This window comes from Burkholderia sp. MSHR3999 (assembly GCF_000833595.1).
Lineage (GTDB): Bacteria > Pseudomonadota > Gammaproteobacteria > Burkholderiales > Burkholderiaceae > Burkholderia > Burkholderia ubonensis.
On the sequence record NZ_JRFO01000007.1, the window covers coordinates 1,365,499 to 1,423,169 of the forward strand.

A 57,671-nucleotide genomic window follows, 5' to 3' on the forward strand; every position below is an offset into this window, starting at 1 on the left:
TCCAGCGGATCAGCTCGTCGGCGACGTGCTCGGCGGTGCCGATGAAGTTCGGCCGCGGCGTCGCGACCTCGAGCGCGGTTTCGCGCAGCGTCCACCCGTGCCGCTTCGCATCGGCCTTGATCCGGTCGGTGGTCGAGCGGAAGCTGTTGCGGCCGATCTCGCCGAGCTCGGGGAACGGCGCGTCGAGCGGGTATTGCGAGAAGTCGTGGTGATCGAAGAAGCGGCCGAGGAACGCGAGCGCCTCGTCGATCGTCAGCAGGTTACGGATCGCCTGGTATTTTTCCTCGGCCTCGGCGGCCGTGCGCCCGACGATCGGCCCGATGCCCGGAAACACCTTCACGTCGTCGGCGCGGCGGCCATGCTCGACCGCGCTCTGCTTCACGCGCTGCGTGAACGCGCGCGTGTCGTCGAGCGACGGCGAATGCGTGAACACCGCGTCCGCGTACTTGCCCGCGAGCGCGATCCCCGTGTCGGACGACCCGGCCTGGAAGATCACCGGCTGCCCCTGCGGCGAGCGCTGGATGTTGAGCGGCCCCGCGACGTTGAAGAAGCGGCCGTGGTGGTCGAGCGTGTGGAGCTTGTCGCGCGCGAAGAACTGCCCGGTCGCGCGGTCGCGCACGAACGCGTCGTCGTCCCAGCTGTCCCACAGCCCCTGCACGACGCTCAGGTACTCGTCGGCGATCTCGTAGCGCAGTGCGTGGTCGGGATGCGCCTTGCCGAAGTTCTTCGCGGTGCCTTCGAGCGGCGTGGTCACGACGTTCCAGCCGGCGCGGCCGCCGCTGATCGCGTCGAGCGACGCGAGCTGGCGCGCGACCGTGAACGGCTCGCTGTACGACGTCGAGATCGTGCCCGCGAGCCCGATCTTCTTCGTCGCGGTGGCGAGGGCGGACAGCACCGTCAGCGGCTCGAAGCGGTTCAGGAAGTGCGGGATCGACTTTTCGTTGATGTAGAGGCCGTCCGCGACGAACGCGAACGCGACGCCGTGGTCCTCGGCCTTGCGTGCGATGCGCGTGACGAAGTCGAGGTTGATGCTCGCGTCCGGCGGGTTGCTCGGATGCCGCCACGCATTCATGTGGCTGCCGGCGCCTTGCAGCATCAGGCCGAAGGTGATGGATCGTCGGGTCATGGGCGGGTCACGGATGAGTGTCGGTGAGAAGGGGGAAAGCCTGCGACGACGGCGTCGTCGGTGCGTTGGGGCGTGGCCGCGAGCGCGCCGCCGAGCCATTCGACCGACGCGAGCCGCGCCGCATAGTCGGTCAGCGGCGAATCGACGACGAACTCGTCGACGTCGAGCCGCCGGCTCAGCGCGTCGAGCGCGCGATGCACGCGCTCGGGCGTGTCGGCGAGCACGGCCGGGCGCAGCTCGTCGATCCGGTAGTCGGTCGCGCCGCTTTGCCGCGCGAACTCGGCCGCCGCCTGCGCGCTGGCGAGGTTGAAGCTCTGGCCGCTCGCCAACTGCAGCTTGAAGATCCGCAGCGGCCCGATCAGCCGTTCGGCTTCTTCGCGGGTCGGCGCGGCGACCGCATACAGCGCGACGAGCGGCCGCGTGCCGCCGGCATTGCGATACGCGTCGAGCGAGCGCTCGATATTGGCTTCGTCGCCGTTGAAATGCCCCGCGTAGCAGAAGCGCCAGCCCTGGCGCGCGGCGAGCTCGGCGCTGTCCGGCGAGCCGCCGAGCAGGATCCGCTGCGGCGGCTGCGGCGGCACCGGCGTCGCGACCGCGCCCGCGAGCGGGTGGTCCTCGGCGACGCCCCAGCCGAGGAACGCGTCGAGCTCCGCGAGCTGGCCGGCGAAGCCGGGCTTTTTCGCGCGGTCGTGGAACCACTGCAGCGCGCGGGTCGTCAGCGGCAGCCCGCCGGGCGCCTTGCCGACGCCCAGATCGACGCGGCCGGGCGCGAGCGACGCGAGCAGCTTGAAGGTCTCGGCGACCTTGAACGGGCTGTAGTGCTGCAGCATCACGCCGCCGGAGCCGACGCGAATGCGCGACGTATGCGCGAGCAGGTGGGCGACGACGATCTCCGGCGCGGAGCTGGCGAACCCGGGCGCGCCGTGATGCTCGGCGACCCAGAAACGGCGGTAGCCGAGCTGTTCGGCGCGCTGCGCGAGCGCGACGGTGAAGCGCAGCGCGTCGGCTGCGCTCTTGCCGTCGGCGATCGGGCTCTTGTCCAGCAACGATAGCGAGTAAGACATGATGGGCGGCGAATCCTGCGGATGACGTTGACGATGGCGGGCGGATCAGGACTTCGGCAGGCCCGGCGGATTGGTGCGCGCCTGGTCGATCGCCTCGGAGCCGAGGCTCCAGCGCTCGAGGATCCGCTGGTACAGGCCGTTGCGGATCAGCCCGTTCAGCGCGATCGTCACCGGCTCGGCGAGGCCGCTGCCCTTGCGCGTCGCGACCGCGATGTCGGCGGTGCGCGGCCAGCCGCCGCTGATCGCGCCGACGAGCCGCGTCTTGCCCTGTTGCGCGCTCTGGTAGGCGAGCACCGAGTTCACGCTGAACACCGCGTCGGCGCGGCCCGATTGCACCGCGACGAGCCGCATCGCCTGGTCGTCGTAGTACTGGACGGCGACCGGCTTGAGCCCGTGCGCGACGTTTTCGCGGTCCCACGCGAGCAGGATCTTTTCCTGGTTGGTGCCCGCGTCGGTCACGACGCGCAGGCCCGCGACGTCCTTCGGTTCGCGGATCGACGTGATCCTGCTGTCGTTGCGCACGTAGAACCCGACCTGGTCCTTGCGGTACGACGAGAAGTCGAACTTCTGCTTGCGCTCCTCGGTGACCGTGACGTTCGAGATCACCGCGTCGACCTTGCCCGACGCGAGCGCGAGCGGCCAGTCGGCCCACGTGAGCGCGACGATCTTCACCTTGCGGCCGAGGCTGTCCGCGACGAGCTGGCTGAGGTCCGCGTCGAAGCCGACGACCGTGCGCGCGTCGGTCGCATAGGAGCTGATCGGCGGCAGGCTCGGCGCGATGCCGATGGTCAGCGTGTCCGGCTGCGCGAACCGGAACCCGGCGGGCAGCGCGTGCTCGGCCGCCGGGTCCGCGGCGCCGCGCGGGCGGCCGCGCTGCTCGGGGCTCAGGTCGAACGTCGCGGCGGCGGCGGCGAACGCGCTCAGGCCGAGCAGCGCGGCGGCCAGCGTGCGGATGACGTGGGAAGCGAAGGGAGCGGCTCGTTGCATGGAAAGCGTCCTGTTTCTATCGTGGAGGGCGGAGTCGGATGGGAAGGCGGGCGGCTCAGCGCGGCAGCACCGGCTCGGGCGCCCACAGGTCGGCGAGCGTCGACGTGCGCGACGGGTCGATCAGGTCCTTGCCGAACGGCAGATGGAAATACGCTTCGGGATCGATCGACGAATCGAACAGGCGCGCATAGCCGGTGCGGTCGTACAGCGCCCAGGCTTCGGGCTGCCGAAAGCCCGTGGTCAGGTAGACGCGGCGATAGCCCTGCTGCGCGGCGCGCGCTTCGAGCGCTTCGACGATGCGCCGCGCGAGCCCCTGGCGCCGGAGGTCCGTGCGCGTCCAGATGCGCTTGAGCTCGGCCGTCTGCGCGTCGTAGCGCTTGAATGCGCCGCCGCCGATCGTCTCGCCGTCGCGCAGCAGCAGGATGAACGCGCCTTCGGGCGGCGCGAACCGTTCGGCCGGGTAGCGTGCGAGTTCCTCACGCGCGGACGCCCGGCTATCGGGGCGGTACGCGTCGTAACGCGTGGAATACTCTTCGATCAGCGCGTCGATCAGCGGTTGCGCGCGGACGTCGAGCGACGTCGTGTCGAGGATGCGGTCGGTCGTGGCCATGGGCGTCGCGAAGGGCGCGCGACGCGGACGTTCGTTGCGGGCCTCGGGCACATGGCCTGTCCGTTATCGTCCGTTGTCGCGGCGCGGTTGTCGTGATGACGGCGGCCGATGCGCATCCTGCGATGCGAGTGGCGGTCCGCCGCCGTTTCGAACACGTTAGCGGCGCGGCAGGCAAAGGCGAACGAAGCAATTTCGATAAGGATTTCGCGGGGAACGTCAGAAGGCTTGCAGGGGAAGTGGGGTAGACGGGCGAAGGGGGCGCGCATGCGCCGAAGATCGGGTTCCGCGCATGCGCGATGTCGAATGGCGCGCGTCTACGCCGCGCGTACTTCGGCAAGCAGGTCCGGATGACGGTCCAGGATCTTCAACAACTTCACCAGCGCGAGCGGCGGGTTCGTCTTGCCGGTCTCGTAGCGGGAGAACGCATTGATCCCGCCCCCGAAGAGTTCCGCCGCCTCACGCTGATCCAGCATCAGCTTCTTGCGCACCTTCGCGATGAACTTCGGGTCGACGATGGTCGCGTTCACCTGCTTGTTGAACTCCGTGACCGCTTCGCCGAGACGGGTCGCCTCGTCGATGTCCAGCACCGACTCTCCGCAGGCCGGACAAAAATCGCCCGTTATTCCCGGGACGACCGTCGATCGACCCTTGTAGGTATAGGGAATGTCTCGTGTGTCGCGGATCAGTTTTGCGGCACCGCACGCAGGACACTTCATTTTCAATGCTCCTTGAAAGACACGATCAGCACGTCGTCGATCACTGTCAGTTTCAGATACACGTCGCCACGCACGGTGCGGCGCCGATACACGTCCTGCCATATCGTGTGGTCGGCATAGGTCGTCATGCTCTTGTGGAAATCGACGGTTGTCAGCGACATCACGACACCGATCGCGTCCATTTCGGTGAAGCCAAGTTGCCGAGCGCCGATTACCGCACTCGCGGTCAAACGCACCTTGCCGGTCTCGACGAGCGCTTTGACTCGGGACAGCTTGCAGTGAGGCGTATTCTTTTCCATCTGCGATCATAACCAAAAGGGTTAATTTGTCAAGTTGGTTAATGGCGCACGCATGCCGTCCGCCACGTATGGCAGACAGCATGGGAAAAGGAGGGATCCGGTTTTGGCCTATCGGCCGATGCTGGGCGGTTCAGCCGGCTCGGCAAGCTGGAACAGGCAGTCGCCGCGCTGCACCTGCGCCTGCACGCGCTTGCAGACCACTTCGCCGTCGCCCGCGAAGCGGTGCAGCACCGGCTCGCGCAGCGGTGTGTCGGGGAAGTGCACCCACGCGGCCGGCTGTCCGGCGCGCACCTTGTCGCCGAGCTCGGCGAGCGGCTCGTAGAGGCCGCGCTCGTACGCGTACACGTGGTGACGCTCGCCGTCGACCCGCATGAAGCGCGTGACGGCGGGCGGCGCGTCGGGCACCAGCGCGCCGTGCAGCAGGCCGATGAAGCCGAGGTAATGCAGCAGCCCGTGGCGGCCGAGCCGGATCAGCGCCGGATCGGCCATGCCCGCGCCGCCGAGTTCGGTGACGATCGAGATCGCGCCTTGCCGGCGCGCGGCCGACGCCGAATGCACGGGATTCGGCGCGTGCAGCAACGCGTTCGGCAGCCCGAACGCGACCAGCAGCGCGTTGAGCCGCGCGGCCTCGTCCGCGTCGAGCGGATCGATCGCGAGCATGTTGCCGCTGTGATAGAGCAGCGAGCTGCCGCCCGAATGCAGGTCGACGAGGTATTGCGCGCGGGACAGCAGCGCGTGCTCGATGTAATGGGCGATCATCTGCGTCGGCGTGCCGGCCGGATCGCCGGGAAAGCTGCGGTTCAGGTTGCCGCCGTCGAGCGGCGACACGCGCAGGCCCGCGTCCGCCGCGGGGAAGTTCGCCATCGGCAGCAGGATCAGCTGCCCGCTGACCATCTCCGGCTCGATCTCGCGCATCAGTTGCGACACGATGATCTGGCCTTCGTATTCGTCGCCGTGGTTGCCGGCCATCACCAGCGCGACCGGGCCGTCGCCGTTGCGGATCGACACGATCGGGATCGGCAGCCACCCGTAGGCGGAGCGGTGCACCGAATGCGGCAGGCGCAGATAGCCGGCATGCTTGCCGGGAGCGTCGAGGTCGATTTCGCAGCGGATCGGGTTGCTGGGCTGGTAAGTGGCGGTCATGTTCGTCGGAGCGGGCGTCGGGCGGAGCATGCGCCATCTTATCGGGAAACAGGCGGGACGCGGCGGACGGACGGGCTGCGCGGAGCGGTCAGGACGCGGGATGCGCCGGTCGGCCGGACGACGCGCGCCGCTCACGCATCATCGGGCGCGGCTTCGCGTCGAAGGCCCGCGCGCGTCGTTCGGCTACAAAAATCGCGGGAAGAACCACTTCGCATAACGATCGCCGCGGTTGCATCGATGAAACCATCCGGCGTCACGCCGGCGGCAGTGCATGCGCCGCGTCGCGCGCTGCCGCCTGCTTCGGCGCGGCGCCGGCGCGCGCCTGGCGTCACCGCGCGTCGGTTTCAGCTTCGATACGTCCTTCTTCCCACAACGCCCAGAAGCGGCTGCCCGCGCGATACGGATTCGCGCGGCGCGCGGCGTAATCCTCGACGCCCTGGCGATAGGCGCCGTACAGCGTCAGCGGCGGGTTGTCCATGCACGCGGTGTCGCGCGGGTCGGGACTGCGGACGGTGGTCAGGCGGCGGATCAGCGCGGCGCCGTCGATCACGCTCTTTTCATTGACCGGCTCGCTGCTGCAGATGACTTCGACGGTATCCATGATTGTGCTCCCCGAGTACGTTCGTTGTTACCCGTTGAACAGCAATAAGAATGCCAGGATGGAATACCTGGCCGATGTGCCGATCGTGTGGGCTTCTGCAGCGAACTGCACGGCGCGTTCGGCTCGATGTTACGGAACATGTAACGTGACGCCGCGTGCGGCGCTTGATTCGTATCGCGGGTGAAACCGGCCGCGCCTGCCAATGCCGCGAACGACGAGCAGAAGTTCGCCGGCGTCGAAAACATGCAGCCGATGCCGGGCTTCGCCGTGACGCTGAGCGACGACGAACTCGCGCAGCTGTCGAACTACCTGCGCGCGACGTGGGGCGGGCAGCCGGCCAGCGTGACGCCGGCCGACGTGAAGGCGATGCGCTGACGGGGAAGGGCGAGGCGGCCGGTTGCCGGCAATTCCGCGCGCGTCAACGATAGACCAGATCCGCGCGCCGGTTCTGCGACCACGACGCTTCGTCGTGACCGAGCGCCACCGGTTTTTCCTTGCCGAAGCTGACCGCTTCGAGCTGGGTTTCAGGCACACCCAGCGTCACGAGCGCGCTCATCACCGCGTGCGAGCGGCGCTGGCCGAGCGCGAGGTTGTATTCGGACGTGCCGCGCTCGTCGGTATTGCCCTGGATCAGCACGCGCTGCGACGGGTGGCGGCGCAGGTAATCCGCGTGCGCCTGCAGCAGCGTCAGGTATTCCGATTTCACGTCGTAGGCGTCGAAATCGAAATAGATGCTGCGCTTCGCGAGCGGGCTGTTCGGATTGTTGAGCTCGTCGGTCGCGACCGACGGCGGCGTGCCGAGCGCCTGGCCGCCGGCGCCCTGGTTCATGCCGGCGTTCTCGGGCGTCTTCGCCGCGTGGCGGCAGCCCCCCAGCAGCGCCAGGACCACGATCACCGCATATCGGTTCGCTTTGTTCATCGTTCGTCTCCTGCGGGGTTGCGCGTGCCACTGCAATCAGATTAGGAAAAATGTCATGACGTGACCAGTTGCGCCGAGCGGCTTGCGGCCGGCTGCGGCGGAGAGAGCAGGGGACGGGATACGCGGCTTGCGGTTCGCGAAGCCGGTGGTGCGCCATGGTTCGGGCAGCCGGTCAGCGTGACGCCAGACGACCTGGAGCCGATGCGCTGCAAAGGAAGGCTAAGGCGCCGCGGCGCGACGCGGCCGGTTTCCGGCGCTCGCGCGACGCGGGCCATATGGTTGAATGTGACGGTTCAGTATCCGCCGCCGCCCCCGCCACCACCGCCGCTTCCACCGCCGCCCGCTCCACCGTAACGGCCGACCGCGTGGTTCTGCGAAGCGCCGTTGTCGGACATGCATCCCGCGGAAAGCAGGAGCGTCAGCGCCGCAACCACGGCTGCGACAAACGCTGTCGATTTCATCTCAACCTCCTGTCGACGTGCAGGCGGCCCGGCTCCGTCATCCGGCCGACCGGCCGGACAGGGCGCCCGCGCGATCACGTAACGTTCGGGGCGGCCGGCTTATTCCATGTCCGGGCCAGCCCCGCGCTCCCTTGTCCGGGCTTCCGGCCGGCTGAGCGGGAATCCGCCGATGCGTCGCACGCTCAGGCGTGCGGCGCATCGGCGGGGTCGTCTGGCGGCGTCAACCGCGCCAGCACCTGCGCGACCACCCGGTCGCACTGCGCCCCACGAAAATCGAACGCGTCGCGCCCGGCCATGTCGAGATCGAGCGTCAGCGACGCACGCAGCATCCGCCGTGCGCGATGATGCCGGCTGCGCACTGTCGCCTCGGGCAGTGCGAGGCATTGCGCGGCATCGAGGACAGTGTTCATCTGAATTTTCCTCCGGACATTGGCTGACAGGATCACGCCGTCACGCGGACGCGGTTCGGGGCCGCTCAGTCGATTGGATGTCGCGTGCCGCGCGCCCGTTTCCGGCGCGCGGCCGGGGAGGGCTCGATAGCGCGCGGGCTTGATACACTTCGGCGGGCCGCCATTCCGACCACCGACAAGAACATGAAGACCGCCGCTCGACGTCAGCCGCGCCACCGCCATAGCCCCCTCGACCGCGTCGTGCTCGGCGTCGCCGTATTCGCGATCGGCGGGCCGCTCGTTGCCGCGCTCATCGCGCCGACGATTGCGTTGATCATCTGGTCGGCGTTCGGTCAGCCTTTCTGGGGAATCCTGAAGTTTGGCGTCGGCATGGCGGTGCTGATCCTGTTCGGCTCGTTCCGGTTCGGCTATTTCGTGCCGATTGCCGTGGCCGGCGGCATCATGGGCGCGCTCGGCACGCATGTGCGGGGCCGCTGGTTCGTGCTGCTCGGCATGCTCGTCGGCACGGCGACGATGATCGGCTACGTCGTTCTGGACGCCCTCCAGATGCACGCGCTCGACGAAGTGATCAGCGGCCTCGACGTGATCGTGATCGCCGACGCGTTCATCACGTCGGGCGTGCTGTCGGGATGGCTGCACCGGCGGCTCGCACGGCAGGCGAAAGCCAGCGAAGCGGTTCAATCGAATCGGGGCGGCGGTCCCGACGCGCAGCATCTGTCGCCGCCTGCGCCGGACCAAGCCGCGGCCGACGCCCAGCCGGGACCGGCATCGACAGATCGCGCGTCGCTATAGAGCCACTGCGAAGCAATTGCAGTGCCGCGTGGCGCCACGGCGCCCGTCACATGTTCCAGAGGAACACTTCGTGAACGTGCGACGACGCCTGCACCTGCACGTTGCGCCGCTGGGTCTGACCGTTGTAGGTCGCGGTCACCGAATAGCGTCCGGCCGGCAGCGCGGCCAGCAGGAACGGACCCTCGGTCACCGTCGACAGGACCTGACGGCCGTGCGCATCGGTGACGTTCACCGGGATGTCCGCCAGATATTCGTTGTTGCCGCTGCCGGTTCGTCCGGCGAACTCGAGCACCAGCGAATAGTCGCGCACCTGCTGCTTGAGCGCGGCCGACTGATCGCTGCCGATGCCGCCTGACACGTAGGCGACCTGGCCCTCGTGATTTTGCGGCGGCAGCGACGACGCATCGTCGGCCAGCACGGTTTGGCCGGCCAGGCCGATCGCCACGGCGGCGACGCCCAGTTTCAAGGTGGATAAGCGTTTCATCGTGACCTCCCTCCGTTGGCGCCATGCAAAGCCGCACATGAACGCGTTCGCGATGGCATCGAACGCACGGCAATGGCGCGACGGCACGCGCTGCGCCGGATGGCATCACGGCAGACATCAGGTCGGGACCGGCTATGGATTGGCGCTCGGGATAGCGCGCCGGGGCAGGCGCGGAGGAACGCCGCCGGCTCGTCATATTCCGGGCGGGTTCTGGTGTCGATGCCCGCCTTTCGACGCGGCGCCGTGACGTTTGCCGTACCGTCAAGCAGACCGTGGCGGCTGACGCGCGGCAGCGGGCGCGGGGAAAGGGGCGGTGAAACCGCGCCGCGCCAGCCGCAGCGGAGGCGAGGTGGTCACATCGAAGAGTGCAACGCGTGTTCTGCACGTTGCGTGCCATGCCTGGCTCCTGTCGCATGGCGTGGCCGTGAGCCTACGCATGACGCGCCGGGCCGCAATGGCCGCTTCACGGTACGACGATTTGAGCCTAGGTCGAAAGGATTAAGACAGGCTTAAGCGCGCACTTTTAATCGGCACGCTTTAAGCTGACGAACGACACATTGCGCGGATGCGATACGCAACAATCGGGAATGTGCCGGACCATTCCGGCTTTCAACGAACCGAGTGGAGGGCAACATGCGCTACGAGCTTTATTACTGGCCCGGCATCCAGGGCCGCGGCGAATTCGTGCGGCTCGCGCTTGAAGCGGCCGAAGCCGACTACGTGGACGTCGCCCGCCGATCCGGGCGCGGCATGGGCATGCCGGCCATGATGCGCATGCTGGAGAGCGCGACCGAGGCCTGCCTGCCGTTCGCGCCGCCGTTCCTGAAGGCCGGCGACCAGATCATCGGGCAGACCGCCAACATCCTGCTGTTCCTCGGCGGCCGGCACGGCCTCGCGCCTCGGGACGAAGCAGGGCGGCTGTGGGTCCACCAGCTCCAGTTGACGGTGACCGACTTCGTCGCCGAGATTCATGACACGCATCATCCGATCGCCGCCAGCCTTTATTACGAGGACCAGAAGGCGGAAGCGGCGATGCGGGCGGAGGATTTCCTCAAGCATCGCGTGCCCAAGTTCCTCGGCTACTTCGGCAAGGTGCTCGCGCACAACCCGCACAAGAGCGGCTATATGGCAGGCGGCGAACTCAGTTACGTGGATCTGTCGATGTTCCAACTGATCGAAGGGCTGCGCTACGCGTTTCCGAACGCGATGGCCCGCATCGCGCCGAAGCATCGCGGGTTGATCGACCTGCACGACCGGGTCGCGCAGCATCCGCCGGTCGCGCGTTACCTCGCGTCCAACCGACGGATTCCGTTCAACGAAGAGGGGATCTTCCGGCATTACCCGGAACTGGACGCGTAGCGCGCGGGCCGCGAGCTCAGGCGACCAGTTCCACCGCGAGACTCCCGAGCGCGCCGAATCGCACGGTCAGCGTCTGGCCGAGCGGGGTTTCGATCGCACCGGCATACGAACCCGTCGTCACGATCTGGCCGGCCCGAACGGATTCGCCGCGCGCGGCGAGGAAATTGACGAGCCACAGCAGCGGCCTGAGCGGATGTCCGTCCGGGTGCCGGCCGTCGATCGACCGGTTCACGCCGCCGTGCAGCTCGAGCGCAATCGCGTCGAGCGTCGCGTGCAGGCCGCCGGGCACGGCCGGCCCGACGCACAGGCCCTGGTTGAATTGCCCGTCCGCGAGCAGATCCGGCACGGTCGCCCGCGACGGCTCCGCGTAGCGGCAGCCGAGCACTTCGAGCGCGACACGCACCTCGCGGATCGCGCCGCGCACGTCGTCGTCGTCGTAGGGCCGCTCGCGCGGCGGCAGATCGCGGTCGATCACGAACGCGATCTCCGGTTCGATCCGGACGGTCGGCGCATCGGCAACGACCCGGAACCGGCCGCCTGACGCATGAATCGTCGACGCGAAGATCGGCGCGACGACGACGCGCCCCGGCGGCGGCAATGCGCATTTCCATCCGCCGACCGGCTCGCCCGACAGTTCGACGACGCGGCGCTGGATCGCCAGGGCAGTTTCGATGTCGTCGGGCCGGCAATCATCCGGCAGCAGCGGGCCGGCAACGCCGGCGCGGCGGGCTGCAAGCAGGTGGCGGGCGGCGCGTTCCACGCGTTCGGGGGTGTTCGTCATGTCGTTTCCGGGAGTCGGCGGCGCCTCGCGGCGGGATGCGGGCCGTGAGGCGAAGGGATCGATGATAGCGAGTTTGGACTGACGCCACGTTCAATCCCCGACTGCGCCGTCAAGCCGGACCGCTGCTGCTCGCCAACGTCTGGGACGTCGCAAGCGCCCGTGCAGCGAAAGCCGCGGGCTATGCCGCCGTTGGCACGTCCAGCGCGGCCATCGCCGGTATGTTGGGCCATGCAGACGGGCGAGGGTCGGAAAGATCGATTCCCGGCACCGATGGCTTGTTTCGAAACTGAAACACTTTCGTGTTTTTTCCTCGCCTTGTGTGCGAGTGGAACGGCGAACCGCAATCAAATCATTCGGTTATCCGCGCATGGCATGAACGATGCGTGCTCGCGCAGACGGAGCCGGAACCCGACGTGCTCCGGCCAGCCTCGCAGGGACATCCAACGACGCAGGCACACGACGGGCAGTCGGCTTCCCGGAGAAGATCATGCTCAAGAAACTGAAATCGAAAATCCTGACACCGCTTCTCGGCATTCTGCTCGTCATCGTTCCTGGCTTGCCCCAGGCAAGGACGGTTTCGCCTTCGCGACTCGTCACCCAGGTCATCGACGAACGCCAGACCGTGGAATTGCCCGGCAATATCCGTCAGGAGGCAACCGCCGGCAACGATCGCGGCCGGGTTGACGACAGCCTGGTTCTGGAACACATGCAGCTGCTCCTCAATCGTCCCGCGGAAACCGAAGCCGCGCTCGATCGCTTCATCGATCAGCTCTACGATCCGACTTCACACAATTCCCATCGCTGGCTCACCCCGGAACAGTTCGGGGCCGAGTTCGGTCCCGCCAAGGAGGACGTGTCGGCGGTCACGGAGTGGCTGAGCCGGCATGGCTTTACCGTCAACAACGTGCAAAAGAGCGCGATGGTGATTGATTTCTCGGGAACGGCCGAGCAGGTTCGCCGCACGTTTCAGACCGAAATCCACAAGCTCGATATCAACGGCGCTGCCCACATCGCGAACATGAGCAATCCGCGCATTCCGCAGGCGCTCGCCGGTATCGTGCGCGGTGTCGTGTCCTTGCATGACTTCCGCCCCCACGCGAGCTTCAAGCCGAGGCGCGCCTATACGATTCCATCGCTGTTCGCGACGTACAACGCGGTCGTCCCGGCCGATCTTGCGACCATCTACAATCTGCAGCCGCTGTTCGCGGCCGGAATCACCGGCAAGGGGCAGACGATCGGCGTCATCGAAAACACGAACATGTACGACGTTGCGGACTGGAGCGCATTCCGTTCGACCTTCGGCTTGTCCGGCTATGCGACGGGCTCGTTGTCGCAGATCCACCCCGGCAATTGCGCCGACCCCGGTGTCGTCGCCGGCAACGAGATGGAAGCCGAACTCGATGCCGAATGGGCCAGCGCGGCAGCCCCGGGCGCAGCAATCGTGGTCGCGTCGTGCAAGGACACCAGCACCACGTTCGGTGGGCTGATCGCACTTCAGAACCTGCTCAACAGCGGGAGCGCGCCGGCTATCGTCAGCATCAGCTACAGCGAATGCGAGGCGGAAAATGGCGCGGCCGCCAACGCGGCCTACAACGCCGCGTATCAGCAGGCGGCCAGCCAGGGCGTTTCCGTGTTCGTGGCGGCCGGCGACGAGGGGGCAGCCGGCTGCGATCCGAATGTGACGAGCGCGACGCACGGCATCGGCGTCAACGGCCTTGCGTCGACACCCTACAACGTCGCGGTCGGCGGCACCGACTTCGGCGACACCTACGCAGGGACGAACTCGACCTACTGGAGTTCGACCAACAGCTCGACTTACGGCTCGGCGCTGTCGTACGTCAACGAAATTCCATGGAACGACTCCTGCGCGAGCACGCTGCTCGCCGCGGCAAACGGCTACTCGACGACATACGGACGCGGGGGCTTTTGCAGCAGCTTGTACGGCCTGCTGTTCTACCAGACTACGGCGAGCGGCAGCGGAGGACCGAGCGGTTGCGCCACGGGTGTCCCGCGCCAGCAGGGCATCGTCGGCGGCACGTGCAAGGGCTACGCCAAGCCGTCCTGGCAGATGTCGCTCGTCGGCAATCCGTCCGACCTGGTGCGCGATCTTCCCGACGTTTCGCTGTTCGCCGCCGACGGCGCGTGGGGACACTTCTACGTGTTCTGCGACTCCGACGCCGCGGATGGCGGCGTAGCCTGCACCGGCGAGCCGAGCGGCTGGGCGGGGGCGGGCGGGACGTCGTTTGCGTCGCCGATCTGGGCAGGATTTCAGGCGCTCGTCAACGAGAAGAAGAACGCCAGTCAAGGGAATCCGAATCCGGTTCTCTACCGGCTCGCCAAGACGGAATACGGGGCTGGCGGCAGCAGCAGCTGCAATTCGAGCAACGGCAGGAATGTCGGCGGCAGCTGCATTTTCTATAACGTCACGCAGGGTGACATGGACGTGAACTGCACGGGTTCGATCAACTGCTATCGAGCGGGCGGCGTCAGCGGCGTGCTGTCGACCACGAGCAACAGCTACCGGAAAGCTTTTGGCGCCGGTGTCGGCTGGAATTTCGCGACCGGCATCGGGACGGTCAATGTGACGAACCTGGTGACCAGTTGGTGAGCCGGGGATCGTTGGCTGGTGGGAGGCCGGGTCGTGATTCCGGGCCAGTCGATCGTTGCCGGGCTTCGCGCGCCGACGCGATACGAGACCGTGCGGCCCGTGCTCGCGCAGTCGGGCCGACCAGCCGGCGAATCTGCCGTGTCGTCAGCTCGAGGCGCTCAGCCGCGCGCCACGGCTTGAGCTTGCCGTCCGCCACGTCCTGAATCACCTTGAACCTGTCCAGTTCGCGCATCGTCATCGTGATCCGTTCTGTCGCAGCCATCGAAGCTCCCGGCGCCGGACCACCGGCGGCCGGATAGCTTACGCGGCACGAAAGCGGACATTTGAACTTAGCCAGAAACGGACATTACAACTTAGCCGCTACACGATTTAACTTCGATAATTCACGTTATGTCAATTTATATGTATGCGCTTCGCCGTGCCATCCGGGCAATTCTTGCGTCGCGCCAACCCGGAATGACGCGCCGGCCAACTTTTCCCGAACCCGAAAGAGGATTTCCGTCCTCCTCTTGGCAATGAGCATGACGAGCGACGTAGTGAAGCCACCGCTCGCGTCGACGTGCGACATGGCACAACTGGGCTCGGCGCATTGGCGCCGATGCGCCGTTCTACCCGCTTCGCCAGGCTCGGCTCGACGGCGCGCCGGTTCACTTGCGGCCGGACGCGGACATCGTCGACTATGTCGTGTCACTGCGGCGGCACATCGCGCGAGTTGATCGAACACGACGAGATCAGAGCGATGCTGCTCAAGTTGAACAAGGCGGATTTCTGCCTGATCGAGGCTGGTTTCGTGTCAATACAGACAATTCGTTACTGGAGACAGGCTTGAACACATTGTCCGGATCGGCGCGCGCGCTGGATGCAGCAAGCGGTCGGAACACCTTCGTGCTCGTCGCGTTCACCGCGTTGACCAATCTCGCGGACGGCGTGACGAAGGTCGCGCTGCCGCTGATGGCGACCGCCCTCACCCAATCCCCGATGTACGTATCCGGCGTTTCATTGACGCTCACGCTGCCGTGGCTGCTCGTCGCGCTGCATGTCGGCGTGCTGGTCGATCGCGCCGATCGCCGCGTGCTGCTGTGGATCGCCAATTGCATGCGGCTCGCCGCCATCGCGACGCTCATCCTGCTGTCGCTCTCGAACAGCATCACGCTGCCGGTCCTGTACGCCGGCGGTCTCGCGCTCGGCATCGCCGAAGTGATTGCGCTGACGTCGGCTGCCGCGCTGATTCCCGACGCTGTCGCGCCTGCCGCACGCGAACGCGCCAATGCTTGGGTCGCCGGCGCGGAGACCGTCTGCAACGAGTTCTGCGGGCCGCTGGTGGGCGGCCTGCTGCTCGCCGTGGGCACGGCGTTCGCGCTCGGCACGGTGGCGGGCGCCTACCTGATCGGCGTGCTGGTGCTGTTCCTGCTGATCGGCCGCTTTCGCGTCGCCCGTGCGACGGATGCGCCGAACGCTCCGGTACGCACGCAGATCATCGAAGGGCTGCATTGCCTGTGGCGCGAGCCGATCCTGCGTCTGATAGCAGTCACGCTCACGGTGCTGTGCGCGTGCTGGGGCGCATGGCTCGCGGTCATGCCGCTGTTCGCAACGAAGGTGATGGGCCTCGATGCGCGCGGCTACGGTGTCATGTTGAGCGCGCTCGGCATCGGCGGCTTCGTCGGCGCGATCAGCGTGACCACGCTGAACCGCTGGTTCGGGCGGCGTACGGTAATGCTCATCGACCTGCTCGGCACGCTCGCGATGATGGCGATGCCGGTTGCAACGGTCAATCTGTGGGCGGTGGCGGCCAGCGCGTTCGCAGGCGGGCTGGGCGGCACGCTATGGTCCGTCAACGCGCGCACCATCAGCCAATCGCTCGTTCCCGGCTCGCTGCTCGGACGCTACAACGCCGCGGCGCGCCTGTTCAGTTGGGGCGCAATGCCGGTCGGCGCAGGGCTCGGCGGGGTGCTCGCGGAGTGGGTCGGGATGCGCGCGGCGCTTGCTGGTTTCGCCGTCGTCACGCTGTTGCTCGTCGTGCCGTTTCTGCGGGTTGCGACGCCGGCGGCGTTGAACGCAGCGAAAAGCAGCCCGCGCTGAAAGCGCTTCCATCGAACGAGGCCGGTGGTGCGCGGTTGCGACCGAATCGTGCCGGTGGATGTTTATGTGCCGGGCCGCCCACCAACTGCCGAGGCGTTGATCTACGGATTGATGCAATTGCGGCGCAAGGTATAGGCGGTTCACCTTGTGTTTCAGGCTCCTTCGGGACACGTCCAGTGGTTGAGTTTGCGCAGGAACGTGCTTGAAAAACGCTCAGGAATTTCCTTGTCGGGAAACATCGCTGTCAACCGGTTTCGCACAACCTGCAATCTGTTGGTTTCCTGTTTCAGGCTCTTTTTGGTGTAGTTGGCGGGATATAAACGCACGACCCGGTCAACCGGACTGCGACGTACCAACGTATCGCAAGGTTCCAGCGCGCCTCCGGCCTTTTCGAAGCAAGGTCGACGCTCGGTCAGAAGTGTTCCACCGCTACTCAGATCCACGGCATTTTCCGTGTGGTCTCCTCCGGGAACATTGAACGTGAACTCATAGGAACCGTCGGGCCGCAATATTCCGCCAAAGTTTTGGTAGCCCTCAAGAATGCTCTGACGGATACGTCGATCTCCGGTATTCCATTGATCGCGCATCCATTGCGTTCCCAGTTCGCCAACTGGGTGCGAGAGAAATCCTGGTATATCTATCAGCTCGAAATTGTTGATCAGGCCGGAAGGATCCGACCAGCGGATGACATTCGGAGCATAGGCGTACGGATTGTGCCCCCCCAGCAGTCCAATGGGATCTGAACTGATGAATTGCTGAGTGGTGCAATCATAGTAGCGGTTTCGGTTGTAGTGGAGCCCCGTTTCCTCATCAAGATACTGCCCCTGTAGACGAAGCGGCTGAATTGATTCGCATGACGAATCAACTGATGCATGGATGCCACATCCACTTGTGTTATCACTCTCCCACGCAATCCGCCCCGACGAATCGACGGCCCGAATCGGCATCCCATTAGGCGCCGTGTCGAAGTAGTACCAGGTCGATCCGCACACGACGGACGGATGCGCATCCGCGGTTGCCGGTTTCGCGACGCCTTTTGTGGCCGATGAATGCATCGACGCGAGCGGCCACGACGTCCCCGGATAGTAGATCCATTCGCGAATCTTGCTCCGGTGATCCCGAATGTCGGGCGAACCCGTTCCGGATGTCTTGGCATCACTCTCGTCATCCGCTGATGTCAGTTCACCAATAAGCGTATCGCCATCCCAGAAGAATCGGATGTGCCGCGAAGCCACGTGGTCCTGGCTCTCGATATACGTAGACTTTCGGACACGGCGGTGAAACACGTCGTACCCATAGTTGACGCGGATAGTCCGCGCGTCATGCCCGGCGATTTCTGTTTGGAGGCGTGTGGTGGCTGTCTCTATCAATAATCCGTCTCCATCCCAGAGCAGCATGAGATTTTGATCGGGGCTTTGCCTGGTTACCAGGTTACCCACCCTGTCGAACGCATAGTAAGAGCTACCGTCATTTCCGTCGCGGAACCGAACGTCGCCAGAGGTCGACTGCCTGATGTCCCCCATCTCCCCTATTTCGCGAACTCGGGTGCAGAGCAGGTTGCCTGCCAAGTCATGGGAAAATCGATGAACCTTACCTGCCGGATCGAGATGTGTCGTGATCCTTCCCGCCGGGTTGTACTGAAATTGGTCGAGGCCCATGCGCGTGTCGCGCTTTTCGATCAACTCGCCATTGACGTCATGGAAATACTCGGCAACAAAGAGCGCGCCGGTATCGGTGGATAGCACTTGCTTCGCGAGCAATCCATCTGATGTATATGTCAACGCTCTATGCGCGGCATCACCCAGGCGCTCGCCGACAATCCGTCCCATCACGTCTCTTTCAAACGTGATGGGCTTCGCGTCGTCAAATTGGATCGATACAACATTTCCAGACAGATCATAGGCATAGCGCACACGGCGCGAAACCATTTCACCGCAGATGTCCATACGCGTCCGACGTTCGACCCGGTTGCCTTCGTCGTCATAGTCGTGGGTGATTTCGAAGCCGTCGTCATGCACTTCCATGGCTAACCGTCCGGCCATGTCATAGTGAAAATCGATACGACTTTCAGCGTTCTCTGCGGTCACCAGGTAGCCGCTGGTGTCGTACTTGAACGCTTCGACACGAAATCCGCAGGGCTTTCCCGGATCAGGAACCTGCTTTTGCGTAATGCGACCGATCGCATCGACCTGATAGTGAATGGTGCGCCCAAGTGCGTCGGTGTTACGGATCAGCCGGTCTGCTGCATCGTACTCGTACCGTCGTGTCTGCCCCCAGTAGTCGACTTCTTGCACGATCCGACCCAAAGCATCGCGCTGCAGCCGATACACTTGGCCAAGCTCATTGAATACTGCTATCAATTGACCTTCCGAGTCGTACCGGTATTCGAGCGTGCTGCCGTCCGGCATTGACCGCCTGACAGGTCGCCCCAACGCGGAATATTCGAATGCGGTCACGTTGCCGCCGGAATCGCTCAACCGCAACAGATTGCCGCTCGCGTCGTAGTTGCAACGGACTTCGCGGCCAGGCGACTCGGTTGCCCGACACAGGTTGCCGTTACGGTCGTATTCGTAGTCGCTCAGCTGTCCGAACGGACTGACAATCTGGACCAGGTTTCCGCGTCCGTCATGAAAATAGCGGGTTCGATTTCCGCGTTCGTCCGTCACCGATGAAATGTTGCCGTCACCGTCGTAGCTGAATTGTTTGACCGCGCCGCGCGAGCTCGTGTGCGACAAGAGTTGACCGTGGAGGTCGTACTCGTATCGTGAGGTCGCCTGAATCGGCGTCGTTTCCGAGAGCAGATTTCCACGGTCGTCCCATTCGTAGCGCCATTGGCGCCCGTCGGGAACGGTGACGCATATGGGGCGGTGTTCAGCGTTGTACTCGGTCCGCACAACACTACCGTCCTGACGTTTCTGGAAAAGCAGATTGCCGAACGTGTCATATCCCCACGAGAGCGTGCGTCCCAGCGGATCGGTTTCGGAACTCGTTCGCCCTTGGGCGTCGTATCGATAGCTGGTTATGCCGCCGAGCCCATCGATCTCTGTCACCGGCATGCCGCGCGCATTCATTTGCAGGATGGTCGTGTAACCCAGTGAATTGGTCGCGCGGGTTTCCATGTGCTCCGGATCATAGGCAAACCGATAATCGAGCAGGCCATCGTCCCCCCATGCATGATCGACACGCCATATACCGTCCCCATCCTGACGATAGCTATAGTGGAAGGAGGTGCCACGAGGGGTCGTATGTCGCACCATCCGGTGATGATCGTCATACGAGAACAGATGCGGGAACGCCATTGCATCGACGACTGCGATCAGGTTTTTCTGATCGTCGTGTTCGTATGTCACGAGCCGATGTGCCCGCTTGTCCGCGTCAATGAGTGTCAGCGTCGTCAGCAGCCGGTCGGGCTTTCCGCCGGATACGTCGCACTCGATCACGCGTCCCGTTGCTTCGTCGCCTTTCCACTCGACCACACGCAGGAGACCGCCATCACGCTCGCGCTCGAATTCCCATGCGTTGTCGTGAAGATCCGCGATGCGGGTGAGAAACAGCGGCATGCGCGTATCGGAGCGCAACCTGTCCACCGAGAGTCGCCATTGCGCCGGAAGCGAAAATTCGAATGTGATGCCTTCGCGGGTGCGCAGCACCAACCTGTCGAATTGTCGGTAGAGCGCGTGTCCGTGCTGCCAGTCATACACACGCGCAGACCAGCCCTCGTCGTCCGGTACGGCATCGAAGGCTGTCGTTTGACCGGGAAAGCATGCAACCACGCCAACCGCGTCGCCATGCCGTGTCAGTTCCAGCCGAATGTCGGCTGGAGTCTGCCAGCCGAACCCTGTCGCGCCGACATAGCGGTGATTGCTCGCGTAGTGCCGCTCCCACTTGAGTATCAGCCGTCCCGACACGGAGAAGTCGTGCTGCCGCATGACTACTTCACCGGTGGTCATGTCCACCGGATCTGCCCCCAGCACCTTGCACCGCAGAAACCCCGGCTTCAAATGCAACTTGTTCGCCAACGCCCTCGCCCACTTCGAGCCACGAAACGCCTTGAACAACCCCTTCGCCAGCGCCGCCATGTTGACGATCGGCGGCCCGCCCACTATCACCGGCCGCCCGGTCGGGATCGGCAGCATCACCGACGTCGGCAGCGACAGGTGCTCGCGCTTCGCATGCGCGCCGTTGTGCGTCGGCGGCTCCAGCCCGACAGCCCAACAGCTCATCGCCGGCAACCCTGCGAACGCCATCGGATCGTTGTTCGCGAGCACGGTCTTGCTGCCCATGTACGCTTCCGAGTCGTTCGATGGATCCGGGTCCGGCGGCGCGAACGACTCGCCAAGCGGAAAATGCAACGTCGGCACATGGAACGCATGCGTCCCCGCCGTCGCCCGCAGCATCCCGTTCACGAAGATCGGCCGGCCAGCCATGCTGCCCATCCCGACGCCCGCGCCCGCTGCATTCGCGATGTCGCCCGCGAGCGCCGCGCCCTTCAGCGCTTGCGCGACGATCGGATCGTTCGCTAGCGTCCGAAGCTCGCCGGAGACGGTGTTGGCCGCGTCGTCGAGCTGCTTCGCGACGTCTGGATGGTCTTCGAGATACTGGGTCGCCTTTTCCTCGATGATCGTGAAGGCGATCGCACCAATCACGCCCAGCGCGGCGTTCACATACTCGCGCAGATCCAGCATGAAACCGACATGCGGATGGGGCAGGAACACGGGCGTCGGGCTCGGCGCGACCAGCACCGAATGCACGTCGACGCCGACAACCGGATCGAGATGCTTGACTGCGAGCAGTCCCATGCCGCGCTCCCCGCTCACCGGCCGCCGCGCAGTGCGGCGACTTTCTCGCTAAGCGCGTTGCGCCGCCGATCCAAGGCGCCGAGCTGTGACACCATCCATTCGACGACGAGCGGCAGATTGCTGTTCGCGCGCATCTGTTCGTCGATCATCAACCCCGCATCGAGTGCATTGAAACCGGCTTCCAGTGCGTGCTCGCGCTCCCCTGCCCGCTCCCAGCACACGGCACTCATGCGCCACGCCTCGACCGTCATCAGCCCGTCCCGCGCAGCCGTGGTCGAGGCCGCCGCGCGTTCGTAGCAATATGCCGAGTGCGCGTAATCCTTGTGCATCAGATGGACGCTCGCCTCGCCGAACAAGCCGTTGGCGACAAGCTTGTGCCCCGCCGGATGCCCTGCTTCGACAGCGCGCATGCCGCTGTCGGCGGCGCTCCGGTATGCATCCGTCGCACGCTCCCGATCGCGCCACTTCAGATACGCGGCACCGGCGATCAAATGCACGACAACACATTGATCGAACCACTGCTCGCGCTCCGCGACCTTCAGCGCCGCCATACGCAATTCCTCGAGCCGTGCCCGATTGCCGCCTTCGATCGTCTCGGTCAACATCACGAACAGCCGCCGGAACTCACCGCTTGAGCCGCGCTCGCCGGATTCGGCCAGCACTTCACGTGGCACGCTCGCCATCGAATATTTGCCCTGTACGACGCGCACCGCATCCTGATGCCGTTGAAGCAGCCCCGCGAGCGGCGCGACGTCCGTGCGCGGCACGACGATGCGCACGCGTTCGCCGAGCTTTGGCGCGGCGGCGATCGCCGACAGCAACCCGTCCAGCCAGCGCGACCACGCGGCTTCGTCACGTACCTGTGCCGGCTCCAGCACGAACACCAGCGCAGGAAAAATGTCGGGATGATGACGCATCAGGCTGTCGGCAGCCATGAGCAGATACAGCACCGGATTTGCGCCGTCGTTGCGCGGTACCTGCCAGTCGGCGCGCAGGCCCTGCGCATTGGACGCGTCGCGCCGGCTGTCGTAGAACGCGACGAGTTCGTCCGTCAGCACCTTTGCATAACTCGATTCGTTGACGAACGATGCGCGCATCGTCCGCACCGCGCACGACGTTTCGTCCTGGACCTGGAAATACAGCCGCACGAGCTGAGCATCCGTCTCGTCGGTCTGCCAGATCATCAGTCGCGCGGCCTTGTCCTTCGCAAAACTCATCCAGTCCATATGCGCATCCATGAACCTGCGCTCCACCGGATTGGTCGGCTGCCAGTTCAGCATTCGTGCGCCCCCCGTCACGGATTCAGCTTCAACACCGCGCCTTCGACGGTGTGCTCGCCCGTCGCCGACGACGTCACCGTCTTGCCGCGCACGCTGTGGCTGTCGGAGCCGGTCGATTCGACCTTGACGCCCTGGATCTGGATCGTGCCGTCGCTTTGCATCACGATGCTCGACCGGCCGCACACGAGCGCGAGCTGGTCGCCGGCGTTGACGAGCACCTGTCGCTGCACGTTCATCGTGTGATTCGCGCCGACATTGACCGACTGCGCGCCGCCGACGGTGAGCACATGCGCGTTCGAGATCGTCGACGTGCGCGCGCCGATCTCCTCGGTATGCGTCGCCGCGACCGTCGTCTTCATGTCCTGCGACGTCGTGTGATAGAGCTGCGCGACCGTCAGCGTCTTGCCTTCGCCGATCGTTTCGGTCTTGCCATGCGCGACGGTCTCCTTGTGGCTGCCGCCGATCGTCGCCTCGCGATCTGACGCGATCGTCACGGTTTCGTTCTTGCCGACCGTGCGAGTGCGGTTCCCACCAACCCCATGCGTCTCATCCGCTCCGATCTGCGCGACCCGGTTCTTGCCGATATTCACCGTCTCGTCCCGCCCGACACGCCTTAGCCGGTTGTTCTTCACCTGCATCGTCTCGTCGTTGCCGACCGTATGCGTATGGTTGTTCCCGATCGACAGCGAATGATCGAGCTCCGTCTCCGCGTCGAAATTCCGCTCGGCATGCATCCACAGCTGTTCCGCGCCCTTCTTGTCCTCGAACCGGAACGCGTTCGCATGCTCGGTCGTCCCGCCCGGCGACGACCTCGACAGCAGCCCGCTTTGCGTCGCGCTCCCGGGCAGCCCCCACGGCGGCATCTTTTCGCCGTTGTACACGCGCCCGGTCACGATCGGCTGATCGGGATCGCCGTTGAGGAAATCGACGACCACCTCGTCGCCGATGCGCGGGATCTGCACGCCGCCGAAGCCGCCGCCCGCCCACGGGCTCGACACGCGCACCCAGCACGACGAATCCTGGTTGCTCTGCCCGTACCGATCCCAGCGGAACTGCAGCTTCACGCGGCCGTACTGGTCGGTCCAGATCTCCTCGCCCGGCGGCCCGACGACGGTCGCCGTCTGCGGGCCGCTGGTGCGCGGCCGCGGCGTCGCGCGCGGCGACCGGTACGGCAGGCTCGACGGCTGCACGAGCACCTGCGACGCATGCACGACCGCGTCGCCACCGCCGCCGGTCGCGTACGCGTTTTCCTGGAACCGGTACTCGCACTGCACGATCAGGTATTCGCGGTTCTGGTCGGCGCGCGGGCAATGCGCGAGCGTAAACAGCCAGCCCGGCGCGATCCCGCGCACGTCGGTGCTCGCGCTCGCGCGCTCGTGCTCCGCCTGCCGCTCCTCGAGACGCACGCGGCTGTAGTGCGCGCCGGGCGCGTCGTCGCGATAGCCGCCCGGCCATTCGAACGACGCGAAGCCGTCGTGGTCGTGGCCGCGCGGATCGGCCTGCTGCGCGGACAGGTCCGCACGCGGCTTCGTGTAGTCGTAGTCGCTGGTCTGGTGCTTGCCGATGCTGACTTCCTGCGCGGGCAGCCAGCCGTCGACGTGCTCCTCGTCGGCAATCGCGGTGCGGTCGGGCGCGATGAACGGAATCGTCGCGTAGCCGGGCAGCGCCGCATGCGACGACATCGCATCGCACAGCGTCAGCGTGTGCGATTGCGCCGCGTGCCGGAAGTAGTAGTAGATCCCTTCGAACTCCATCAGGCGCGACACGAACGCTTCGTCGGTCTCGTTGTACTGCACGCAGTAGTCGCGCGGCGCATAGGCTTCGGTAAGCTTGCTCTCGATCGGAAACCCGTACGGCGCGAGCACCTCCTGCACGATTTCGGGCACGGTCTTGTTCTGGAAGATCCTGCAGTCCGAGCGGCGCGTCGCGAGCCACAGCCACGGGCGCACGACCAGCGCATAGCCGTAGTAGCGCTCCGCGCGCCGGCCGGCGAGCGACGCGCGCGCGACGATCCCGTTCAGGTAGCGCGTCGCGCCGTCCTGCTGCGCGATCCGCACCGTGACCGGCTTGCCGAGCAGGTCCTTCAGCGACAGGCTGTGACTGTCGGCGAGCGCCTCGATCCGGTATTCGAACAGGCGGCCGAGCGCTTCCTCGCCGTCGAGCCGGTGGAATTTCAGGTCGTCGCCGTTCGGGCTGTCGAGTGTGAACACGCGGGTCACGTCGTCTCCTCCTCGCCGGACTGGTCGACAAACCGGTAAACGAACTGGCCGTCGGCCGCGCTCACCTCGATCGCCGCGAGCGCGCGGCCGTCGAGCGTCGCGCGCAGGATCGCCTGGCTGATGCGCGGCAGCACGGTGTGCGTGAGGATCGCGTCGACCATCCGGCCGCCGGATTCGATCGTCCGGCAGCGCTCGACGATCAGCGCGGTGGCCGGGTCGGCGCAATGCAGCCGGATGCCGTGATGCGCACTGATGCGCCGCTCGATGCGCCTCAGCTGCAGCGCGACGATGCGCGCGAGCAGCGCGTCGGTCAGCGGGTAGTACGGCACGACGGTCAGCCGGCCGAGCAGCGCGGCCGGGAACACGCCAAGGAGCGGCGCGCGCAGCGCCTCGGCGAGCGCCTGCGCATCGGGCAGCCGCTGCGGGTCGCGGCACAGCTGCATCACGCGCTCGGAGCCGACGTTCGACGTCAGCAGGATCACCGTGTGCCGGAAGTCGATCGCGCGCCCTTCGCCGTCCTCCATCCAGCCCTTGTCGAACACCTGGAAGAACAGCTCGTGCACGTCGCGATGGGCCTTCTCGATCTCGTCGAGCAGCACGACGCTGTACGGCCTGCGCCGCACCGCCTCGGTCAGCACGCCGCCCTGCCCGTAGCCGACGTAGCCGGGCGGCGCGCCCTTCAGCGTCGACACGGTGTGCGCTTCCTGGAATTCGCTCATGTTGATCGTGATCGCGTTGTGCTCGCCGCCGTACAGCGTGTCGGCGAGCGCCAGCACGGTCTCGGTCTTGCCGACGCCGGACGGGCCGCACAGCAGGAACACGCCGTGCGGCTTCGCGGGATCGTCGAGCCGCGCGCGGGCGGTCTGGATGCGCTCGGCGATCAGCTCGATCGCGTGACGCTGGCCGACCACGCGCTCGCCGAGCGTATCGGCGAGGTTCAGCACCGCCTGCGTCTCGTCGCGCACCATCCGGCCGAGCGGAATCCCGGTCCAGTCGGCGACGACGGCCGCCACCGCGTGCGCGTCGACCGCCGGCAGCACGAGCGGCGCGTCGCCCTGCAGCGCGGCGAGCGCCGCCTGTGCGCCGGCGAGCTTCGCCTGCAGGTCCGCACGCGCCGAGGCGTCCGGCGTTTCGTCATTCAGGAGCGCAGTGCGTGCACCGACGATCGTCTCGAGCGCATCGCGCTCCGCCCGCCAGCGCGCGTCGAGCCGGTCGAGGCCGGCCTGCGCGGCGGCAAGCGCCGTGTCGATCTCGTCGAGCCGCGCCGCATCGCCGGCGCCGAGCGCGCACTCGCGCGCGATCCGCTCGCGTTCGACGCGCAGGCCGTCGATGCGCCGGCGCGCGTCCTCGACCGGCGCGGGCACCGCGTGCTGGCTGACCGCGACGCGCGCGCACGCGGTGTCGAGCAGGCTGATCGCCTTGTCGGGAAGCTGGCGGGCCGGAATGTAGCGATGCGACAGGTTGACGGCCGCCTGCAATGCGTCGTCGAACACGAGCACGCGGTGATGCGCCTCGAGTTTCTCGGCCAGCCCGCGCAGCATCGTCAGCGCGGCGTCCTCCTCCGGCTCGCTCACCTGCACGAGCTGGAAGCGCCGCGTCAGCGCCGGGTCCTTCTCGATGTGCTGCTTGTATTCGGACCACGTCGTCGCGCCGATCGTGCGCAGATGGCCGCGCGCGAGCGCCGGCTTCAACAGGTTCGCGGCGTCGCCGGTGCCGGCCGCGCCACCTGCGCCGACGAGCGTATGCACCTCGTCGATGAACAGGATCACCGGCCGCTCGCCGGACATCGCTTCATCGATCACGCCGCGCAGGCGGCTCTCGAACTCGCCCTTCACGCCGGCGCCGGCCTGCAGCAGCCCGAGGTCGAGCAGGTACAGCGCGACGTCGCGCAGCGGCGGCGGCACGTCGCCCGCGACGATGCGCAGCGCGAAGCCCTCGGCGACGGCGGTCTTGCCGACGCCCGCCTCGCCGACCAGCAGCGGGTTGTTCTGCCGGCGCCGCAACAGGATGTCGACGATCTGCCGGATCTCGCCGTCGCGCCCGACGACGGGGTCGATCTCGCCGGCGCGCGCGCGAGCGGTGAGATCGACGGCAAAGCGCGCGAGCGCCGAGCCGTCGGCGGCAGGCGTAGCGCGCAACGCCGCGTCGCCGCCCAGGCCCGCCCGTGCGGCCGGCGGCGCCTCGGGCGACCCGTCGACGATCGCTTCGAGCGCATCGGCCAGCACGTCCGGCACGACGCGCTCGAACTCGCGCGCGATCCCGTACAGCACGCTGCGCAGTTGCGGCGTCTTCAGGATCGCGAGCAGCAGCATCGCGCCGCGGATCTGCGCCGCGTCGTATTTCAGCGTCGCGTAGACCCATGCGCGCTCGACGGCGTCGTCGATGTGCGCGGACAGGTCCGACACCGAGCCCGCGCCGCGCGGCAGCCGGTCGAGCGCGGCGACGATCGCGCGATCGAGCGCGGCGGCGTCGACCTCGAAGCGGCGCAGGATGCGGTGCAGATCGCCGTCAGGCCGCTGCAGGATCTGCTTCAGCCAGTGCGCGAGCTCGACGTACGGGTTGCCGCGCAGCCGGCAGAAGCCGGTCGCCTGCTCCAGCGTCTCGTAGAGGAGCGGATTCAGTTTTCCGAACAGGGTGACGCGGCCGATATCGGACATGACGGTTCCCGCCTGGTTGATTTACGCAGGTTCACGATGACGCGCGGCCTGGCGGATGACCAGATCGCGCGCCGGCCCCGGGTCGAGCCGCCGGCCAAGCCACGCGGTGCGGCCGATCCCGTGCGGCGCGCCGAGCGCGAGCGCCGGCACCGCATCGTGCGCGAGCTCGAGCTGCACGTCCCAGTCGAATTCGACGCCGGCGTATTCGCGCACCCACTGCGCGAGCTGCCGCGCATACGCGCCGCCGGGCAGGAACCGCCGGTATGCGTCGAGCGACAGCGGGCCGAGCACGATCCGGAAGCGCGACTGCGCATCGCGAACCGCGAGGCCGAGCACCGCGCCGCCGAGCGGCTGGGTCGGCCGCGTCGCATGGAGCGCGCAGCGCTGCGCGCGGTCGATCGCCACCCATTGCGGCACGTGCTCGACGATGCGCACCGCGACGCCGAAATGGCGGCGCAGGATCTGCACGAGCCCTTCGGGGTTGCGCGTATGCCGCACCAGATGGCCCGCGTGGAAATAGCGCGCATGCGGCGCGAGCGCATCGGCCGGGTCCGCCGGTGCATCGGCCGCGCTCGCGCGCCCGATCAGGCTCGCGACGTAGCCGTCGAAGCGCGCGCGTGCGGGCCGGTCGAGGCTCACGGTCGGCTGCGCGTCGGCCCACGCGCGATAGAACAGCAGGATCAGCCGGTGATGGAACAGGTCGGCGAATGCGGCAAACGCGCGATCGCCGTGCTGGCTCGCGCGCTCGTGCGCATATTCGGTCAGGTGCGACGGCAGCGGCCCGTTCGGCCCGAACAGCCCGAAACCGTGGATCGCGATGCGCGGCACGGCGCGGCCGCCGTCATCGTCCACGCCGGCCAGCATCGCCGCCGCGAACGCGAGCGACGGCGCCTGGCCGAGCCGCACCGGCTCGTCGCGCGGGCGAGTGGCGCGGCCGAGCGGCGCATGCGCGGGCGACAGCGCGTCGAGCCAGCGCAGCGCGTCGAACAGGTCGTACCCGTGCGGCGCGGCGCGCAGGCGCGCCCAGAACGCGTCGCGGCGCGCCGCGGTGTCGGCGGCAGCGGCGGCGGGATGCGTCGCGGCCGCCGGGCCGCGCGGGTCCGGTGCGCGCGTCATATCGCGGGCCGCCTGCCGACGCGCGCCGGCCAGTGCGCGAGCCTGCCGCGCTGCACGCTCGTCAGCACGCATTCGGCGAACGCATTGATCGACACGTGCCGCGCGAAGAACTGTTCGAGCACCGCGCCGAGCAGGAACGGGCTGTCGCCGGAAAACGCATGGTCGTCGACGGTCACGTCGACCTGCACGCCGCGCCCGAACATCAGCGGCCCGGCGACCGGCAGGCGGTGGAACACCGGCGCGAACGCGACCCGCCGCACGCCGTCGATCTGCCGGCGCATCGCGGCGTCGGCCGGGTCCGCGTGCAGGCCGAGCAGTTCGCGCAGCACGTGCGCGCCCTCCTCGTCGTCGAGATCGGTCAGCGTGTGCCGCGCGAGCCCGAGATGGCGGATCAGCCGCCATGCGGTCTGCGCATCGGCGATCGGCGGGCGCGGCCGCGACGGCCCGCGGATCGCGACGATGCGCTCGACGGGCGCGGACACGCGCAGCGTGAACGTGTTCGCGTCGCCGGGCGGCTGCAGCAGCACGAGATCGCGGTTCGTGCACAGCGTGTCGACGGCCAGGTAGCGCATCGACTCGTCGTACGGCGCGCACTGGCTGTCGACCAGCGACACGTAGACCTCGCTGCCGGCGTAGCCGGTGCGCGTGCCGTTCGCGCGCGCCTGCGCGGACACGAGACGCGGCTCGCGCCGCACCGTGTAGTACGCGCCGTAATTGCCGTCGTCGCCGGCGAACGACGCATGAAACGGCCGGAATTCGCGCGGCTGCCCGCGCATCCGGCCATCGTCGCGCGGCTCGCTCGCGAGCCGCGCGACCGCATAGACCTCGTAGTCGAGCGGCCGGCTGCGATCGACGACGACGTGATGCTCGCGCGCGCCGGGCGCCACCGGGATGCGGTCGCCGCGGCGCCTGAACAGGTTCACGGCCGGCGTGCAGTTCAACGCGAGATGCCGCGCGTCGACGGCGGCCTCGAGCGCCGCGTCGTGGCGATCGAACAGCAGCGTCAGCTCGCATTCGTCGCCGCTCGCTCGCGCGAGCGCGGGCCGCAGCCCGTCGATGCTGAAGAACAGGAACCGCGCGGGAAACGCGAAATACTCGCGCAGCAGCCGGTAGCCGTGGAAGCTGCGGCCGTCGTCCGGCAGGATCGCCTGCTCGGCGTCGAAGCCCTGATGGACGACCGCGTGCGCGCCGAGCGCGTGCGCCCAGCGCGGCGGCTGGCCAGGATCGTGAACGACGACGCCGAGCGTATGCGCGGCGATCAGTTCGAGCAGGTGCAGCGCGTCCCGCTCCGGGCCGGCGAGATGGAGCATCAGCCGGTCGAGCGGCAACTGCGCGAGATGCGCGCCGCCGCGCGCGCGCAGCCGGATCCGCAGCGCGCCGCGCACGTCGCGCCGGGCCGGCACGATCCCGCGCGGCAGGTAGGCCGGCGCGCCCGTCACCGCCGCGTCCGCCAGTTCGAGCGGCCATAGCGTCAGGTCGTGCGCGGTGCGGAATTCGCATGCGGTCGGCTGCTCGGGCGACGCGGGCCGCGCGCGCAGCGCGGTGCCGGCCGGCAGCCGCCAGCCCTGTGCGAGGCTGCCCTCGTTCATCACCGGCGCGAACTGCACGATCGCCATCGACGGCAGCGGCGCGACGTAGCCCGGATACACCGCGTCGAGCAGCGCGTGCGTGAAGCGCGGAAACTCGGCGTCCATCTTGAGCTGCACGCGCGCGGTGAGAAAGCTGAAGCCTTCGAGCAGCCGCTCGACGTACGGATCGGGCGGCCCCGACTCTGGCAGCCGCAGCCGCGCGGCCACCTTCGGGAACTGCTGCGCGAACTCCGCGCCCAGCTCGCGCAGGTACGCGAGTTCGCGGTTGTAGTACTCCAGCAGGCGTGTCTCCATCGGGTCAGGCTCCCGCCGCGGATTGCAGCGACATCGCGCCGGTCTCGAGATCGAGATCCGAGCGCAGCACGAATTCGACCGGATGCGGCACCGACCACAGCGTGCCCCGGATCTCGAACAGCAGCACGTTGTGCCGCCGCTCGCCGGCCGCGCCGCCGGGCGCATCGGGCACGCTGCGCACTTCGACGCTGGCGGGCGCGATGCGCGGCTCGAAGCGGACGATCGCGTCGCGGATCGACGTCTCGACCGCGAGCCGCTCGACGCCCGACATCGGCTTGCCGACGAGCGGCCGCATCCCATAGTTGAGCACCGACGCCTGCGCGTGCGCGAACGCCGACCAGTCGACGAAGCCGTCTTCCCCGTTGCGCGTGTTGAGCAGCCACGCGAGATCGCGCAGCACCGCCGCACGCAGCCGCTCGGCGCCGATCCACTGCGCGCCGGGCGGCTCCGCGCGGCGCTGCGGGTCGGTGTCGGTCAGCCGGTCGAGCAGCGCGGGCTGCAGCCGGTCGCGCATGCCGCCGTCCCGGTCGTCGCCGGGGCGCAGGTCGTCCATGGTTCGGCCTCCGCGCCGCTACATCTCGGTGTTTTCCTTGATGTTCCAGCCGACCGACACCTCGGCGCCCTTGCCGCCGTTGTCGTTCTGCTGCCAGTACTGCTTCTTGACCTTCGCGGCCTGGAAGCCGTAGTGCATCAGCAGCCGGTCGGCAACGTCGCCCGGGTCGACGCCCGCAACCTGCGCGGACGTGACGAGCACCTCCTGCAGCGTCACGCGCATGAACTCGACCTGCGTGCCGCCGGTCTTGCACGCGGAGATCTCGACCGACGGCAGGTGCTTGCCGCTTGCGCAGTTCTTGATGATCGCCGGCGCGCCCTTGTCCATGTACGCGGCCACGACGAGATCGTTGAAGCTCGCCTTGCCCGCGTTGCCGCCGCTGCCGCTCGCCATCGCGCCCGGCTGGCTCGCGCCCCACGAGAACGTCTGGATGTCGGTCCAGCCCTTGTGCTGGGCGTCCGCCGATTCGCCGGTGACGCCGTCCACCTTCATAAACATCGCCACGCCCATTGCTGCCTCCGTCTGGTTGATTGCCGGTCGCCGCTCACTCGCCCGCGGCCTTCGCGGACGGCAGCTTCGAGATGAGCCGCAGCGACACCGTAAGCCCTTCGAGCTGGTAATGCGGCCGCAGGAAAAACTTCGATGCGTAGTAGCCGGGGTTGTCCTCGATCTCGTCGACGACGACCTGCGCGGCCGCGAGCGGCTTGCGCGCCTTGGTTTCCTGCGACGAGTTCGCCGGATCGCCGTCGACGTAGTTCATGATCCAGTCGTTCAGCCAGCGCTCCATGTCCTCGCGTTCGCGGAACGAGCCGATCTTGTCGCGCACGATGCACTTCAGGTAATGCGCGAACCGGCAGCACGCGAACAGGTACGGCAGGCGGCCGGACAGCCGCGCGTTCGCGGTCGCGTCGGGATCGTGGTATTCGGCCGGCTGGTACAGCGACTGCGCGCCGATGAACGCCGCGAAATCCGAGTTCTTCCGGTGCACGAACGGCATGAAGCCGTTCTTCGCGAGCTCGGCCTCGCGGCGGTCGCTGATCGCGATCTCGGTCGGGCATTTCTGGTCGACGCCGCCGTCGTCGGTCGGGAACGTGTGGCACGGCAGCCCCTCGACCGCGCCGCCCGACTCGACGCCGCGAATCGACGAGCACCAGCCGTACAGCTTGAACGAGCGGTTGATGTTGGCGGCCATCGCATAGGCGGAGTTCGCCCACGTGTAGCGGTCGTGGCTGGCCGCGCCGGTGTCCTCCTCGAAATCGAATTCGTCGACCGGGTTGGTGCGCGCGCCGTACGGCAGCCGCGCGAGGAAGCGCGGCATCGCGAGCCCGACGTAGCGCGAATCGTCGGACTGGCGCAGGCTGCGCCACGCCGCGTACTCGGTGTTCTGGAAGATCTTGGTCAGGTCGCGCGGGTTCGACAGCTCCTGCCACGAGTCCATCTGCATCAGCTCGGGCGACGCGCCCGCGATGAACGGCGCATGCGCGGCCGCGGCGATCTTCGACAGCTCGCCGAGCATCTCGACGTCGGGCGGACTGTGGTTGAAATGGAAATCGCCGACGAGGCAGCCGAACGGCTCGCCGCCGAACTGGCCGTATTCCTCCTCGTAGACCTTGCGGAACAGCGGGCTCTGGTCCCACGCGACGCCCTTGTAGCGCTTCAGCGTGCGCGCGAGCTCGTTGCGTGACGCGGGCAGCGCCTTGATCTTCAGCAGCTCGTCGGTCTCGGTGTTCGTGACGAGATAGTGCAGCCCGCGCCACGCGCCCTCGAGCGTCTGGAACTCGCCGTGGTGCAGGATCAGGTTGATCTGCTCGGAGAGCTTGCGGTCGATCTCCGCGATGATCCGCTTGACGCTGCCGTACGCATCGGTCGTCATCCCGACCGTGTTTTCCAGCGCCTGCTGCGCAAGCGTGCGCACGGCCCGCTCGACCGATTCGCGCGCCTCGGCGGTCTTCGGCTTGAACTCCTTCTGCAGCAGCGCGGCGAACTCGTCGCGCGCGACGGCCGGCTGCGCGGCCGGGCGCGCGTCGGGTCGGGTCTGGGCGGATTCATTCATCGCGCACCTCCGGTTGGGTCGTGCCGTCCGGCAAGGCCGGCGCATCGTTCGCCGCCGCTGTTGCCTCGTGCGGCTGGCGCGACAGCGACTTCAGCAGCTCGGGATCGTTGATTGCCTGCTCGATCAGCTGCTCGGCGCCGTGCTTGCCGTCCATGTACGACAGCAGGTTCGACAGCTCGGTGCGCGCCTCCAGCAGCCGGCGCAGCGCGTCGACGTTGCGCGCGATCGCGGCCGGCGAGAAATCGTCGATGCGCTCGAACGTCATGTCGACGTTGAGCATCCCGTCGCCGGTCAGCGTGTTCGGCACCTGGAACGCGACGCGCGGCGCGATCGACTTCATCCGCTCGTCGAAGTTGTCGACGTCGATCTCGAGAAACTTGCGCTCCGCCAGGTCCGGCAGCGGCTCCGCGCGCTTGCCCGCGAGATCCGCGATCACGCCCATCACGAACGGCAGCTGGACCTTGCGCTCGGCGCCGTAGGTCTCGACGTCGTACTCGATCTGCACGCGCGGCGCCCGGTTGCGCGCGATGAACTTCTGTCCGCTGCCCGCCCCTTTGATTCTGTCCGTCATCGTCTGCTCCTTCGCATCAAGTTGCGCCGTTCGCCGCCGCCCGCACGGCATCGTGTCATTCGCTCCGCTGGCCGCTCAGCTGGTCCAGCTTCGGCAGGCTTTCCGGAGCGAGATCCCGGATGATTTCGTAGAAGTCGAGCGCGAGCAGCCGCTGCGCGCGCCGCAACAGCAGCGGCGCGGGATGGCTCGGCTCGTGCAGCTCGAAGTACCGGCAGATCTTGTCGAGGCCGATCCGCACGTCGTCGCGGCTCGTCACCTCGGCGTCGCGCCACGCGCGGCCGTCGGGCTGCGCCGGCGCGGTGGCCGCCGCGTGCGGCGCGGCGGCTCCGGGTGCGTCGGCCGGTTCGCCGGACGCGGCCGCCTGCTGCGAGCCGGACACCGTGAGCACGTCGAGCGCGATCCGCCGCAGCGCCTTCTCGAAGTCGCTCTCGTCGGGCGCCCATTCGGCGCCGAGCTTGTCCGTCACGCGCGCGCGGATCGCGTCGAGCGCGTCCAGCACGGCAAGGCCCGCCTGCATGGGCCGCGAGCCGTCGCCGCGCGCGTGCGTGAGTTCGGCGATCAGCCGTTCGCGGCCGCCCGGCGCACGCTCCGCGTCGCCGTCGCGGCCGTCGAGCACGCGCTCGGCATCGCGCACGCTCGGGCCGCCGTCGAACAGCGGCTGGCGGCGCGCCGCGCGCGCGCAGTCGTGCGCGCCCGCCACGTCGGCCAGCGCGTTGATCCGCGGCGTCGGGTCGGGGTCGCCGTCCGCGTCGATGCGCGGATGCACGTCGTCCCACCACCGGTCGAGCAGGCCGGCGACGACGGCCAGCCCGTCCGCGTAGCCGGCCACGCCGTGCAGCTCGGTCCAGCTGCGCGCGAGGTGCGCGGCGACGCGCAAGTCCTTCGTGCGCGCCGACAGCGCGAGCGCGAGCCGCTCGACCGCGCTCCAGTCCGGCGCTTCGGCGGGGATCACGGTGTCGCCGTACTGCTGCTCCGGGCGCGGCGTCGCGCGCTCCTGCAGTTGCAGGAACTCCGCCTCGTACTCGAGATTCGCGCCGCACGGCGCGTCGGGCGCGAGGCCGGCGAGCAGGCGGTCGATCAGGTCGGCGCGCGGCGTCTGCATGCGGGCTCCGTTGGCGGGTGCGGCGGCGGCGCGCGCCGCTTCGCTGGCGTCATTCGAATGCATAGTCGATGCTGATCGGCTTGCTGCCCGGGTCGATCGTCACGGTGCGCCGTAGCGGCGGCAGCGCGCCGTTGCGGATCTCGATCTGGTAGGTGCCCGGCGCCAGCGACACCGAGCGCAGCGGCGGGCTCGCGCCGCGCCGCACGCCGCTCACGTAGATGTCGCCCCACGGCCGCACGTGAAAGCGCACCGCGACGGTTTCCGGCCGGTCGGGCGGACGCTGCTCGTCCGGGGCGGCGGCGACGGTTTCGGCGGCGGACGGGGCCGGCGGCGCCGCGGCGTCCGACGGCGGCACGGTGACGACCCGCTCGGACGCATCGAGGCTCGCGGCCGGCGCGATGCGCGAGCCGGGCGCGGCCGGCGCGGCCGACGCGGCGCTTGCGGTGTTCTTCGCGATCGGTGACGGGGGCGGCGCGGCGGGATCGCTGGCGACCGTCGTCGCGACTGCCGGCGTCGGCTCTTGCACGGATGGCGCTGCCGGTTGGCTCGACGGCGGGATGACGATCGGCGTGGGGCCGTGCTGGGCGGCGGCGATCCCGGTGTCGCGGCCCGGCTCGGGTGCCATCGCCGGCGCCGGCGTGGCTGCCTGCGGCACGCTTGCACCCGATGCCGGCGAGTCGGTCGTGCGCACCGGTTTCGCGAGATAGGCGGCGCCGATGCCGATCGCCAGCAGCACGGCGAGCGCGCCGCCGGCATAGACGCCCGCGCGGCGACCGCCGCGCCACTGTGCGCGCGCGGGGCGCCGGGCGTCCGTTCCCTGCGGGACGCCGGTCGGCGCAGCGGTTGTCGCGGCGTTGGCCGCCTTCGCGGACACGTTGGCCGTGTCGGCGACAGGCTGCACGCCGGGCGTCGAAGATGCCGGCGCCGCGCCGGATTGGCCGGATACGGCGTTTTCATCACGCGCGGGCTGGCGTTGCGTCGACGTCGAAGGCGTGTCACTCGACGCAGGCGGTGCGGCGCTGTCGACGCTGGACGCCTCATTCGACGAAGCCGTTGCGGCACTCCCGGCCCCGGCCGCCTGACGCTTCAACGCCGGTCCAGCATCCGCCGCCGGAGAAGCTTGCGCAGATGCCGGCGCATCGCCGGACGAAGCGGCCGCCGCGTCGGCCCCATACCCCACCCGACCGAACCCGCTCAGCCCCAGCTCCGCCGCGAACGCGGCCACCGATTCCGGCCGGTCCGCGATCCGCAGTTGCAGCGCGTGATCGACCGCCGCCAGGAGCCCCGGGCTGTACCGCTCGCGCGCCGGCAGCTCGCGCGTCGCGAGCGGCCGGTACGTATCCTTGATGCTGCGCACGACCGCGGCCGGCGGCAGCTCGCCGGTGATCATCGCGTGCATCACCGCGCCGAGCGCGTACAGGTCGGTCCACGGCCCCTGGCTGAACGCGGGATCGTCGGTGTACTGCTCGATCGGCGCATAGCCGGGCTTGATCATCATCGCGCCGTCGTCGACGAGGTCGCCGATCTGTTTGCGCGCCGCGCCGAAGTCGAGCAGGATCGCGTTGCCGTCCGGCCGGATCAGCACGTTGTCGAGCGCGACGTCGCGATGGAAGCACTGCGCGCGATGCAGCGTGTCGAGCGCGCCGAGCAGCGCGGCGACCACGTCGCGCAGTTGCGTCTCGCTCATCTGCACGCCGCCGTCGAGCAGTTGCTTGAGCGTGCGCCCCTCGTAGAACGGCATCACCATGTACGCGGTGCCGTGGCTCTCCCAGAAATGCAGCACCTTGACGAGCCCCGGATGATCGAACTGCGCGAGCAGCCGCGCCTCGTTGAGGAACGCGCCGCGCCCCGCGTCGAACGCGCTCGCGAAGCGCTCCGAGCGCAGCGACACCGTGTAGTCGCCGCCGCGCGTGGCGAGCATCGACGGCATGTATTCCTTGATCGCGACCGCGCGCCGCAGCGTGCGGTCGAACGCGCGATAGACGATCCCGAAGCCGCCGATGCCGAGCACTTCGTCGAGCTGCAGCTCGCCGAGCCGGTGGCCGAGCGGCAGCGGCCGCACCGTGACTTCGGCCGCGTCGCCGCGGCTCGCCGTGTCCTGTCCGTTGTCTCTCGCGAACGAATCCTTCATGTCCCTACCTCTCGATGCCGCTACGCGTCGCCGCCGAACAGCCGCAGGAACAGCCGGCTGTCCGGCGCGCCGGTATGCGCGAGCGTGCGCAGCGGCGATCCGTCGGCGCGATTGGTCCACCAGAAGCTCGTCGCGCCGTGCGGATCGAAATACCCGGACAGCCCCGGCCACGCGGGCGCCACCGGCTGCTCAGGCCGCTCCGGCCACGCCTGCGGCGACGGCGCGTCCGGGTCGCCGTCGCGCGCGGCCGGCCCCGCGCCGCCGGGCGCGAGCCGCACCCGTTCCAGCGCATCCTCGAGATCGACCGGCGTGCGCGCATGCCGGATCGCGTCGAGCAGCGCGCTGCCGATGCGCCAGTAGAACGCGTCGGCGGCGTCCGGCAGCCCGCTCCAGTAATCGGCGGTGTTCAGCGGCAGCGTCACGAGCACCGGGTAATAGCGCCCCACCCGATCGCAGCTCGGCGCGACGCAGCCGGGCTGCACGCACGCCGCGCCGGCCCCCGCCGGGATCAGGAAATTCCAGACCGGCGCGACCGTGTAATGGCGCGCGATCTCGTCCGCGCCGCGCTGGCGCAGCGCGGCCATGCCCTGCTGAAGCCAGCGCTCCCACCAGCCGGCGAGTGTGTGGGGCAGCCGGCGGTTCACGAAGTCCCCCGCGCCCGGAATCTTTCCGTACCAGGCCGGCGGTGCGCCGCCGGTCGTGTGCGCCGGTGTCGTGCTCATGGCTTCGGAGGGCATGCGAAGGACTCCATCTGGGCCAGCCTGAACGGATTGCGGACGCTGCTCGCGGTCACCAGCAGCACGATCGGCTTGCCGTCGACCGAGAAGCGCGCGACCATCTGCTCGGACCCGCGCCCGGCCGACAGCGCCGCGCGGTCGAACAGCCGGTGCAGCGCCCACGGCCCGTCGGTCGTGATGCCGTCCGCCGCGCCCGACGTGGCGCTCGCCTGCAGCCGCACCTGGTTGCTGCCGCGCGGGCCCGGCCACTGCACCGCGCTCGGCACGAGCGGCCCGTGCGCGTAGCGGACGATCTGGCCGTCGACGTCGAGCACCATCTCGGCGATCGCCGGGTCCATTTCCAGCGGCTGGATCTGCGCCTTCAGCTGCGCGGCGCGCGCGCCGCCTCCGAAATACACGTCGCGGATCACCGCGGCCTTCTCGAACGACGCGAGCATCGCGGCCGCCGCCGGGTCTGCGTCCGCATTGCGGTTCGCGAACCGCCACGGATGTGACGTCGTATCGACGATCGGCTGCAGGTTCTTCTGGAAGAAGTCGTCCATCAGGCCGCCCGGCGCGAACAGCTGCGCGAAGTCCGACGGCGCGACGTCGCGCGACGAACCGCGCGCGAACGGATAGCGGCCGTCGATCGCCTGCCGGCAGAAGTCGCCGACGTTCGCGCCCGCGCGCTGCGCGACGCTGCGCTGCTCGACGGTCGCGACGCTGCCGTTCGCGACGTTCGACAGGTCGTCGAGCACTTCGCGGAACGGCGTCGGCCGCCGGCCGGCCTGCGCGCGCAGCCGCGCCGGCGCGTCGGACGGCGGCGGCGTCGCGCCGCTCCTCAATGCGTCGTCGGTCGCGGTCAGGTACGTGTACAGCGCGTCGATCGCCTTCAGCACCGCGTCGAACGCCGCGGCCTGGTCGCCGCTGCCCGGCGCGAACGTGCGCAGGCCCGCGAAATGGCTGTCGACGACCTGTTCCGGGCTCGCGGGCGCGTCGGTTGCCGCGCCCGCGTCGCCGCCCGGCTGCCCCGCGAAGATCTGCGCGAGCGAGCTGCGCGCCTCGTCGACCTTGTCCTGCGCGCGCGACGCGAGATTGCGCGCGCCGCCCGGCGCATCGCCGAGCGCCGTGTCGCGCGCGAGCGCGACCATCAGCCGGGTCAGCGGCGAATCCGCCGACGACAGCGCGCGCGCGACCTGGATGCTCTGTGCGAGCGACGACGTGCGCTGCAGCCGGACGTCGCCGAGATAGTCGTCCCAGACCTTCAGGTAGTCGTTCAGGTAAAGCTGCCGGACGTCGCGCGCCCACGCGGCCGCGTCGTTCGCGCCCGGTATCTCGGACGCGCCGAGATTCAGCACCCACACCTCCTCGCGTCCGAACGCATCGACCGCGCCGGCCAGGCGCGGCGCGAACACGTTGCGATAGCCGTTGCGCGTATAGAGGCCCGGCACGCCGTCCGCGAGCGGCTTGCCGCTCTGGCGGCGGAACACCATCGACGCGTCGGGGCCGACCGCGCGCGCGACGCTGAAGTCGTACGACGCGGTGGCCGGCCGCAGCGTGCGCGCGAGCTGCCGGTAGAGCCGCTGCGAGAACGGCACCTGCCGCAGCCGCTCGCGCACGTCGGCGACGAGCCGCTCGTTCATCGGGAACGGCGACACCGCGACGCGATTGCCGAACAGCGCCGCCAGATGCGCGCGCAACGCCGCACGCTGCGACGGCGTGAAATCGGCGGGCAGAGCACGCTCCATCTCGAGATCGACGACGGCCTGCACGAACGCGGGGTCGTAATGCGCGCCGTCGTAGAGCATCAGGTACGCCTTCAGCGCCGCGTACGCGTATTCGACGTCGTCCGGCCGCGCTTCGCGCAGCGCCGCTTCCATCCGGCTCGCGGCGATCGGCAGCAGCACGTCGTCGAGCGCGCGCCGGTAGATCGCATCGACCGCCTCGTCGATCTTCTCGCCCTGGAACAGCCCCCAGCGATACGCGAGCGGCGGATGCGCGAGATCGACGCCGCCCGCGTTCGACAGGCTGCCCAGCGCGTCGAGCACCGGCAGCAGCCGCGCGACGTCGGCGGCGCCCGCGATCGTCGCGCCGGCGATCTGCGCGTCGACGGCCGGCACGCGCGCGGCGATCTGGTCGAGATACGCGCGGTTGTTCGAATAGCTCTTCAGCCACGCGGCCAGCATCGCGATGCACAGGAACGCGAGCGCCACGTAGCCGCCGAGCTGCAGCACGCGCCGCCGCTGATGCCAGCGCAGGTTGCTGCCCGCGAGCGCGGCCTCGCGGAAGATGTGGTCCTGCAGCAGCGATTTCAGGAAGAAGCTCTTTCCCGTCGCCCCCGACTGCGCGACGGGCGGCACGCCCTCGATCTTCAGGAAGCGCTTGATGCCGCTCATCACGCGATCGAACGCGGTGCCCTCCTGCGTGCCGCTCGTCAGGTAGACGCCGCGCAGCATCGGCATCGGCTCGAAGCTCGACACGGAGAACACCTCGGCGACGAACTGGCCGAGCAGGTCCTGCAGATCGGCGATCTGCTGCGGCAGCAGATAGCTCATCTCGCGCTGGCGCGCGTCGGTCTGCGACGCGAGCAGCTCGGGCAGCGCATCGTTGAGCCGGCGGTGCAGCAGCCGGTATTCGCGGTCGAACGCCGCGCGCAGGTCGAAGCCGGATGCCTCGGCCTCCGCGAGCGGGAACGTGAAGCCCCACACCTGCGCGCATTCCGCGCGGCCATAGCCGCCGAAATACTCGGCGAAGCCCGCGAGCAGGTCGGCCTTCGTGACGAGCAGGTAGACCGGAAAGCGGATGCCGAGCTGCGCGCGCAATTCGAGCAGCCGCTTGCGCAGCACCATCGCGTGCTGCGTGCGCTCCGCCTCGGACGCGCCGAGCAGGTCGGCGACGCTGATCGTCAGCATCGCGCCGTTGAGCGGCTGGCGTGCGCGGTATCGCTTCAGCAGGTCGACGAAGCCCTTCCACTCGGCCTCGTCGAGCGCGCGGTTGCCTTCATGCGTCGTATAGCGTCCGGCGGTGTCGATCAGCACCGCGTCGTTCGTGAACCACCAGTCGCAGTGCCGCGTGCCGCCGACGCCGCGGATCGCCGCGCGGCCGAACTGCTCGGCTAGCGGGAAGCTGAGCCCCGAATTGACGAGCGCCGTCGTCTTGCCCGAGCCCGGCGCGCCGATGAACACGTACCACGGCAACTGGTACAGGTACTGGCGCGACATCCGTTCGAGCCAGCGCGGCAGCCCCTTGCGCGCGCCGTCGGCCTGGCCGAAGCGGACTTTCTTCAGCAGCGTCGCGGCCTCGTCGAAGCGGCTGCGCAGCTCGTCGAGCTGGGCTTTCGCCGCGTCGTCGGGGCCGCCCGGGCGCGGCGCGGCGTCGCGCAACTGGTTCAGCAGCTGCGCGTTGAGCCGGCCGGCGCGCCAGCCGCGCCACGCGAGGCGCCCGCCCCACGCGGCGAACAGCACGACGATCGTCAGCGCGCGCGCCCAGCCGCTTTCGAGCGGGCGTACCTCGGCGAACGCGAGCAGCGGGCCCGCGAGCCAGATGAAGCACGCGAGCACGACGAGCCCCGCGAAGGTCCAGATGTCCCGCGACGGCAACGGGCGGACGAAGCGTGCGACGGCCTGGCTCATGGTCAGCGCGCCTCCCTGGCGGCTGCGGCGTCGCCGCCCGGCGCGGGCAGCAGCGTGATCTCGACGCGCCGGTTGCGCGCGCGATTGGCCGGCGTGTCGTTCGGCGCGACCGGGTCGAGCGTGCCGCGCCCTTGCGCCGCGAGCCGCTCCGGACGGTCGAGCCGCGCGGCGAGCAGGCTGCGCACGCTTTCCGCGCGCTCGCGCGACAAATCCCAGTTCGACGCGAAGCGCGCGGTGTGCACCGGCGTGTCGTCGGTATAGCCGCTCACGCGCACGTTGCCGGGCACCTTGTTCAGCGCATCGGCGACCCGCGCCAGCACCGGCAGGTAGCGGTCGATCACCGACGTCGCGCCCGACTGGAACAGCCCGTCGCCGCGCAGCACGATCACGCTGCGATCCGCGTCGTCGCGCACCGACACGAGCCCCGCCGCGATCTCCGGTTCGAGGAACTTCGCGATGCGCGGCGCCGGCGCGGGGCGCGGCGCCGGCTGCGCGGGCTGCAGCTTCGGCACGTGCAGCGCGTCGATCGACGCGAACAGCCGGTCCGAATGCCCGGCGAGCGCGATCCGCAGGCCCGCGAACACGCCGAAGCCGAGCAGCAGCGCGAGCGCCGCGCACACCCACAGCGGCACCGTGAAGCGCCGCGTGACGTCGCGCGTGACGACGTCGCGCCAGTGCGGCGACAGCGCCGGATCGAACTCGCCTCGCACCGAGCGGATCGTCTGCGCGAGCTGGCGGCGCAGCGCGTCGAGCTGTGCGTGGCCGTTGTCGAGCACGCGATAGCGGCCTTCGAAGCCGAGCGCGAGACAGAAATACAGCAGCTCCAGCAGGTCGAGATGCTGGCGCGGCTGCTGCGACAGCCGTTCGAGCAGGTGAAAGAACTTCTCGCCGCCCCAGGTCTCGTTGTGGAACGACACGAGCAGGCTGTGCGACGACCACACGCTGCCGCCCCACGGCGTCAGCGCGGCTGCTTCGTCGAGCGCCGTGCACAGGCAGTAGCGCGCGCCGATGATCGCCTCGGACGCGACGCCCGCTTCCTGCGCGCGCGCCTCGAACTGCCGGATCTCGACGACGAGATGCTCGCGCAGCCACGCCGGGTTCGGGTGGTGCACCGTCGAGCGGATCTGCGGCACCAGGTTGAGCAGCGGGTTCGCGGCGGCGACGAGCGGGTTCGTGCCGCTCGCCGCCCAGCGGCCCGGCCTCGGCTGCATGACGGACGCGCCGGCCGGGCCGGCCGCGGCCGCGTCGGCGGCCGCGTGCATGCCGCCCGGATTGGGCGGCACGAAGCCGCCTGCGCCGGTGGAGAACGAATCGGTAGAAAGGTTCATCGCGCGCCTCCCGCCCCTATCCGCGTATCGCCCAGAACTCCATCGAGAGTCCCGGGAATTCGCCGGCCAGATGCAGCGCCAGACCGCCGGAGCGCGCGAGCTGCTTCCACAGGTCGCCGCCCTTGTCGATCTCGAAGTAGGTATGGCCCGCGTGATACGGAATCTGCCGCGGCGCGACCGGCAGCTGGCGCATCGCGATGCCCGGCAGCTGCAGTTGCACGAGATCGCGGATGCGCTCGACGGGCCCGAGCTTCGCCTGCGCCGGAAAGCGCGCGCGCAGGCTGTCGGCCGGCACGTCCGCGCGCACCGCGAGCACGAAGCCCGCCGTGTCGCGCAGCGACGGATCGGCGAGCGTCGCGATTCGCATCCCGTTGCCCGCGTCGCGCAGCTCGATCTGGATCGCGTTCTGCTCAAGCACCGTCGACAGCGAGCGACGCAGCTCGGTCATCAGTTCCGCGAAGCTTGCGCGCAGGTCGTCGTGCCGGTAGATCGCGAGCGTCTGCGGCCGCCGGCCGGCCGCGGTGAACGTGCTCAGGTCGCACGCGAGCTTCAGCCAGTCGCGGAACAGCGTCTCCGGATGCGCGGCGACGTCCTGCTGCGCATGCCAGGTGAGCGCCAGATAGCGGTTGACGAGCTGCAGCAGCAGGAAATCCGCAACCTCCGACACGCCGCCGCGCCCCGGCTCCGACAGCCGCTCGGCCAGCGCCTCGCTGCGCTGCGTCAGCAGCCCGTGCAGCTCGCGCGTGTGGCGCAGCAGCACCGGGTCTCGCTGCGCGACGAGCCGCGGCGGGATATAGCCGTCGTCGACGAGCAGCCGCCCGTCGGTGCGCCGCTCGACGATCCGCGCGACGCCGAGCGCGTGCCAGTCGCCCGTCAGTTCCGCTTCGAGCACCAGCCGCACGTTGAGGCGGCCCGTTTGCAGCAGCGCGGGGCCGAGCGCGACCGCGTTCGCGTCGGCGATCTCGTATTCGCGCACGACGTAGCGCGCAACGTCCGCGTCGCCTTCGCCGCCGAACGACACCTCCTCCGCGCCGCCGCGCCAGTGCGGCAGCGCGAGCACGACGAGCTGGTCCTTCGCGTCGGCGGGCACGTCGAACGGCTCGGGCAGGTCGTCCGGATGCGCGAGGTCGAACGGCGTGCCGTCGCGCATCACGCCCGACGCCGCGCGCAGCGCGACCTTGCCGAGCGCGAGCAGCTCGCGATCGATCTCCAGCGCGTCGAACCCCCAGCCGAACCCCAGCAGCGGCAGGCAGCGCAGGCTCACATAGCGTTCCCAGTGCCGTTCGAGCTGCTGGAAATGCTGCGGCCGCAGGAACATCCCTTCGGTCCATACCACCCGCTGACGCAGGGCGGCGACCGGCGTCGCGGACAATGACGGTTCGTTCATGGGCGCCCCCGTGCATCGCCGCCGAGCCCGATCCCGCCGTTGCGCACCGCGATCGACAGCTTCAGCTCGCCCGGCGACGTCTGCCAGAACTTGTAGGCATTGAGCTGCTTCGCGCGCGGCAACGGCACCGTGAGCCGCCAGCGGTTCTTTTCGAGCACGCGGTATTCGGCGACGACGCCGAGCGCGCCCGCTTCCACGTTGCCGCGGTAATGCAGCGTGCGCGCCTCGCCCGGCCACAGGATGATCCGCTCGACGCCGAGCAGGTCCGCGCCGAGCACGCCCTCCGGCTTGTCCTGCAGCGAGAAGAAATCCGCGCTCTCGAACGCCGACGCGGCCTTGAGCTGGAACACCTTCAGCACGATCGGCGACGGCTTGCGGTTGAGGTCCGGATTGACGTCGGGCGCGACGTCGACCGTGATCGCATACGGCACCGCAGCGGCGCGCTCCGTCGCGCCGCATCCCGGGAGCAGCAGCACGCACCCCAGGACGATGAAACCACCGGACCGCCGTCGCATATTCGATCCTCGCAGCGCAATCAGTCTCCACCGGTTTCCCGACGACGGAAACCGGCCCGATCGGTGAATCAGGCCCAATGATTCATTCGGTAATTATGTTATTTCCATTTCCTTTCATCGCGATCCAATTCGGCAATTTATTCATTTAAAAAGCCGGGTCGAATCATCCTAGTTTTCCTAAAAATCCCGAATCGAAAAACGGAAATCAATTGGAATCGATTCCCGACCGATTCCCCGATGCGTTGCTTGCCGACGCGGCACGAATCTCGTACGCGGACACCCATCAGACGGACGTGCGGGCGCCGTCCTCCGGCCTGTAAACCGGCGGCGGCATGCGACTCGGGTGACGTGCCAAGCTGTTCACGCCGCCGGAATAAACGGCCCGCTTTTACGCACTGGGATGAGCGCTGCAAAAAACCGACGAAACCAAAAAGCACACCGAACTATAGGTTCGATTTTCATGATTCACAAGGCGCATTCCAAATCAAATCAGGCGCCTGCCCGGGATTATTGTTTCAAGATGAAACGAAACGTAACAGCCTGTCCGGTTCCGGTTATTGGCACTAGAATCCAACAGCACCGCGCGTCACCCGTCCAATCACCGGAAACCGTCCAAACAAGAATGAAAGGCCGTTCGTCGCTGGTTGTCTGCCTTGGCCTCGTGTTGCTGGGCATGAGCGGCTGCAGCAGCACGTCCACGAGCACATCGCCGACCCAGTCGGCCGCGCGTGCCGCGGTCGACGGCGCGCGCGCCGCGTACGCGGCGGGCGACTACGGCCGCACGATTGCGATCCTCGGCCGTGCGCGCGAAATCGACGGCGCCGACGTCGACACGCAGGTCGCCGCGCACAAGCTGCTCGCGTTCAGCTACTGCGTGACGAACCGCGTCGCGACGTGCCGGGCCGAGTTCTCGAAGATTCTCGATCTCAATCCGCGCTTCGAGCTGTCCCCCGCCGAGAAGGGGCATCCGATCTGGGGACCGGCGTTCGAGACCGCGCGCCGCAGGCATGCGTCGGCGTCCTGAACGAACCGGTTTCCCGGCGAGCGCTTCATCCAGCGAGCGACGTCTGACATGCAACTGATCGTGATCGAACATGCCGGCGAGCCGGTCGGCAGCGACCGCTTCGACGCCGTCGTGTTTCGCCCGCCGGGCGGCACCATCGGCCGGGACGGCGACAATCATCTCGTGCTGCGCGACGACACGCGGCAGATCTCGCGGCTGCAGGCGCTGCTGCAGGTCGGCGACGACGCGTGCCTGCTGAAGAACCTCAGCAGCGTGTCCACCATCGAAGTGAACCGCGTGCCGATCGCGTATGCGCAGGAGCGGCCGCTCAACGACGGCGACATCGTGCGGATCGGGCCTTACGTGCTACGCGCGGAGCGCGAGGACGCGGCCGGGCGCAACGATGCGGCCCCGGCGCGCACGGTCGATGTGACCGACGGTGCACACGATCCGGCTGCGCCGCACGACGATACGAACGCGACCGGCAACCGCCTGTGGGGCCGGCTGCACGACCGCTTCGCGCGCGGCAGGACGCCGGACGAAGCCGCGCCGCGTGCGCCTGCCGGCCAGGACGGCAAGCCTGCCGTGCACGCCGCAGCAGCGCCGTCGTCCACGCCGCCGCGCGACCTGCATCAGCTGTCGACCGATCCGCTCGATCTGTTCGCGCAACCGTCGGGGGGCGCCGGCCCCGACGATGCGCACCGTGCGGCCGAAGGCTCGCAAAGCTCATTTACACAGGCCGACCATGCGCCCGAATGGACGCAGCACGTGCGCGTGCAGCCGGCGGCCGCAGCCGCCGAAGCGCCCGATGTCGACGCCGATGTCGACGCCGATGCCGACGCCTCGCCGCCCGCCGCGCACGCGCCGGAACCCGCGACGCCGGACGCGCTGCTGCGCGCGTTCTTCGAAGGCGCCGGGATCGACGCCGCCGACCCGAATCGATGGTCGGCGGAGCAGTTGTACATCGCCGGCCAGTTGCTCGCGCTGTTCGCGAACGGCACGGTCGAGCTGCTGTCGTCGCGCAGCATCCTGAAGCGCGAGGTGAAGGCGCACATGACGATGCTGCTCGACCGCGAGAACAATCCGCTGAAGCTGCTGCCGGACGGCGGCGCGGTGCTGCGGCAGATGTTCGGGCTGCCGCTGCCGGGCTTCATGTCGCCGCAGAGTGCGGTCAGCGATGCGTTCCAGGATCTGCACGCGCATCAGATCGGCATGGTCGCCGGCATGCGCGCCGCGCTGATGGACCTGCTGACGCGCTTCTCGCCGCAGCGCCTGCGCGAGCGCGACGACACGCCTGCGCCGTGGTACGAGAAGCATCTGCCGGTGCTGTACAAGGCGCGGATGTGGGACCGCTACGCGGCAACGCATCGCGATACGGTGTTCGCGATCGAGGATGATTTCGCGTCGGTGTTCGGGAAGGCGTTTCTGGCGGCTTATGACGCGGAAGTCGAGAGCTATCGGGGAAGCGGCCGGCATTGAAGGAGCGATGCCGGCCGCGTCGCCATGACGCTACCCACCCATATCGTCCGATAATTTGCTTTTATTTTCCATTAAAATCGCCCTTCTTCTTACTTTAAGACGGAAGGGTTGTTTTGTTTAAACTGACGAAATCTCTCTCTCACGCGGCCGTTGCCGCGTGTGTCGCGTACACGGGGCTGATGCCCTTCTCCCAGTCTGCCCAGGCTCAGGTCGAACCTCTGAAGAATCCTGTCTACGGCGTGACGCTCGACGATCTGACAAAACTGGATGCGATCATCGCATCGCTGCAGAACTTGCCGTACCGGCCCACCGTGCGAGTCGTGTTCGACCCGGGTACGCCGGCCACGGACTACTACGCGCCTTTGTTGCGCCTGCACGCGGTCGCGTACGTCATGGGCGAAGTCTACGATTCCTACTATTTCCCGACCACGCTCGCCACCTACCAGGCGAGAACGCAGGAGTTGGTGTCGCAGCTGAAGAACACCGTCGACGTGTGGGAGATCGCCAATGAAATCAACGGCGAATGGCTGCGCAACGATCCGAACGGCACGAATTCGGTGGTCAATGCGCAAGAGCAGCAAATCGGCCAGATGGTCGCGGCGGCCAACACGATCGTCAAATCGAACGGCGGCAAGACCGCCATCACGCTGTATTACAACGACGACGGCAAGGGCACCAACTGCTGGCAAAAACCGCAGGACAACTGGAAGACCTGGCCGACTGCCTTCCTGCCCGCGACGGTTCGTCAGCAGGCCGACTATGCGCTTTTCAGCTACTACCCGTATCAGGACTGCCCGGGGCTGAACCCGACGTGGAAGAACGATTTCGCGGCATTGGAAAGCATTTTCCCGAACGCCAAGGTCGGCTTCGGCGAAATCGGCACGTCGGATATCGCTGCGCCGGCCTCGGTACAGCAGAACCTGATCAAAACCTATTACCCAATGGTCAACAGCATGACCGACCCGCGTTTCATCGGCGGGTTCTTCTGGTGGAACTACGTCGAAGAAATGCTTCCATACTCGACGAGTTCATATTTCCAGTTGTTGCGTCAAACGATCATCAACCTGAAGGCGCCTGCGTGATGCGTCACGGGCATCCCGATCGGCCTGCGCCGTATCGGGGTGCCTCGTACGCAGCGATCGGGCGTATCGACTCGGGACTCGCTGGTGTCATGCGGCGTGAACGGTCCTCGAGCCCTGCTGGACGCCCTCCATCTCCCCCAGTGCCGCGACGATACGTTCACAGGCATGCCCGTCGCCGTACGGGTTCGCCGCCTGCGCCATCCGCTGATACGCGTCGGCATCGCCGAGAAGCTCCGACGCGGCACCCAGGATCGTCAGGATCTCGGTACCGACCAGCCGAGCCGTTCCCGCCTGGATGGCTTCGGGACGTTCCGTGGTCTCGCGTGTAACGAGCACCGGCTTGCCGAGCGCAGGGGCTTCTTCCTGAATGCCACCTGAATCAGTAATCACGAAATGGGCGCGGGACATCAGGAATACGAAGGGCAGGTATTCCTGCGGGCCGAGGAGAAAGATATTCTCTTGCCCCGAGAGGATGATTTCCGCCGGCTCCCTCACCGCCGGATTCAAATGGACCGGGTACACGATCTGCACATCCGGATAGTTGGACGCAAGTATGCGCAGCGCGGAGCAAAACTGCCTGAATGGTTCGCCGAAACTCTCGCGCCGATGCCCTGTCACGAGAACAAGCCGGCGCACCGGATCCAGGAACGGAAAGCGCGAAGCGACGTCCGCGGCGAGTTGCGGCTCGTCGTCGAGTCGTCGCTTGATCGCCAACAGCGCGTCGATCACGGTATTGCCCGTGAGGACGATGCGCGCCGGCGCCGTGCCCTCGGAGAGGAGATTTTGCCGGGCCTGCATCGTCGGCGCGAAGTGCCACGACGATAGCGTGTCCGTGAAGCGACGATTCATCTCCTCCGGCCACGGAGACTCCAGGTTGCCGGTGCGTAACCCGGCTTCGACATGCCCCACCGGAATATGCCGGTAGAACGCGGCGAGACTCGCAGCCAGCGTCGTGGTCGTGTCGCCGTGAACCAGGACGATGTCGGGTTTCGCCTGCTCGTAGACGTTTCCGATATTGGTCAGGATACCGGACGTGATGTCGGTCAGGGTCTGCCTGCTGCGCATCAGGTCGAGATCGAACTCCGGCCTGATGTCGAAGAGTTCGAGCACCTGATCCAGCATTTCGCGATGCTGGGCCGTCACGCATACGCTGACATCGAAGTTCGCGCATTTCCTCAGTGCGTGCACCAGCGGCGCCATCTTGATAGCCTCGGGCCGCGTGCCGAATACGATCAATACTCTTTTCACTGTCTCCTCCAGGGGCTTGTTAGAACCACAATGTCGCGCGCACCACGAGACCACGTGCGCGTGCCGCTGACGTCAATGGAAACCGGTATTGCACCGTTACATCCACGTAGCTTGCCGGCGCGCTGTATCGGCCTTCGCGAAACCAGTACCGGAACTGGACGCCGGGCCCTGCGCCGATTGCGGTCTTGTCCGTCTGGCGGTTGTCGTGATCGCCGGCAATCGCCGCGTGCGGGTAGACGGTCAGCCGGTCGCTGATCATCGGCAAACGCCAGGTGTGCCCGTAACGCAGCTCCGAATAGATGATGTACCGGCCTGCGCTGATGAAGTACGCACCTTCGATATAGGCCTGCCAGCTGCGCCAGCTCGGTTCGGTGACCCTCAGGTCGGTACCCGCTTCCGACGAATAGCCCAGACGCATCAGCCAGTCGGTCGTCGACAGGCTGCCGACGCGGAACAGCCGCTCGGCGGTCATCACGACGTTCTGGTCGGGCAGCGGCTTGTAGCGCACCCCCGCCGAGCCCTGCACGGTCGGCATGCCGGTCACGTTGCCCGACCCGTCGTATGCCGTGCCGTAGCCGCGGACGAAGAACTGGAGGACGCGCCCGTTCCGATATCCGATCTTCGGTGGCTGCCAGTACGCCTCGACACCCGGCTGCAATACGCTGATGGTGCCCTGCGGACCGAACGCGGCCGTCTGGTAGGGCGCGCTCAGCACGAAACCCCAGGTGCGCTGAAGCTGCTCGACCTCCCGCCGATAGCCGAACTTGCGCTGCTCATCGAATGCGTGTTCGCTTTCGTCGGCGTCGAGGCTATGCTCGAAGAGATCGACGGACTGCTCATTCAATCCGACACGCTTGGCGGCATAGCCCGCGTCCGCGTAGTTCATTGCGTTGCCGGCGCCACCGTCGAAACCCTCCTGGAATGCATCGAGCGCCTCGCGATCCTTGTGTTCACGCAGGAGGTCATAGGCCTTCTGCAACTTCTGTCTCGCGGTATCGTCCACCCGCGCCACGGGCGGCTGCTCGGGCTGCCGTGCCTGCGCCGCTATCGACGCGGCCATCTTCCGCTCGGCGTCCGTCGACGCGTCGTCGGCGGCCAGGTCCGCCACGCGGATGGCGCCTTCGCGGTCACCTGCCATCAAGCTCAATTGCGCGACACGCAGCTGAATCGTGGCCGATCTTTCATCTGCCAACGGCGCCAGTGCGACGCCGGCTTCATGCAAACGATTCGCCGCGAGCGCACTGTCCGACCACGCGAGACGCAGGTTGCGCTGCTGCGCCTTGCTCCATTTCCCTGTCCCGACGGCAGCCGAGAAATCCCTGCACGCCACGTCGTAGCGCATCTGCCGCTGCGCCATGAAGCCGTGCTGAGCCAGCACGGCTGCGCTCCTCGGAAAGCGGACCGCCAGCGATTCAACCAGGGCGTCTGCTTGTTCGACTTTTCCTTCTCGCTTGAGTACATCGAGGAGCAGCAGCCCAAGCTGCTCGTTTCCAGGCTGTACCTTGAGGGCGCGCAAGGCATAATCCTCCGCACGCGCCAGGTTGCCGGCATTGATCGCCTTGTAAGCGCTATCAGCCAGCCGGTAAGCTTTGGGCGCTAGCGGCGGCGCTGCGTGAACCGGAGCCTGCCAGGCCAACGACAAGGCGATCGCCAATGCACTCGATCGGGTGCAGCGCTTCAGGCAAATCGCCATCGGGAGTCTCGAGCTTTTCATTGCTGTTCTCCCGCCGTTTTCCCAGCTGGAAATACCTGGCCATCGCCTTCGCGACCTCGCGCGAATTCGACAAAGCGCGTGTGCCGGGCGAGTTCGGCAGTAATCTCCGCATCACAGGCAATGAAGTAGGCAACATTCGTTTTGGCGCTCCGCCGCACGACATCCCGTTCGTCCTGAGTGAGGGGGCGGCCGACCGCAATGTTCAACGTTCCGTCGTCGGCGGTTGAAAACGGAACAGCCCGATACGCGTATTGCAGCTCGAATGCCAGCGAGTCCGCGAAGTGGCCTACCGCAACGTTGCCGAGGCTGACTCGGGGGAGATCCGCCTGCTCCGCGATCGCGTCCGCCAGCGATACGGCGGATATCGCACTGCTTTCGATCAACAGGTCGCCCAGCCGCTTGCCGCATGTCAGTTGCGTCTCCAGGCTTGCCTGCAATTGCTCCGGGGTGAGCACGCCCCATCCGACCAGGATCTCGCCGATCTTGCTGCGCGTCTTCCCGAGCTCCGCGTTCGACAAGTACGTATGACTGGTCTTGTCCCATGCGATCGGCTTGCCGCTCACCAGGTGCCCGATATAGATGCGCCACGCCCGACAAACCGCGTAGAAATTGATCAGGTTGTTGACGAACATCCTCGGTATCGAAAGCAGCCCTTGGACCGGGCCATTCAGCCTGCTGACGAAGTGGTAGCGCTGCCACGCCCGGGCAAACAGCATCGTGCTGTTCACCGACAGCAGCGGAGTGATCCATTCGCCCAGCGTGACGAGGGAGGCATGGACCGGAACGACATACCCGAACCTCTGAAGCGCGGCGAGCGACACGAAGTTGATCAGCACGCCATAGGCAATCACCGAAAATATCGATGTCACGACGCCCTTGCGATCATGGAAGAACATGTAGCGAGTTAGAAAATCTCCCTTCCAGCCGAGTTGCTCCCAGCCCTGAAATGCAATGCCGAGGATCCATCGCGCGCGCTGCCGGTACGCGGTCCGGAATGTCTTTGGAAAATACTCGCGCGTCGCCAGCAGGTTTCGGCTAACGGCTCGCCCATTCGTACGCGTCGCGCCGGCTTCGTGCGCGATGTCCGAAAGCGGAAAGCGTGCAAAGGTCTCCTTCATGCCCAGGTCTCTCAACCGGAAGCTGAAGTCGTAGTCCTCGGTCAGCGAGCTCGTATTGAACGGGCAACCGTCGCGTTCCTTCATCGCCGCTTCGATCGCACGCCTGCTGTAGCACGACGCGACGCCCGCACCCGGTACGACACCGGTCAAACGCGCTCGCGACGGCACATCCTTCTGGTGCGATTCGCTGAAGTCGTCCATATAGCATCCGGCCACGAACTCGTTCCATTTCCGGGGCAACGACAGGACGGGAAGCTGGATCAGATCACTGTCCGCAACTGCATGGTTGAAATACTTGAGTTCAATTGGATGAATGACGTCTTCGCAGTCGTGCATGACGACGCCCGCGAACTGGACACGATGGATCTCTTCGTAGCGCAGGATTGCAGCAATGATCCAGTTCAGGCAGTCCGCCTTGCATGTCGGACCGTCGTTCATTACCGTTGCGCGCGTCACCCTGCCGGGATACCGGCGGACCATCCGTTCGACTTCCGCCGTAGTTTCCGCATCGTTGTGATAGGTCCCGACGAAGATCACATATCGCTCATACTCCATGGTCGTCAACGTGTTTTCGACCATCTTGGCGATCACGTCATACTCTTTCCAGGCCGGCACCATGAGCGCCAGGTGGCGCTCTTCCATGGCGCGCAGCATGCCGACATCGACCGTCGGCGTTTTTTCGCGCCGGAGAATCCTCCCGATCTCGAATGCCCAATAGCAAGCGTCCAACACAAGGTCATCCAAGGTGCTGACCAGGATGACGATTGCGGTCACAACGGAAATTACGTTAAGTGCGTATAAATATGGAGTCCACAGCAAATTATTTATCATTTATTTTCCCCGAATATTCTCTTTTATGAGGCGTCATGCTCTCCCCGTACCCACGCATGACGCATACCTTCCCGTCCTCGTCGCCCCGCGTCGCTCTCGCTTCGCGACCTACGCTCCCCCCTTCCGGCAAATAACGCTTCGCTTGCTTATCCCCGTCGCCAACCTGGATCGACTCCACCTCATCGGTGCTTGCAGCCGCTGTCGACCCAACCTCTCGCGGCCCCCCGTGCACCGTCTTTTGCTGCAGCCCTCACAAAGCAAGTCGTGCGCCAGCGGAGCGCCACCCTTGATATTCCGGGCTTCCGAGCGTGCCGTACAAAACCGCAACATTGGACCAGGGCAAAATGTTTCAGCGTTGAAACACACCGCCATATGATGTGATGAAAGGTAATTTCAATTCCCGCCGTCAACGGCGGGGGCGGGCTTTGTGCAATCGCGAAAATCGCCGCGCGATTTTTTTGATAACCGGCAGGACAGACTGGTTTTCCCTGAGTTTTCGAGACCAACGTCGCCCGTCAGTCATCCGCTACCCGTTACATCGCCCATGTTTCATGGCCGAAACGTTTTGCTGCTGCAACTCAAAATGGCGATGACACGGAGCTTTGCGCCGTGCGCACTTCCGGCGCAAGGTACGATTCTCGCTAGAAAATCAAGGATTCTGGAATCGTCGCCAGCATCAAGCGCTCAGTCCACATTCACGACGAATAGCACCCAATGCTGAATGACATTTCGCCGAAATCGTTTCCCCGGAGCGGCGAATTTATTCCGCATATCAAAGGACGAAAATCATGCCTTTAACCAATAACCCATCGCGCCGTCACGTCCCGCATTCTGTCGGCGTTCTCGTCTTATTTATTTTTGCAGCGGGCCTGGCTGTTGCGGCTTCGGACGCGAATGCACAGGAAAAGAACCATGTTTCCACCACGAAGGCAAAGCCCCCCGCATTGCCGAAAAGCTCCGCTCAGGTCGTCGTGAAGCCCGGCATGTCCGACGAGGAATGGAGGAAGGCATATAAGGAAACAGGGCGTCCCCCCTTCAGCAGGAAGTCCGTCAAACGGACCGGTGGCAACGTGGAGCGCGATTGAGGAGGAACGGCCATGAAAAAGATCTTGTTCGTCATCGCCCTGCTTGTCGGAATCGCCCAGTTCGCACTTCCGGGTACGGCGCGCGCGCAGGCCACCACCGCGCACACACTCGTGCTGTACGACAATCCAGCCAACGACCCGTATTCGAAGCTGGGCCTGATATACAGCATCATGTTGCGAAACTTGCTCGGCCATTTCAATACGACCGTCGATCTGGTTCCGATCCAGCGCTATACGTCTGGAATGGTAAAGAACCACGACGTCACGTTCTATGTCGGGAACTACTACAACAACCCGATTCCGACCGCGTTCATGAGCGACGTGATGACCACCACGAAGACCGTGGTCTGGTTCAAATACAACCTGTGGCAGCTCGCGTGGAACACGGCCTACACATTCAACCAGACCTTCGGCTTCAGCTTTCTCGGCGTTGCCGGGTTGAACGCAACACCTTCTTCCAGCAATCCCAACCCCGGCTTCTATGACACCGTCACGTACAAGAACATGCCGATGGTCAAGTACTATGCCTATGACGCATCAACCGGCAGCATCAATGCCGACCCGGATGCAGGACTGACCCAGGTTCTCGATGCCACCAAGGCGCAGGCACTCGTCACGATCAAGAACAGCAAGAACGGCGCGACCGCGCCGTACATCATGCGATCGGGCAACTTCTGGTACTTCGCGGATGTGCCGTTTTCCTACATCGGTCCCGCGGATCGATACCTGGTGATATGCGACGTCCTGCACGACATCCTGAAGACAAATGCACCGGTGAACCACCGCGCGCTCGTACGTCTGGAGGACCTTGACGCGTATACGACGACGAGTTCGATGAAAACGCTGACGAATTACCTGTACTCGAAGAGGATCCCGTTCACGATGGCGACGATCCCGCTGTATACGGATCCGAACGGCTATTACAACGGAGGCGTCGCCGAAACCATCCACCTCGCCCAGGCGGCAGGCCTCAAGAGTGCGCTGAACTATGCGCTGACGCGTGGCGGTTCGATCGTGATGCATGGCTACACGCACCAGTACGATTCGACGCCGAATCTGCTGAATGCGGTCACTGGCAGCGATTACGAGTTCTGGTATGCGGTCCAGAACCGTCCCGTCGATGAGGACTCCGTTCAATGGGCAGCAGGCAGAATGACTGAAGGTCTCGCCGAGTTCACGAGCAACGGCTACAAGATCGTCGGATGGGCCGCGCCGCAGTACCAGGTTTCGCCGCTGGCTGCGTCGGCCACTGCCGCCCGTTTTCCGACGACGTTCCAGCGGGCCGTCTACTACACCGCGACCAATCCGCAACTTGGAACGGGGGCGCCCAACCAGGACTTTTCAGCCGGACAGTTCTTCCCGTACATCATCAACGCCGATTACTACGGGCAGCGGATCATCCCCGAGAATCTGGGCAGCATCCAATACAACATCTGCAATGTCGACCCCTTCTCGTGCATCACGTATACATGGCAGCAACTCGTCACGAACGCTCAATATGGTCTGGTCGTGCGTGACGGTTTCGCGTCGTTCTTCTTCCATCCGTACTGGCTCGAACCCGAGCTCGGATTGCCGGCCTATCAGGACTTCCAGAGTCTGATAACCGGCATCACGAATCTCGGCTATACGTGGGTAGACGGCACGACGGCCAAGTAATGCCGGCATGACGGCCCATGCCCCGTGCGATCCGCATCGCCGATGCGGGTCGCACGGTTGTGTTCAATCGGCTACGATGATGCACGACATTGCTTCCGGGGAGTTTGCAATGACCTTGTGCTCAATCCCGGTCGCGCGCAGGATTCAACAGCGTGTGCGCCGGTTTCGGCTGGAACTGCGACCGCATCTGCCGGTGGCCGGGCCGCGCTCCCGCGCGATCCGTGCGGCGATGCTTGCGGCAATCGGCGCGTCGCTGGGCCTGAGCGCCTGCGGCTGGACAGCGCACGACGACGTCCACGCTGACGGCATCGTCTGGCAGTTGGACAACGCGACGACGAATCCCGCCGGCAATTGGCAGACGCTCGGCATACGCGATTTGCTGATCCAGTGGGTGATCGTCGACGATACCGCGTACGTTGCCGATACCGGGATCCAAACAGCGGCGCACCTTCCCGACTGGGATCGCATCAGTCGTGCACCGTGGGCCACGAACGTCATCCTGGGCCTTGCCGGATACCAGGACGAAAAGCGTGCGCGCACCCAACTGTCGAAGCTTGCGGAGCTGTCCGCAGCGGTGGCGCACGCACCTATGCCACTGCATGTCACTGGCTACTACTTCCCGGTCGAGGTCGATCCGACCTGGCAGGACGCGCCAAAGCTGGCCGGGATTCTGCAGCGACTGCCGCGTCCGCTTTGGGTGAGCGTCTACGACCAGACCAATATCGGCGGAAAGGCACTGGCGGACTGGCTCGCATCGTGGCTTCCCCCGGATGTCGGCGTGTTCTTCCAGGATGGCTGCGGCGTATACGCGCGCGAGCCATACGTCGCGCGCACCTACCTCGACGAGCTGGCTGCGCGTCTGGGAAAACACCGCGTGCGCGTCATCGCCGAGTCCTTCCGGCCAGCCGAACGCGGAGGGTTCCGCGCAGCCGGCGCCGATGAATTGACCAGGCAACTCGTGTCCTATCGGGGCTACCAGATCTATCTGTTCGATGGCCCCCACTACGTGTCGGACGACCTCATCCGCGCGCTGACGACCGCGACCACCAAGCCGGCCGCCGCCGAGTCACGCAGTACGGGTCCCTGATCCTGCTACGCATCAGCGCGCTCGATTCGGCAGACTCGGCCAGGAGATACGGCTCGAGCGCCTCCGGCCCGCATTCGGATCCATAGTCCGAATCCTTCACGCCGCCGAACGGCATTTCCGGCATAACCAACCCACAGCCCCCTCCGCTCCACGGGCAGGTCACAACTGCTCGCCCCGAGCGTCCCTTCCTCCTGTGTCCTTCATCCCATGACGTCGGGCAGCGCTTTCGGCCCATAGGCCGTCTGCGTGCGCCTGCTTATCGTTGACGCATGCCCGCTCGTGGGCCTTCTCCCATCCACGAAATCACTGGAGTTCGTTCATGGATATCGATCGTCACCGTATCGGCGGCACCCTGGGGATCGCCGCATGTTCGTTTGCCGCCGCACTTTCTTTCGCCACGCAGGCGCAGGGGGCGACCGCCTGCTATGCCGTCGACATGCGCGGAGCGCCGCTCTACGTGACGTCGGATGTGTTGCGCGAAGCCGCGCTCAGGGTCGCGAATGCGCGCGTCCTCGCCGCCGGGAATACGCCGTTGACGCCGGTAACGCCCCCGCCCGACCCGAAACGTTGCGACGGCGCGAACGATCACCTTCCTGCGGCAGGCCCCAACAACCAGAACTACTTCGGCAATGTCGTGAGCCCGTTGAAGTTCCTGCGTCTCGCGGCCTATCAATGCGCGGGAGCAGGCGGCCAGAGCCAGTTCTTCTCGATGAACCAGGCCATTTATTATCGCCAGTGTGGCGGCGGGCAATACTCGAACTACATTCACTTCTGGGGACGCGCGAACGGGAACCCGAGCACGTGTTTCGCCAGCGACTACCCGACGATGTTTGCCAAGGCCGCCAAAGACAGGAAGCCGGCGGACCTGCTCAACGCGATGAAGACGGTTTACTCGGGCGGCCTGAGCGGAACCGCCGCGAACGATCAGGCGCTCGGCAACGCGATGGCGGCGATCCTGATCGCCGAAAGCAATCGCGACTATCTCGT

The 57,671-nt window shown here is 66.8% G+C and carries 44 protein-coding genes and 3 pseudogenes (2 of these 47 only partly in view); 13 read left to right on the forward strand and 34 right to left on the reverse strand.

From position 1 onward, the window contains the following. The 8 genes from KY49_RS29555 to KY49_RS29590 all read right to left on the reverse strand — a co-directional run. A protein-coding gene (locus tag KY49_RS29555; protein WP_042587887.1) for an LLM class flavin-dependent oxidoreductase crosses the window boundary here: on the reverse strand, positions 1-1,126 show its 5' portion. 224 nt of this gene lie to the left of the window's left edge; the window shows 1,126 of its 1,350 coding nt (coding positions 1-1,126); it begins with the start codon at positions 1,124-1,126; its stop codon lies beyond the left edge, outside the window. Then, positions 1,123-2,190, reverse strand: a complete 1,068-nt coding sequence (locus KY49_RS29560; RefSeq protein WP_042587888.1) for an LLM class flavin-dependent oxidoreductase — start codon at positions 2,188-2,190, stop codon at positions 1,123-1,125. Before KY49_RS29560 ends, KY49_RS29555 begins: the two co-directional genes overlap by 4 nt. A gap of 45 nt (positions 2,191-2,235) precedes the next feature. After that, complete coding sequence (locus tag KY49_RS29565; RefSeq protein WP_042587889.1) at positions 2,236-3,177, reverse strand: ABC transporter substrate-binding protein; 942 nt, start codon at positions 3,175-3,177, stop codon at positions 2,236-2,238. 55 nt (positions 3,178-3,232) lie between these two features. Continuing rightward, a complete protein-coding gene (locus KY49_RS29570) occupies positions 3,233-3,787 on the reverse strand; it encodes a GNAT family N-acetyltransferase (protein WP_042587890.1) in 555 nt (184 codons plus the stop codon). Positions 3,788-4,101: 314 nt separating this feature from the next. Continuing rightward, positions 4,102-4,503: a type II toxin-antitoxin system MqsA family antitoxin gene (locus tag KY49_RS29575; RefSeq protein ID WP_010096397.1), complete on the reverse strand. Its 402-nt coding sequence runs from the start codon at positions 4,501-4,503 to the stop codon at positions 4,102-4,104. 2 nt (positions 4,504-4,505) lie between these two features. Then, positions 4,506-4,802 (reverse strand): type II toxin-antitoxin system MqsR family toxin, encoded by a 297-nt coding sequence (locus KY49_RS29580; protein ID WP_042587891.1) that lies wholly within the window; start codon positions 4,800-4,802, stop codon positions 4,506-4,508. Positions 4,803-4,910: 108 nt separating this feature from the next. Further along, positions 4,911-5,945, reverse strand: coding sequence for a succinylglutamate desuccinylase/aspartoacylase family protein (locus KY49_RS29585; protein ID WP_042588836.1), 1,035 nt, complete (start codon positions 5,943-5,945; stop codon positions 4,911-4,913). 328 nt (positions 5,946-6,273) lie between these two features. After that, positions 6,274-6,546 (reverse strand): hypothetical protein, encoded by a 273-nt coding sequence (locus KY49_RS29590; protein ID WP_042587892.1) that lies wholly within the window; start codon positions 6,544-6,546, stop codon positions 6,274-6,276. 213 nt (positions 6,547-6,759) lie between these two features. Here KY49_RS29590 and KY49_RS29595 point away from each other — a divergent pair. Further along, positions 6,760-6,921: pseudogene (locus KY49_RS29595) on the forward strand (c-type cytochrome); the annotation flags it as partial. 43 nt (positions 6,922-6,964) lie between these two features. Here KY49_RS29595 and pal read toward each other — a convergent pair. The 3 genes and pseudogenes from pal to KY49_RS29605 all read right to left on the reverse strand — a co-directional run. Beyond that, positions 6,965-7,465, reverse strand: coding sequence for a peptidoglycan-associated lipoprotein Pal (pal, locus tag KY49_RS29600; RefSeq protein WP_042587894.1), 501 nt, complete (start codon positions 7,463-7,465; stop codon positions 6,965-6,967). A 293-nt stretch (positions 7,466-7,758) separates the two neighbouring features. Beyond that, a complete protein-coding gene (locus KY49_RS38310; protein ID WP_175550705.1) occupies positions 7,759-7,926 on the reverse strand; it encodes a hypothetical protein in 168 nt (55 codons plus the stop codon). A gap of 182 nt (positions 7,927-8,108) precedes the next feature. Continuing rightward, a pseudogene (locus KY49_RS29605) lies at positions 8,109-8,321 on the reverse strand (RNA polymerase sigma factor); the annotation flags it as partial. A 198-nt stretch (positions 8,322-8,519) separates the two neighbouring features. On the opposite strand from KY49_RS29605, the gene KY49_RS29610 reads away from it, so the two are divergent. Continuing rightward, positions 8,520-9,128, forward strand: coding sequence for a hypothetical protein (locus KY49_RS29610; protein WP_042587896.1), 609 nt, complete (start codon positions 8,520-8,522; stop codon positions 9,126-9,128). A 46-nt stretch (positions 9,129-9,174) separates the two neighbouring features. Here the strand turns inward: KY49_RS29610 and KY49_RS29615 are convergent, their stop codons facing one another. Beyond that, positions 9,175-9,612 (reverse strand): carboxypeptidase-like regulatory domain-containing protein, encoded by a 438-nt coding sequence (locus KY49_RS29615; RefSeq protein WP_042588837.1) that lies wholly within the window; start codon positions 9,610-9,612, stop codon positions 9,175-9,177. A 633-nt stretch (positions 9,613-10,245) separates the two neighbouring features. Here KY49_RS29615 and KY49_RS29620 point away from each other — a divergent pair. Then, a complete protein-coding gene (locus tag KY49_RS29620; RefSeq protein ID WP_042588838.1) occupies positions 10,246-10,971 on the forward strand; it encodes a glutathione S-transferase in 726 nt (241 codons plus the stop codon). 16 nt (positions 10,972-10,987) lie between these two features. On the opposite strand, the gene KY49_RS29625 is transcribed toward KY49_RS29620, so the two are convergent. After that, positions 10,988-11,752 (reverse strand): 2-keto-4-pentenoate hydratase, encoded by a 765-nt coding sequence (locus KY49_RS29625; RefSeq protein WP_042587897.1) that lies wholly within the window; start codon positions 11,750-11,752, stop codon positions 10,988-10,990. Positions 11,753-11,853: 101 nt separating this feature from the next. On the opposite strand from KY49_RS29625, the gene KY49_RS39385 reads away from it, so the two are divergent. Next, entirely contained in the window at positions 11,854-12,042 is a 189-nt protein-coding gene (locus tag KY49_RS39385) for an isocitrate lyase/phosphoenolpyruvate mutase family protein (RefSeq protein ID WP_082062505.1), read from the forward strand. 197 nt (positions 12,043-12,239) lie between these two features. Next, on the forward strand, positions 12,240-14,360 hold the full coding sequence (locus KY49_RS29630) for a S53 family peptidase (protein WP_042587898.1): 2,121 nt from the start codon (positions 12,240-12,242) through the stop codon (positions 14,358-14,360). A gap of 45 nt (positions 14,361-14,405) precedes the next feature. Here the strand turns inward: KY49_RS29630 and KY49_RS38315 are convergent. Beyond that, positions 14,406-14,622 (reverse strand): annotated as a pseudogene (locus tag KY49_RS38315) (helix-turn-helix domain-containing protein); the annotation flags it as partial. 623 nt (positions 14,623-15,245) lie between these two features. Between KY49_RS38315 and KY49_RS29640 the strand changes: the two are divergent. Continuing rightward, a complete protein-coding gene (locus tag KY49_RS29640; protein ID WP_082062506.1) occupies positions 15,246-16,439 on the forward strand; it encodes an MFS transporter in 1,194 nt (397 codons plus the stop codon). 152 nt (positions 16,440-16,591) lie between these two features. On the opposite strand, the gene KY49_RS29645 is transcribed toward KY49_RS29640, so the two are convergent. The 17 genes from KY49_RS29645 to tssJ are packed head-to-tail and all read right to left on the reverse strand — an operon-like array spanning position 16,592 to position 44,381. Beyond that, the gene (locus KY49_RS29645) at positions 16,592-21,238 is read right to left on the reverse strand and encodes an RHS repeat-associated core domain-containing protein (protein WP_042588839.1); all 4,647 of its coding nucleotides are present in this window, start codon (positions 21,236-21,238) and stop codon (positions 16,592-16,594) included. A gap of 14 nt (positions 21,239-21,252) precedes the next feature. Further along, complete coding sequence (locus KY49_RS29650; RefSeq protein ID WP_042587901.1) at positions 21,253-22,518, reverse strand: hypothetical protein; 1,266 nt, start codon at positions 22,516-22,518, stop codon at positions 21,253-21,255. Between the two features lie 14 nt (positions 22,519-22,532). After that, a complete protein-coding gene (gene tssI / locus KY49_RS29655) occupies positions 22,533-24,737 on the reverse strand; it encodes a type VI secretion system Vgr family protein (protein ID WP_042587902.1) in 2,205 nt (734 codons plus the stop codon). After that, positions 24,734-27,394 (reverse strand): type VI secretion system ATPase TssH, encoded by a 2,661-nt coding sequence (gene tssH / locus KY49_RS29660; protein WP_042587903.1) that lies wholly within the window; start codon positions 27,392-27,394, stop codon positions 24,734-24,736. The genes tssI and tssH overlap by 4 nt, the downstream gene beginning before the upstream one ends. Positions 27,395-27,415: 21 nt before the next feature. After that, the gene (gene tssG / locus KY49_RS29665) at positions 27,416-28,582 is read right to left on the reverse strand and encodes a type VI secretion system baseplate subunit TssG (RefSeq protein ID WP_082062470.1); all 1,167 of its coding nucleotides are present in this window, start codon (positions 28,580-28,582) and stop codon (positions 27,416-27,418) included. After that, the gene (gene tssF, locus KY49_RS29670; RefSeq protein ID WP_042587904.1) at positions 28,507-30,393 is read right to left on the reverse strand and encodes a type VI secretion system baseplate subunit TssF; all 1,887 of its coding nucleotides are present in this window, start codon (positions 30,391-30,393) and stop codon (positions 28,507-28,509) included. Before tssF ends, tssG begins: the two co-directional genes overlap by 76 nt. A 4-nt stretch (positions 30,394-30,397) precedes the next feature. After that, entirely contained in the window at positions 30,398-30,946 is a 549-nt protein-coding gene (gene tssE / locus KY49_RS29675; protein ID WP_042587905.1) for a type VI secretion system baseplate subunit TssE, read from the reverse strand. A gap of 18 nt (positions 30,947-30,964) precedes the next feature. Further along, a complete protein-coding gene (locus KY49_RS29680) occupies positions 30,965-31,456 on the reverse strand; it encodes an Hcp family type VI secretion system effector (RefSeq protein WP_010088993.1) in 492 nt (163 codons plus the stop codon). Positions 31,457-31,490: 34 nt separating this feature from the next. After that, entirely contained in the window at positions 31,491-32,999 is a 1,509-nt protein-coding gene (gene tssC, locus KY49_RS29685) for a type VI secretion system contractile sheath large subunit (RefSeq protein WP_042587906.1), read from the reverse strand. After that, positions 32,992-33,570 (reverse strand): type VI secretion system contractile sheath small subunit, encoded by a 579-nt coding sequence (gene tssB, locus KY49_RS29690; RefSeq protein ID WP_042587907.1) that lies wholly within the window; start codon positions 33,568-33,570, stop codon positions 32,992-32,994. The genes tssC and tssB overlap by 8 nt, the downstream gene beginning before the upstream one ends. A gap of 55 nt (positions 33,571-33,625) precedes the next feature. Next, the gene (tssA, locus tag KY49_RS29695) at positions 33,626-34,672 is read right to left on the reverse strand and encodes a type VI secretion system protein TssA (protein ID WP_042588841.1); all 1,047 of its coding nucleotides are present in this window, start codon (positions 34,670-34,672) and stop codon (positions 33,626-33,628) included. A gap of 49 nt (positions 34,673-34,721) precedes the next feature. Then, the gene (locus tag KY49_RS29700; RefSeq protein ID WP_042587908.1) at positions 34,722-36,803 is read right to left on the reverse strand and encodes a serine/threonine protein kinase; all 2,082 of its coding nucleotides are present in this window, start codon (positions 36,801-36,803) and stop codon (positions 34,722-34,724) included. 20 nt (positions 36,804-36,823) lie between these two features. Continuing rightward, a complete protein-coding gene (gene tagF, locus KY49_RS29705) occupies positions 36,824-37,540 on the reverse strand; it encodes a type VI secretion system-associated protein TagF (RefSeq protein WP_071769687.1) in 717 nt (238 codons plus the stop codon). Continuing rightward, positions 37,522-41,151, reverse strand: coding sequence for a type VI secretion system membrane subunit TssM (tssM, locus tag KY49_RS29710; RefSeq protein WP_042587910.1), 3,630 nt, complete (start codon positions 41,149-41,151; stop codon positions 37,522-37,524). The genes tagF and tssM overlap by 19 nt, the downstream gene beginning before the upstream one ends. A 2-nt stretch (positions 41,152-41,153) precedes the next feature. Continuing rightward, complete coding sequence (locus KY49_RS29715; RefSeq protein ID WP_042587911.1) at positions 41,154-42,479, reverse strand: DotU family type VI secretion system protein; 1,326 nt, start codon at positions 42,477-42,479, stop codon at positions 41,154-41,156. Between the two features lie 16 nt (positions 42,480-42,495). Beyond that, on the reverse strand, positions 42,496-43,866 hold the full coding sequence (tssK, locus tag KY49_RS29720) for a type VI secretion system baseplate subunit TssK (protein ID WP_042587912.1): 1,371 nt from the start codon (positions 43,864-43,866) through the stop codon (positions 42,496-42,498). Continuing rightward, positions 43,863-44,381 (reverse strand): type VI secretion system lipoprotein TssJ, encoded by a 519-nt coding sequence (gene tssJ, locus KY49_RS29725; protein ID WP_042587913.1) that lies wholly within the window; start codon positions 44,379-44,381, stop codon positions 43,863-43,865. The genes tssK and tssJ overlap by 4 nt, the downstream gene beginning before the upstream one ends. 622 nt (positions 44,382-45,003) lie before the next feature. On the opposite strand from tssJ, the gene KY49_RS29730 reads away from it, so the two are divergent. The 3 genes from KY49_RS29730 (at position 45,004) to KY49_RS29740 (ending at position 47,945) form a co-directional block, all read left to right on the forward strand. Beyond that, positions 45,004-45,405: a TssQ family T6SS-associated lipoprotein gene (locus KY49_RS29730; RefSeq protein WP_042587914.1), complete on the forward strand. Its 402-nt coding sequence runs from the start codon at positions 45,004-45,006 to the stop codon at positions 45,403-45,405. A 48-nt stretch (positions 45,406-45,453) separates the two neighbouring features. Further along, positions 45,454-46,863 carry a type VI secretion system-associated FHA domain protein TagH gene (tagH, locus tag KY49_RS29735; RefSeq protein ID WP_042587915.1) on the forward strand — a complete coding sequence of 470 codons (1,410 nt, stop codon included), beginning with the start codon at positions 45,454-45,456 and terminating at the stop codon, positions 46,861-46,863. 179 nt (positions 46,864-47,042) lie between these two features. Continuing rightward, on the forward strand, positions 47,043-47,945 hold the full coding sequence (locus KY49_RS29740; protein ID WP_042587916.1) for a hypothetical protein: 903 nt from the start codon (positions 47,043-47,045) through the stop codon (positions 47,943-47,945). Positions 47,946-48,032: 87 nt separating this feature from the next. Here the strand turns inward: KY49_RS29740 and wecB are convergent, their stop codons facing one another. Genes wecB through KY49_RS29755 form a run of 3 tightly spaced genes read right to left on the reverse strand, consistent with a single transcriptional unit; the run spans position 48,033 to position 52,856 of the window. Further along, complete coding sequence (gene wecB / locus KY49_RS29745) at positions 48,033-49,193, reverse strand: non-hydrolyzing UDP-N-acetylglucosamine 2-epimerase (protein WP_042587917.1); 1,161 nt, start codon at positions 49,191-49,193, stop codon at positions 48,033-48,035. A 19-nt stretch (positions 49,194-49,212) separates the two neighbouring features. Beyond that, the gene (locus KY49_RS29750; RefSeq protein WP_042587918.1) at positions 49,213-50,907 is read right to left on the reverse strand and encodes an NfrA family protein; all 1,695 of its coding nucleotides are present in this window, start codon (positions 50,905-50,907) and stop codon (positions 49,213-49,215) included. Next, on the reverse strand, positions 50,904-52,856 hold the full coding sequence (locus KY49_RS29755; RefSeq protein WP_052495804.1) for a glycosyl transferase family protein: 1,953 nt from the start codon (positions 52,854-52,856) through the stop codon (positions 50,904-50,906). The genes KY49_RS29750 and KY49_RS29755 overlap by 4 nt, the downstream gene beginning before the upstream one ends. A 788-nt stretch (positions 52,857-53,644) precedes the next feature. On the opposite strand from KY49_RS29755, the gene KY49_RS36495 reads away from it, so the two are divergent. From KY49_RS36495 to KY49_RS29770, 4 genes are all read left to right on the forward strand, one after another. Further along, a complete protein-coding gene (locus tag KY49_RS36495; RefSeq protein ID WP_082062471.1) occupies positions 53,645-53,941 on the forward strand; it encodes a hypothetical protein in 297 nt (98 codons plus the stop codon). A gap of 12 nt (positions 53,942-53,953) precedes the next feature. Further along, positions 53,954-55,597 carry a DUF2334 domain-containing protein gene (locus tag KY49_RS29760; RefSeq protein ID WP_042587919.1) on the forward strand — a complete coding sequence of 548 codons (1,644 nt, stop codon included), beginning with the start codon at positions 53,954-53,956 and terminating at the stop codon, positions 55,595-55,597. A 109-nt stretch (positions 55,598-55,706) separates the two neighbouring features. Further along, on the forward strand, positions 55,707-56,684 hold the full coding sequence (locus KY49_RS29765; protein WP_042588843.1) for a hypothetical protein: 978 nt from the start codon (positions 55,707-55,709) through the stop codon (positions 56,682-56,684). A gap of 319 nt (positions 56,685-57,003) precedes the next feature. Beyond that, positions 57,004-57,671, forward strand: partial view of a hypothetical protein gene (locus KY49_RS29770; RefSeq protein ID WP_042587920.1) — the 5' portion only. 382 nt of this gene lie beyond the right edge of the window; 668 of the gene's 1,050 nt are visible here — the first part of the coding sequence; the start codon lies at positions 57,004-57,006; the stop codon falls past the right edge of the window.

Excerpts from the sequence above, each read along its gene's own strand:
- KY49_RS29560 (WP_042587888.1), bottom strand. The coding sequence starts at position 2,190 with ATGTCTTACTCGCTATCGTTGCTGGACAAGAGCCCGATCGCCGACGGC.
- KY49_RS29565 (WP_042587889.1), bottom strand. The coding sequence starts at position 3,177 with ATGCAACGAGCCGCTCCCTTCGCTTCCCACGTCATCCGCACGCTGGCC.
- KY49_RS29570 (WP_042587890.1), bottom strand. The coding sequence starts at position 3,787 with ATGGCCACGACCGACCGCATCCTCGACACGACGTCGCTCGACGTCCGC.
- KY49_RS29575 (WP_010096397.1), bottom strand. The coding sequence starts at position 4,503 with ATGAAGTGTCCTGCGTGCGGTGCCGCAAAACTGATCCGCGACACACGA.
- KY49_RS29580 (WP_042587891.1), bottom strand. The coding sequence starts at position 4,802 with ATGGAAAAGAATACGCCTCACTGCAAGCTGTCCCGAGTCAAAGCGCTC.
- KY49_RS29585 (WP_042588836.1), bottom strand. The coding sequence starts at position 5,945 with ATGACCGCCACTTACCAGCCCAGCAACCCGATCCGCTGCGAAATCGAC.
- KY49_RS29590 (WP_042587892.1), bottom strand. The coding sequence starts at position 6,546 with ATGGATACCGTCGAAGTCATCTGCAGCAGCGAGCCGGTCAATGAAAAG.
- pal (WP_042587894.1), bottom strand. The coding sequence starts at position 7,465 with ATGAACAAAGCGAACCGATATGCGGTGATCGTGGTCCTGGCGCTGCTG.
- KY49_RS38310 (WP_175550705.1), bottom strand. The coding sequence starts at position 7,926 with ATGAAATCGACAGCGTTTGTCGCAGCCGTGGTTGCGGCGCTGACGCTC.
- KY49_RS29610 (WP_042587896.1), top strand. The coding sequence starts at position 8,520 with ATGAAGACCGCCGCTCGACGTCAGCCGCGCCACCGCCATAGCCCCCTC.
- KY49_RS29615 (WP_042588837.1), bottom strand. The coding sequence starts at position 9,612 with ATGAAACGCTTATCCACCTTGAAACTGGGCGTCGCCGCCGTGGCGATC.
- KY49_RS29620 (WP_042588838.1), top strand. The coding sequence starts at position 10,246 with ATGCGCTACGAGCTTTATTACTGGCCCGGCATCCAGGGCCGCGGCGAA.
- KY49_RS29625 (WP_042587897.1), bottom strand. The coding sequence starts at position 11,752 with ATGACGAACACCCCCGAACGCGTGGAACGCGCCGCCCGCCACCTGCTT.
- KY49_RS29630 (WP_042587898.1), top strand. The coding sequence starts at position 12,240 with ATGCTCAAGAAACTGAAATCGAAAATCCTGACACCGCTTCTCGGCATT.
- KY49_RS29645 (WP_042588839.1), bottom strand. The coding sequence starts at position 21,238 with ATGGGACTGCTCGCAGTCAAGCATCTCGATCCGGTTGTCGGCGTCGAC.
- KY49_RS29650 (WP_042587901.1), bottom strand. The coding sequence starts at position 22,518 with ATGCTGAACTGGCAGCCGACCAATCCGGTGGAGCGCAGGTTCATGGAT.
- tssH (WP_042587903.1), bottom strand. The coding sequence starts at position 27,394 with ATGTCCGATATCGGCCGCGTCACCCTGTTCGGAAAACTGAATCCGCTC.
- tssG (WP_082062470.1), bottom strand. The coding sequence starts at position 28,582 with ATGCGTGCTGACGAGCGTGCAGCGCGGCAGGCTCGCGCACTGGCCGGC.
- tssF (WP_042587904.1), bottom strand. The coding sequence starts at position 30,393 with ATGGAGACACGCCTGCTGGAGTACTACAACCGCGAACTCGCGTACCTG.
- tssE (WP_042587905.1), bottom strand. The coding sequence starts at position 30,946 with ATGGACGACCTGCGCCCCGGCGACGACCGGGACGGCGGCATGCGCGAC.
- KY49_RS29680 (WP_010088993.1), bottom strand. The coding sequence starts at position 31,456 with ATGGGCGTGGCGATGTTTATGAAGGTGGACGGCGTCACCGGCGAATCG.
- tssC (WP_042587906.1), bottom strand. The coding sequence starts at position 32,999 with ATGAATGAATCCGCCCAGACCCGACCCGACGCGCGCCCGGCCGCGCAG.
- tssB (WP_042587907.1), bottom strand. The coding sequence starts at position 33,570 with ATGACGGACAGAATCAAAGGGGCGGGCAGCGGACAGAAGTTCATCGCG.
- tssA (WP_042588841.1), bottom strand. The coding sequence starts at position 34,672 with ATGCAGACGCCGCGCGCCGACCTGATCGACCGCCTGCTCGCCGGCCTC.
- KY49_RS29700 (WP_042587908.1), bottom strand. The coding sequence starts at position 36,803 with ATGAAGGATTCGTTCGCGAGAGACAACGGACAGGACACGGCGAGCCGC.
- tagF (WP_071769687.1), bottom strand. The coding sequence starts at position 37,540 with ATGCCCTCCGAAGCCATGAGCACGACACCGGCGCACACGACCGGCGGC.
- tssM (WP_042587910.1), bottom strand. The coding sequence starts at position 41,151 with ATGAGCCAGGCCGTCGCACGCTTCGTCCGCCCGTTGCCGTCGCGGGAC.
- KY49_RS29715 (WP_042587911.1), bottom strand. The coding sequence starts at position 42,479 with ATGAACCTTTCTACCGATTCGTTCTCCACCGGCGCAGGCGGCTTCGTG.
- tssK (WP_042587912.1), bottom strand. The coding sequence starts at position 43,866 with ATGAACGAACCGTCATTGTCCGCGACGCCGGTCGCCGCCCTGCGTCAG.
- tssJ (WP_042587913.1), bottom strand. The coding sequence starts at position 44,381 with ATGCGACGGCGGTCCGGTGGTTTCATCGTCCTGGGGTGCGTGCTGCTG.
- KY49_RS29730 (WP_042587914.1), top strand. The coding sequence starts at position 45,004 with ATGAAAGGCCGTTCGTCGCTGGTTGTCTGCCTTGGCCTCGTGTTGCTG.
- tagH (WP_042587915.1), top strand. The coding sequence starts at position 45,454 with ATGCAACTGATCGTGATCGAACATGCCGGCGAGCCGGTCGGCAGCGAC.
- KY49_RS29740 (WP_042587916.1), top strand. The coding sequence starts at position 47,043 with ATGCCCTTCTCCCAGTCTGCCCAGGCTCAGGTCGAACCTCTGAAGAAT.
- KY49_RS29750 (WP_042587918.1), bottom strand. The coding sequence starts at position 50,907 with ATGAAAAGCTCGAGACTCCCGATGGCGATTTGCCTGAAGCGCTGCACC.
- KY49_RS29755 (WP_052495804.1), bottom strand. The coding sequence starts at position 52,856 with ATGATAAATAATTTGCTGTGGACTCCATATTTATACGCACTTAACGTA.
- KY49_RS36495 (WP_082062471.1), top strand. The coding sequence starts at position 53,645 with ATGCCTTTAACCAATAACCCATCGCGCCGTCACGTCCCGCATTCTGTC.
- KY49_RS29760 (WP_042587919.1), top strand. The coding sequence starts at position 53,954 with ATGAAAAAGATCTTGTTCGTCATCGCCCTGCTTGTCGGAATCGCCCAG.
- KY49_RS29765 (WP_042588843.1), top strand. The coding sequence starts at position 55,707 with ATGACCTTGTGCTCAATCCCGGTCGCGCGCAGGATTCAACAGCGTGTG.